Origin of the sequence: Levilactobacillus enshiensis (assembly GCF_007115095.1) — a bacterium.
GTDB lineage: Bacteria > Bacillota > Bacilli > Lactobacillales > Lactobacillaceae > Levilactobacillus > Levilactobacillus enshiensis.
The window spans coordinates 1-56835 of sequence record NZ_SULH01000006.1 but is presented as its reverse complement, the minus strand read 5'-3'; the positions used below and the strand labels follow the sequence as shown (position 1 = coordinate 56835).

General features: G+C 46.3%; 64 protein-coding genes (1 of these 64 only partly in view). 47 read left to right on the top strand and 17 right to left on the bottom strand.

All coding sequences use genetic code 11. The annotated features are described in order from the left end of the window. Nucleotides 1–449, bottom strand: partial view of an EAL domain-containing protein gene (locus FAY32_RS07515; RefSeq protein ID WP_143462835.1) — the 5' portion only. 226 nt of this gene lie to the left of the window's left edge; the window shows 449 of its 675 coding nt (coding positions 1–449); the start codon lies at nt 447–449; its stop codon lies off the left edge, out of view. 303 nt (nt 450–752) lie between these two features. On the opposite strand from FAY32_RS07515, the gene FAY32_RS07510 reads away from it, so the two are divergent. Together FAY32_RS07510 and FAY32_RS07505 are read left to right on the top strand one after the other, a co-directional pair. Further along, nucleotides 753–1877, top strand: coding sequence for a GGDEF domain-containing protein (locus FAY32_RS07510; RefSeq protein ID WP_143462834.1), 1125 nt, complete (start codon nt 753–755; stop codon nt 1875–1877). Between the two features lie 100 nt (nt 1878–1977). Next, on the top strand, nt 1978–2181 hold the full coding sequence (locus FAY32_RS07505) for a hypothetical protein (RefSeq protein ID WP_143462833.1): 204 nt from the start codon (nt 1978–1980) through the stop codon (nt 2179–2181). Nucleotides 2182–2252: 71 nt separating this feature from the next. On the opposite strand, the gene FAY32_RS07500 is transcribed toward FAY32_RS07505, so the two are convergent. Beyond that, nucleotides 2253–2582, bottom strand: coding sequence for a hypothetical protein (locus FAY32_RS07500; RefSeq protein ID WP_143462832.1), 330 nt, complete (start codon nt 2580–2582; stop codon nt 2253–2255). Between the two features lie 534 nt (nt 2583–3116). On the opposite strand from FAY32_RS07500, the gene FAY32_RS07495 reads away from it, so the two are divergent. Both FAY32_RS07495 and FAY32_RS07490 read left to right on the top strand, forming a co-directional pair. Continuing rightward, nucleotides 3117–4850 (top strand): ABC transporter ATP-binding protein, encoded by a 1734-nt coding sequence (locus FAY32_RS07495; protein ID WP_143462961.1) that lies wholly within the window; start codon nt 3117–3119, stop codon nt 4848–4850. Further along, the gene (locus tag FAY32_RS07490) at nt 4843–6684 is read left to right on the top strand and encodes an ABC transporter ATP-binding protein (protein WP_143462831.1); all 1842 of its coding nucleotides are present in this window, start codon (nt 4843–4845) and stop codon (nt 6682–6684) included. The genes FAY32_RS07495 and FAY32_RS07490 overlap by 8 nt, the downstream gene beginning before the upstream one ends. 76 nt (nt 6685–6760) lie before the next feature. On the opposite strand, the gene FAY32_RS07485 is transcribed toward FAY32_RS07490, so the two are convergent. Next, nucleotides 6761–8173, bottom strand: coding sequence for a hypothetical protein (locus FAY32_RS07485; protein ID WP_143462830.1), 1413 nt, complete (start codon nt 8171–8173; stop codon nt 6761–6763). 240 nt (nt 8174–8413) lie between these two features. On the opposite strand from FAY32_RS07485, the gene FAY32_RS07480 reads away from it, so the two are divergent. Continuing rightward, complete coding sequence (locus tag FAY32_RS07480; RefSeq protein ID WP_143462829.1) at nt 8414–9424, top strand: serine hydrolase domain-containing protein; 1011 nt, start codon at nt 8414–8416, stop codon at nt 9422–9424. A gap of 198 nt (nt 9425–9622) precedes the next feature. On the opposite strand, the gene FAY32_RS07475 is transcribed toward FAY32_RS07480, so the two are convergent. Both FAY32_RS07475 and FAY32_RS07470 read right to left on the bottom strand, forming a co-directional pair. Then, nucleotides 9623–10327: a type 1 glutamine amidotransferase gene (locus FAY32_RS07475; RefSeq protein WP_143462828.1), complete on the bottom strand. Its 705-nt coding sequence runs from the start codon at nt 10325–10327 to the stop codon at nt 9623–9625. Beyond that, entirely contained in the window at nt 10324–11673 is a 1350-nt protein-coding gene (locus FAY32_RS07470; protein ID WP_143462827.1) for a Mur ligase family protein, read from the bottom strand. The genes FAY32_RS07475 and FAY32_RS07470 overlap by 4 nt, the downstream gene beginning before the upstream one ends. 204 nt (nt 11674–11877) lie before the next feature. Between FAY32_RS07470 and FAY32_RS07465 the strand changes: the two genes are divergently transcribed. The 26 genes from FAY32_RS07465 to FAY32_RS07340 all read left to right on the top strand — a co-directional run bounded on the left by FAY32_RS07465 (nt 11878) and on the right by FAY32_RS07340 (nt 36949). Beyond that, the gene (locus tag FAY32_RS07465) at nt 11878–12468 is read left to right on the top strand and encodes a thymidine kinase (RefSeq protein WP_143462826.1); all 591 of its coding nucleotides are present in this window, start codon (nt 11878–11880) and stop codon (nt 12466–12468) included. Nucleotides 12469–12778: 310 nt separating this feature from the next. Beyond that, a complete protein-coding gene (prfA, locus tag FAY32_RS07460; protein ID WP_143462825.1) occupies nt 12779–13864 on the top strand; it encodes a peptide chain release factor 1 in 1086 nt (361 codons plus the stop codon). Beyond that, nucleotides 13857–14699: a peptide chain release factor N(5)-glutamine methyltransferase gene (gene prmC / locus FAY32_RS07455; protein ID WP_143462824.1), complete on the top strand. Its 843-nt coding sequence runs from the start codon at nt 13857–13859 to the stop codon at nt 14697–14699. The genes prfA and prmC overlap by 8 nt, the downstream gene beginning before the upstream one ends. Before the next feature lie 21 nt (nt 14700–14720). Further along, complete coding sequence (locus tag FAY32_RS07450; protein WP_143462823.1) at nt 14721–15737, top strand: L-threonylcarbamoyladenylate synthase; 1017 nt, start codon at nt 14721–14723, stop codon at nt 15735–15737. A 332-nt stretch (nt 15738–16069) separates the two neighbouring features. Continuing rightward, nucleotides 16070–17311, top strand: coding sequence for a serine hydroxymethyltransferase (gene glyA / locus FAY32_RS07445; protein ID WP_143462822.1), 1242 nt, complete (start codon nt 16070–16072; stop codon nt 17309–17311). 98 nt (nt 17312–17409) lie between these two features. Then, on the top strand, nt 17410–18039 hold the full coding sequence (gene upp, locus FAY32_RS07440) for a uracil phosphoribosyltransferase (protein ID WP_143462821.1): 630 nt from the start codon (nt 17410–17412) through the stop codon (nt 18037–18039). A gap of 345 nt (nt 18040–18384) precedes the next feature. Next, nucleotides 18385–19104 carry a F0F1 ATP synthase subunit A gene (gene atpB / locus FAY32_RS07435; protein ID WP_143462820.1) on the top strand — a complete coding sequence of 240 codons (720 nt, stop codon included), beginning with the start codon at nt 18385–18387 and terminating at the stop codon, nt 19102–19104. A gap of 32 nt (nt 19105–19136) precedes the next feature. Next, nucleotides 19137–19349: a F0F1 ATP synthase subunit C gene (gene atpE / locus FAY32_RS07430; protein WP_048732192.1), complete on the top strand. Its 213-nt coding sequence runs from the start codon at nt 19137–19139 to the stop codon at nt 19347–19349. Between the two features lie 59 nt (nt 19350–19408). Next, nucleotides 19409–19924 carry a F0F1 ATP synthase subunit B gene (gene atpF / locus FAY32_RS07425; RefSeq protein ID WP_143462819.1) on the top strand — a complete coding sequence of 172 codons (516 nt, stop codon included), beginning with the start codon at nt 19409–19411 and terminating at the stop codon, nt 19922–19924. Next, nucleotides 19914–20456 (top strand): ATP synthase F1 subunit delta, encoded by a 543-nt coding sequence (gene atpH, locus FAY32_RS07420; RefSeq protein ID WP_143462818.1) that lies wholly within the window; start codon nt 19914–19916, stop codon nt 20454–20456. Before atpF ends, atpH begins: the two co-directional genes overlap by 11 nt. Nucleotides 20457–20486: 30 nt before the next feature. Further along, the gene (gene atpA / locus FAY32_RS07415) at nt 20487–22028 is read left to right on the top strand and encodes a F0F1 ATP synthase subunit alpha (RefSeq protein WP_143462817.1); all 1542 of its coding nucleotides are present in this window, start codon (nt 20487–20489) and stop codon (nt 22026–22028) included. A gap of 30 nt (nt 22029–22058) precedes the next feature. Further along, the gene (locus tag FAY32_RS07410; protein WP_048732185.1) at nt 22059–22958 is read left to right on the top strand and encodes a F0F1 ATP synthase subunit gamma; all 900 of its coding nucleotides are present in this window, start codon (nt 22059–22061) and stop codon (nt 22956–22958) included. 22 nt (nt 22959–22980) lie between these two features. Then, entirely contained in the window at nt 22981–24396 is a 1416-nt protein-coding gene (gene atpD / locus FAY32_RS07405) for a F0F1 ATP synthase subunit beta (protein WP_143462816.1), read from the top strand. Between the two features lie 13 nt (nt 24397–24409). Beyond that, a complete protein-coding gene (locus FAY32_RS07400; protein ID WP_048732181.1) occupies nt 24410–24829 on the top strand; it encodes a F0F1 ATP synthase subunit epsilon in 420 nt (139 codons plus the stop codon). 210 nt (nt 24830–25039) lie between these two features. Then, nucleotides 25040–25267 carry a DUF1146 family protein gene (locus tag FAY32_RS07395; protein WP_048732179.1) on the top strand — a complete coding sequence of 76 codons (228 nt, stop codon included), beginning with the start codon at nt 25040–25042 and terminating at the stop codon, nt 25265–25267. Nucleotides 25268–25297: 30 nt separating this feature from the next. Next, nucleotides 25298–26605: a UDP-N-acetylglucosamine 1-carboxyvinyltransferase gene (gene murA, locus FAY32_RS07390; RefSeq protein ID WP_143462815.1), complete on the top strand. Its 1308-nt coding sequence runs from the start codon at nt 25298–25300 to the stop codon at nt 26603–26605. Between the two features lie 447 nt (nt 26606–27052). Further along, nucleotides 27053–28060 (top strand): rod shape-determining protein, encoded by a 1008-nt coding sequence (gene mreB / locus FAY32_RS07385; protein ID WP_143462814.1) that lies wholly within the window; start codon nt 27053–27055, stop codon nt 28058–28060. 24 nt (nt 28061–28084) lie between these two features. Next, nucleotides 28085–28378 carry a membrane protein insertion efficiency factor YidD gene (yidD, locus tag FAY32_RS07380; RefSeq protein WP_143462813.1) on the top strand — a complete coding sequence of 98 codons (294 nt, stop codon included), beginning with the start codon at nt 28085–28087 and terminating at the stop codon, nt 28376–28378. A gap of 12 nt (nt 28379–28390) precedes the next feature. Continuing rightward, nucleotides 28391–28615: a DUF2969 domain-containing protein gene (locus FAY32_RS07375; protein WP_048732168.1), complete on the top strand. Its 225-nt coding sequence runs from the start codon at nt 28391–28393 to the stop codon at nt 28613–28615. Between the two features lie 206 nt (nt 28616–28821). Next, nucleotides 28822–30027 carry an FtsW/RodA/SpoVE family cell cycle protein gene (locus FAY32_RS07370; protein ID WP_143462812.1) on the top strand — a complete coding sequence of 402 codons (1206 nt, stop codon included), beginning with the start codon at nt 28822–28824 and terminating at the stop codon, nt 30025–30027. A 17-nt stretch (nt 30028–30044) separates the two neighbouring features. Continuing rightward, complete coding sequence (locus tag FAY32_RS07365) at nt 30045–30347, top strand: glycine cleavage system protein H (protein WP_143462811.1); 303 nt, start codon at nt 30045–30047, stop codon at nt 30345–30347. A gap of 462 nt (nt 30348–30809) precedes the next feature. Further along, nucleotides 30810–31661: an SPFH domain-containing protein gene (locus FAY32_RS07360; RefSeq protein ID WP_143462810.1), complete on the top strand. Its 852-nt coding sequence runs from the start codon at nt 30810–30812 to the stop codon at nt 31659–31661. Between the two features lie 21 nt (nt 31662–31682). After that, nucleotides 31683–32651, top strand: coding sequence for a DUF2785 domain-containing protein (locus tag FAY32_RS07355; protein WP_143462809.1), 969 nt, complete (start codon nt 31683–31685; stop codon nt 32649–32651). 74 nt (nt 32652–32725) lie between these two features. Continuing rightward, nucleotides 32726–33868, top strand: coding sequence for a D-alanine--D-alanine ligase family protein (locus FAY32_RS07350; RefSeq protein WP_143462808.1), 1143 nt, complete (start codon nt 32726–32728; stop codon nt 33866–33868). Nucleotides 33869–33933: 65 nt separating this feature from the next. Next, entirely contained in the window at nt 33934–35535 is a 1602-nt protein-coding gene (locus tag FAY32_RS07345; RefSeq protein ID WP_143462807.1) for a glycerophosphodiester phosphodiesterase, read from the top strand. 556 nt (nt 35536–36091) lie between these two features. Further along, complete coding sequence (locus tag FAY32_RS07340) at nt 36092–36949, top strand: helix-turn-helix transcriptional regulator (protein WP_143462806.1); 858 nt, start codon at nt 36092–36094, stop codon at nt 36947–36949. A gap of 114 nt (nt 36950–37063) precedes the next feature. On the opposite strand, the gene FAY32_RS07335 is transcribed toward FAY32_RS07340, so the two are convergent. The 4 genes from FAY32_RS07335 to FAY32_RS07320 all read right to left on the bottom strand — a co-directional run bounded on the left by FAY32_RS07335 (nt 37064) and on the right by FAY32_RS07320 (nt 40343). Then, the gene (locus tag FAY32_RS07335) at nt 37064–37543 is read right to left on the bottom strand and encodes a universal stress protein (RefSeq protein WP_048732154.1); all 480 of its coding nucleotides are present in this window, start codon (nt 37541–37543) and stop codon (nt 37064–37066) included. A gap of 96 nt (nt 37544–37639) precedes the next feature. Continuing rightward, nucleotides 37640–37927, bottom strand: coding sequence for a hypothetical protein (locus FAY32_RS07330; protein WP_143462805.1), 288 nt, complete (start codon nt 37925–37927; stop codon nt 37640–37642). Nucleotides 37928–38595: 668 nt separating this feature from the next. Further along, the gene (locus tag FAY32_RS07325; RefSeq protein WP_143462960.1) at nt 38596–39843 is read right to left on the bottom strand and encodes a replication-associated recombination protein A; all 1248 of its coding nucleotides are present in this window, start codon (nt 39841–39843) and stop codon (nt 38596–38598) included. A 44-nt stretch (nt 39844–39887) separates the two neighbouring features. After that, on the bottom strand, nt 39888–40343 hold the full coding sequence (locus tag FAY32_RS07320; RefSeq protein ID WP_143462804.1) for a YueI family protein: 456 nt from the start codon (nt 40341–40343) through the stop codon (nt 39888–39890). Between the two features lie 74 nt (nt 40344–40417). On the opposite strand from FAY32_RS07320, the gene FAY32_RS07315 reads away from it, so the two are divergent. Both FAY32_RS07315 and FAY32_RS07310 read left to right on the top strand, forming a co-directional pair. Next, entirely contained in the window at nt 40418–41017 is a 600-nt protein-coding gene (locus FAY32_RS07315) for a DUF1054 family protein (RefSeq protein ID WP_143462803.1), read from the top strand. Nucleotides 41018–41136: 119 nt separating this feature from the next. Next, a complete protein-coding gene (locus FAY32_RS07310) occupies nt 41137–42183 on the top strand; it encodes an AI-2E family transporter (protein WP_143462802.1) in 1047 nt (348 codons plus the stop codon). A gap of 107 nt (nt 42184–42290) precedes the next feature. On the opposite strand, the gene FAY32_RS07305 is transcribed toward FAY32_RS07310, so the two are convergent. Then, nucleotides 42291–42491: a hypothetical protein gene (locus tag FAY32_RS07305; protein WP_143462801.1), complete on the bottom strand. Its 201-nt coding sequence runs from the start codon at nt 42489–42491 to the stop codon at nt 42291–42293. Between the two features lie 335 nt (nt 42492–42826). Then, nucleotides 42827–43954 carry a site-specific integrase gene (locus tag FAY32_RS07300; protein WP_143462800.1) on the bottom strand — a complete coding sequence of 376 codons (1128 nt, stop codon included), beginning with the start codon at nt 43952–43954 and terminating at the stop codon, nt 42827–42829. A gap of 271 nt (nt 43955–44225) precedes the next feature. Between FAY32_RS07300 and FAY32_RS07295 the strand changes: the two genes are divergently transcribed. Next, nucleotides 44226–44990, top strand: a complete 765-nt coding sequence (locus FAY32_RS07295; RefSeq protein ID WP_143462799.1) for a hypothetical protein — start codon at nt 44226–44228, stop codon at nt 44988–44990. 10 nt (nt 44991–45000) lie between these two features. Here the strand turns inward: FAY32_RS07295 and FAY32_RS07290 are convergent, their stop codons facing one another. The 5 genes from FAY32_RS07290 to FAY32_RS07270 form a co-directional block, all read right to left on the bottom strand. Continuing rightward, nucleotides 45001–45690, bottom strand: coding sequence for a hypothetical protein (locus FAY32_RS07290; protein WP_143462798.1), 690 nt, complete (start codon nt 45688–45690; stop codon nt 45001–45003). Nucleotides 45691–45777: 87 nt separating this feature from the next. Beyond that, nucleotides 45778–46110 carry a ribonuclease G gene (locus FAY32_RS07285; RefSeq protein WP_069359824.1) on the bottom strand — a complete coding sequence of 111 codons (333 nt, stop codon included), beginning with the start codon at nt 46108–46110 and terminating at the stop codon, nt 45778–45780. A gap of 102 nt (nt 46111–46212) precedes the next feature. After that, nucleotides 46213–47097 carry a hypothetical protein gene (locus tag FAY32_RS07280; protein ID WP_143462797.1) on the bottom strand — a complete coding sequence of 295 codons (885 nt, stop codon included), beginning with the start codon at nt 47095–47097 and terminating at the stop codon, nt 46213–46215. 63 nt (nt 47098–47160) lie between these two features. After that, nucleotides 47161–47640 (bottom strand): hypothetical protein, encoded by a 480-nt coding sequence (locus tag FAY32_RS07275; RefSeq protein WP_143462796.1) that lies wholly within the window; start codon nt 47638–47640, stop codon nt 47161–47163. A 3-nt stretch (nt 47641–47643) separates the two neighbouring features. Continuing rightward, nucleotides 47644–48060 (bottom strand): helix-turn-helix domain-containing protein, encoded by a 417-nt coding sequence (locus FAY32_RS07270; protein WP_011667900.1) that lies wholly within the window; start codon nt 48058–48060, stop codon nt 47644–47646. Between the two features lie 258 nt (nt 48061–48318). On the opposite strand from FAY32_RS07270, the gene FAY32_RS07265 reads away from it, so the two are divergent. The 3 genes from FAY32_RS07265 to FAY32_RS07255 are packed head-to-tail and all read left to right on the top strand — an operon-like array spanning nt 48319 to nt 49674. Next, a complete protein-coding gene (locus FAY32_RS07265; protein WP_011667899.1) occupies nt 48319–48537 on the top strand; it encodes a hypothetical protein in 219 nt (72 codons plus the stop codon). Between the two features lie 12 nt (nt 48538–48549). Next, a complete protein-coding gene (locus tag FAY32_RS07260) occupies nt 48550–49332 on the top strand; it encodes an ORF6N domain-containing protein (protein WP_011667898.1) in 783 nt (260 codons plus the stop codon). A 54-nt stretch (nt 49333–49386) separates the two neighbouring features. Next, nucleotides 49387–49674, top strand: a complete 288-nt coding sequence (locus FAY32_RS07255; RefSeq protein ID WP_143462795.1) for a hypothetical protein — start codon at nt 49387–49389, stop codon at nt 49672–49674. On the opposite strand, the gene FAY32_RS07250 is transcribed toward FAY32_RS07255, so the two are convergent. Beyond that, a complete protein-coding gene (locus FAY32_RS07250) occupies nt 49664–49939 on the bottom strand; it encodes a hypothetical protein (RefSeq protein WP_143462794.1) in 276 nt (91 codons plus the stop codon). The genes FAY32_RS07255 and FAY32_RS07250 overlap by 11 nt on opposite strands. A gap of 77 nt (nt 49940–50016) precedes the next feature. Between FAY32_RS07250 and FAY32_RS07245 the strand changes: the two genes are divergently transcribed. The 10 genes from FAY32_RS07245 to FAY32_RS07200 all read left to right on the top strand — a co-directional run. Continuing rightward, on the top strand, nt 50017–50865 hold the full coding sequence (locus FAY32_RS07245) for a DUF3102 domain-containing protein (RefSeq protein ID WP_143462793.1): 849 nt from the start codon (nt 50017–50019) through the stop codon (nt 50863–50865). Next, nucleotides 50858–51688 (top strand): ParB N-terminal domain-containing protein, encoded by an 831-nt coding sequence (locus FAY32_RS07240; protein ID WP_143462792.1) that lies wholly within the window; start codon nt 50858–50860, stop codon nt 51686–51688. Before FAY32_RS07245 ends, FAY32_RS07240 begins: the two co-directional genes overlap by 8 nt. A gap of 328 nt (nt 51689–52016) precedes the next feature. Continuing rightward, a complete protein-coding gene (locus FAY32_RS07235; protein ID WP_143462791.1) occupies nt 52017–52298 on the top strand; it encodes a hypothetical protein in 282 nt (93 codons plus the stop codon). A 169-nt stretch (nt 52299–52467) separates the two neighbouring features. After that, nucleotides 52468–52647 (top strand): hypothetical protein, encoded by a 180-nt coding sequence (locus FAY32_RS07230; protein WP_158727560.1) that lies wholly within the window; start codon nt 52468–52470, stop codon nt 52645–52647. 192 nt (nt 52648–52839) lie between these two features. Further along, complete coding sequence (locus FAY32_RS07225) at nt 52840–53022, top strand: hypothetical protein (protein ID WP_143462789.1); 183 nt, start codon at nt 52840–52842, stop codon at nt 53020–53022. Beyond that, on the top strand, nt 53012–53926 hold the full coding sequence (locus FAY32_RS07220; protein ID WP_143462788.1) for a DUF1351 domain-containing protein: 915 nt from the start codon (nt 53012–53014) through the stop codon (nt 53924–53926). The genes FAY32_RS07225 and FAY32_RS07220 overlap by 11 nt, the downstream gene beginning before the upstream one ends. After that, on the top strand, nt 53927–54610 hold the full coding sequence (locus FAY32_RS07215; protein WP_143462787.1) for an AAA family ATPase: 684 nt from the start codon (nt 53927–53929) through the stop codon (nt 54608–54610). Beyond that, the gene (locus tag FAY32_RS07210; RefSeq protein WP_143462786.1) at nt 54610–55170 is read left to right on the top strand and encodes a DUF669 domain-containing protein; all 561 of its coding nucleotides are present in this window, start codon (nt 54610–54612) and stop codon (nt 55168–55170) included. Before FAY32_RS07215 ends, FAY32_RS07210 begins: the two co-directional genes overlap by 1 nt. Before the next feature lie 17 nt (nt 55171–55187). After that, nucleotides 55188–55952, top strand: a complete 765-nt coding sequence (locus FAY32_RS07205; RefSeq protein WP_143462785.1) for a conserved phage C-terminal domain-containing protein — start codon at nt 55188–55190, stop codon at nt 55950–55952. Next, on the top strand, nt 55945–56835 hold an 891-nt coding region (locus tag FAY32_RS07200), incomplete at its 3' end, for a DnaB-like helicase C-terminal domain-containing protein (protein WP_143462784.1). The genes FAY32_RS07205 and FAY32_RS07200, both read left to right, overlap by 8 nt.

The window sequence follows — 56835 nt, the reverse complement described above, 5'->3', positions numbered from 1 at the left end:
TCACTAGCATAGGGTAAGATGGGTTCTAGATGATCATAAGTGTTGACGCCTGTACCGATGTCATCCAAACTCAATTGAATTAAATGTTCATCGAAAAAGTGAACTTGATCGATGATTTGTTGATTAGAAACCTTCTCGTCCGTCCGTTCTTCAGTGACCTCCAAAACCAAATTGATCGGATAAATGTGCCGCTGAGCAGCAATAATGGCGTTGGCAATGGTTGGATCAATGAATTGGCTTTGGTTGACGTTAAAGGAAACAGACCCAATCTTTAAGGCTAGTTTCTGGGCCGTTCGATTGATGAGGTCAGCTTGAACGCTGATTGGAATGGACGCAAAGTTGTGGGGTAGGACCCACTTGCCATCAACCTGTTGGCGAATCAGCAACTCGTAGCCAATCAACGAGTTGTTGGATACATCTAGTTGTGGCTGAAGAAAATAACGATACATAGGTATGAGTTCCTCCTTAACAGGTGTCTGCTACCATCATACTTTATTTTGACGATTAAAAATAGAGTGAATTATTAGAAAAGTTGGACAAAGAGCGAATTTTGGTCGTATTAATTTCTTATGTAACATATTATATTATATAAAGGTTTATGGTTTTATTATATGGTTTGCTCTATAGTAAGAGTAGTGAGTTATTTAGCCCGGGTTCGCAGATTGTTGTGAAATGCGGAATAGCTGGGAATAATTGGTACCTTGGTCGGTAATCAATTACTAAACTTAACTAACGAGGAGAATGATTAGACAATGGCATGGTCAATTTGGCTAGTTCCCCCAATCGTCACGAGTGTTTTCTTTGTCTTAGGGGTTATCACGCTGTACTGGTCGATTTTTAATTGGGTTACTGCGAAAGTCGAATCGCAAAACAAACCAATCAACGTGAAGAAGGTTCAGATTGCCATCGGGACGACCTGTGCTGTCGTGTCGGTGTTTGCATTACAACTAATTGTTCGCGATAGTCATTTGTCGTGGACGTTTACCAATTTTCAACTCTTACTGTTGATTTTTGTGGCTTACTTCTTACAGCTTAAGATTCCCCACTGGCTGATTTTCTTAGCTGGGGTCGGCTTTATGTTAATGAATGGTAATTACACGGCAATTCTGTCGTGGATCTATACGATTTTATTTGTGTTGTTCTATGTCGTTTCTTATCAACAAAGTACGCATTTATGGCGTTGGCCGTTCACGCGTTACATTACAATTGCCATGTTATTTGCTTTGGCGTTGTGGTTTTTGGTCAAGGTACGCTTCAACTTGGATTGGAGCACCTATTTCATTGAGCTTGGCGACTATGCAGCGTTAGCATCTTTGATGTATGGCTACTTCAAGATTCAGGATAAGGATCGTCGCATCAAAGATCGTCTTTTCCAGTCTGCTAATTGGGATGCACTGACGCGCGTACAAAACTATGCGGCATATGACAGAGCCATTGCTTATCAATTTCAACAGAGTACGGCTCACAACACGGACCTGTCGATGGTCATGTTTGATATTGATCACTTTAAACACGTGAATGATACCTATGGTCACTTGGCAGGGGATGAGGTGCTGAAGCAGGTGGCCAGTACCGTGACGGCCACCCTGAAAAAAGTCGATAACAGGATCGTTCTGTACCGGACCGGTGGGGAAGAATTCAACATTATTTTCCCTGACTATGATTTAGAACGGACACGAAAAGTCGCCGAACAGGTCTTCGATGCGGTCAAGACGCTGGAGATTCCCTATAATGATGTGGTTTTAAACGTCACGATTTCTGTGGGGGTTTCCGTCTTGAGTGCAAGCGATCACAACCCCTTGGACTTTTACAAACGGGTCGACGCGAACCTTTATCATTCCAAGAAGAACGGTCGTATGCAGATTACGGCTGGTTAAGTAAAGAATAATTCGAACGAAGATTCGTGCCAAACATTCAAATTTAGTGTAAAATTGCTGCTAGTCGTGGGCGTGCCGACGACGGATTGGAGCGATTATCGTGGTCTTACTTTTATTGTTACTCTTATTGTTGTTCCCGATTCTCCGGTTGGTTTTTGGATTAGCCGGTTGGTTATTGGGAATCGTCGGGACGGTGATTATCGGGGCCATCGTCCTCGTTGCCTTTGCCGCTTTGTTCCGGTTCTTCTTGATCGCCGTGGTGGTCGTTGGGGGACTATGGGCATCGCGCGCACTATTTAATTAATGTATTGGAAAAGGGGCCACAGAAGTGATTGAAAACTTCCATGGTCCTTTTAGTTTGCGCCAGATAGGCGTTTATTCAAATGAGAGTTCAACCAAATAGGTATGTTCCTCAGGCACGTAGCCGGTGGTGATCCAGACGTCACGGTAATCTAGCTTAGACGTTTGTGTCTGGTCAAAGAATGTATTGAGGAGATCGCCATTTTTAGCTAAAAAGTTTTCATCCATCCGGTTGACCAGTAGATGGCCCGCTGGGAAGTAAATATCAGCGTTAGCGACCGGAACCGTATCGGGAACGCCAATGGTCATGACGTTACTGTTGCGTTGCCGAATGAACCGGACTTGTTGCGGATGTCGATGGATGTAGGTTAAGACATTATAGATTGAATCAGAGTTGCTCGCCACAGTTTTCTGTCTCCCTTCGGTGTCTACTATTGTAACAAATATTTTTAGCTTTACCAGTGGGATGTTTAGGCAATTAACTGGTTGCAGGAGTTGGTCGAGTAGCGGTGATAACTGAAAATATAGTGAAGATACCCGCCAAATTAGTGAATTTATTGGCGATGGTGCTCGGTATGCTGTCAGTGGCCTACCTTGGAATTATTCTGAATGACAGAAAATCGTGGCGGCGAACCGACAGCTTTTTCAGAGCAGATTGCGTTAACGCAAGATGACGGTGGGGATGTGACCTTGGTGCTGGTAACGATGATCATGAAGTAGACGGCTCGAGTCGGGCGGATTCCTGATGTGGACAGGCCATAATGCTGATGATATAGCGTAACGAATCGATTTAACTGGGACATTAATTAGGAGGTGGGCACAAGCAAAATTTGCGAGTAATCCTTTATTGCAAACCGGATTGAGCAGAGTATAATTATCGCATATGCAGTTTTGAAACTTTTACAGAGTGTACAGTATAGAAAGAAGGCCAAAATTCTAATGATGCGACTTGCCCGTAAACACTTGGACTGGTGGGCAGTAGTCCTTGCGGTGGGTTTTATGATTATTCAGGTTGCCTGTGATTTATCACTGCCAACACTAACCTCAAATATCATTGATAAAGGGATTGCCAACAATGATATTGGCTACATCTGGCGCACCGGTGGTCAAATGTTGCTTTTAAGCTTTATCGGTGTGCTGGGCGCGGCAGGTAACGTTTACTATGCGTCAACACAGTCGCAGAAGATGGGGCAACGGATTCGGACCGAACTTTTTAAGAAGGTCACGTTTGCCTCGACCGAAGAGTTTGAAACGGTGGGGAATGCCTCACTGATTACCCGGACGACAAACGATGTGGTCCAGATTCAAAATGTCATGGTTCAAATGCTTCGAATGATGTTGATGGCACCGATTATGTTAATTGGTGCTGGTGTCTTGGCTTACGTCAAGAGTCCGCGGTTAACGCTGGTCTTCTTGGTTGCCTTACCAGTGCTAGCGATTTTTACGGGGGCCATCATGGTCTTTGCCGTGCCATTGTTTAAGAGTCTCCAAAAGAAGATTGACCGGATCAACCTGGTTTTCCGTGAAGGGTTGACCGGTGTCCGGGTTATTCGGGCGTTCAACCAAGATAAGTTTGAACAGGATCGGTTTGAAGGTGCCAACCGAGACTATACCCAAACGGGGATCAAAGTTTTCATGATCGTTTCGTTGATGTTTCCAATTATCACGTTGATCGTGAGCGGGACCAACATCGGTATCGTCTGGTATGGTGGCCAATTGATTGGTAATCAAGCCCTCGAAGTTGGGAATTTGGTTGCGTTCATGACTTATGCAACGCAATTGTTGATTAGCTTCATGATGGTTTCCATGGTCTTTGTCTTTGTTCCCCGGGCACAAGCTTCTGCTGCACGGATCAACGAGGTCATGGACTTGAAGTCAAAGATCAACGATGCCGATGCACCAGTTGACCTGACGCAGGACCAAGCGAGCTTGACCTTTGATCACGTTAATTTCCGCTACACGGGTGCTGAAAAGTTAGCACTGGCCGATGTGAACTTTAGCGCGACGGCTGGTCAGACCGTGGCAATTATTGGGGGGACCGGGTCTGGAAAATCCACGTTGGTCAATCTGATTCCACGACTATTTGATCCCGAGAGTGGGCAAATCAAGTTGAATGGCACGCCACTGACGGCAGTTAGTCAAAAGGCACTGCATGATGCAATTTCTATTACGCAACAGCAGGCAGTGCTGTTCTCCGGAACGGTTCGCAGCAACATGGTCTTCGGGATGCCTGATGCAACCGACGACCAGATTTGGCATGCCTTAGACGTGGCTCAGGCCAGCGACTTCATTAAAGAAGAGGGCGGTCTGGACGCAACCGTTGAACAAAATGGGGATAACTTCTCCGGTGGACAACGGCAACGACTGGTCATTGCCCGGACGATTTTGAAGCGTGCTAGCGTTTATATTTTTGATGACTCCTTCTCTGCCTTGGACTTCAAGACAGATTCCCTATTACGTCAAGAATTGCGTAAGGATGATCAAGTTCAAGCAGGGGTCACAGTTATCGTGGCTCAACGGGTATCGACGGTGGCCGATGCTGACCTGATTCTGGTCATTGATGGCGGTAAGATCGTTGGTCAAGGGACGCACGATGAACTGAAAGCCAATAACGAAACGTATCAAGAAATTCTGGATTCACAACTCCGAAAGGGGGACGTCATCGATGCGTAATGGACGCGGTGCCGCTACGAAACAGCGGCCACAAAAATTCTGGGGAACGACTTTCCGGTTGTTCCGCTACATGAAACGCTGGCTCCCCGGCATCTTTGTCGTCTTAGTCTTTGCTGTCGTTTCAGTAATTCTGCAGATCAAGACGCCAAAGATTTTAGGTGAAGCCACAACGGAACTCTTTAAGGGTGTGATGAAGGGCCAGGCCGAATTGAAAGCCGGCATTGGCATTCATAGTTTCCCAATTGATTTTGGGAAAATCGGTCACATTTTGTTGGTCGTCGGCATCATGTATGCCGGAGCTGCCCTGTTTGGGGTCGTTCAACAGTTGATTATGAGTTGGATTTCGCAGAAGGTCGTTTATCGTTTACGACGCGACTTGAAGCAAAAAATGCAACGCTTGCCCATCGGTTACTATGATACGCATAGTAACGGGGACTTGATGTCCCGGATGGCAAACGATATGGATAACATCGGTGGGACGTTGCAGCAAACGCTGTCCCAAATGGTTACCAGTGTGCTGACCTTCTTTGGGGTGCTGTACATGATGCTAACCATTAGTGGTTGGTTAACCTTGGTGGCGTTGATCTCTGTGCCACTGAGTTTACTGGTGGTCATGATTGTGGCACCAAAGTCACAACGGTTCTTCGCGAGTCAACAGAAGAACTTGGGACTGCTAAACAATACGGTTGAAGAAACCTATGCCGGTCATACGGTCGTTAAGACCTTTAACCGCGAAGGCGCGACGCAAGAAGAATTTGAGGAACATAACCAAAAGTATTACCAATCAGCGTGGAAAGCACAATTTGTATCTAGTCTGATTTTTCCCCTGATGAACTTCGTCAAGAACCTGGACTACTTAGCCGTTGCGGTTATTGGTGGGATTCAGGTTGCTAATGGGACAGTTAGCTTGGGGAACGTGCAAGCCTTTCTGCAATACACCAACCAATTCTCACAACCTATTACGCAAATGGCGAACCTGACCAATACGATTCAAGCGACGATTGCATCTGCTGAGCGGATTTTCTCCGTCTTAGATGAGGACGATATGCCCGACACGGCAACGGCCGAGGTTCCGGCAGCAACGACACCGGCGGACAACGTCATTGAATTTAATGACGTGGCCTTCCAGTACGTTGCAGATAATCCACTGATCGCTGACTTCAACCTGAAGGTCAAGCCAGGCGAAATGGTGGCTATCGTCGGGCCAACTGGTGCGGGGAAGACTACTATTATCAACTTACTTGAGCGGTTCTACGATGTGAAGTCCGGGGAAATCAAGTACCGGGGCCAAAACACCAATGCGGTTGACCGGGCTGGTCTGCGGCGGAACTTTGCCATGGTGTTGCAGGATACTTGGTTATTTACCGGGAGTATTTTCGACAATATCAAGTATGGCCGTGAAGACGCAACGGATGATGAGGTCTATGAAGCAGCTAAGGCCGCCCATGCCGACACCTTCATTCGTCAGCTGCCTGATGGCTACGATACGATTCTGAATGAATCGGCGACGAACATTTCGCAAGGCCAACGGCAATTACTGACAATTGCACGTGCCTTCGTGGCTGATCCAGACGTCTTAATTCTGGATGAGGCGACAAGTTCAGTCGATACGCGGACAGAAATGTTGATTCAGCACGCCATGGAACGGTTATTGGCTGGTCGAACGAGCTTCGTGGTCGCTCACCGGTTGTCCACGATTCAAAATGCTGAAAATATTGTGGTCATGAACCATGGTCACATTGTCGAAACGGGGAACCATGAGAGCTTGCTGGCTGCTAATGGGTTCTACGCCGATCTGTACAATAGTCAATTTTCAGGGAATAACTTGGCTTAGATTTTGAGAAAGGGCATCACATGAGGGAGGTAGCTCCTGAGTGTGGTGCTTTTTTGATGCCGCTAATGTCAGCGCCCTAGGTTACTTCTGGTCGTTCTTGTGTCTTGAAATGTTGGTAAGCTTGATTGACAATGTCGGCTGGAGATTGCCGGTAAACCAAGTGGATATTGGGACGTGAATGAAGCTGACTCTTCGTCAACGTTTCCAGGACGGCGTGCGAAAGGCCTTCACTCATCAAGAAGGTGAGGTCGGTGCGTTGACCAGTTGCTTGCTGTATGATCCAGGGGATACTCTTTTCACGGTTGTTGACGATGACCGGTGTGACGCCAAAGAATCGAAGTGCTTGATTCAGAGTTTGGGTTTGTTGCCAAGTCACAATCAGGATACGTTTGCCAGTTAGAATGGCTTTGCCATCTGCGGGAAGCCAATTAGTGAAGTGCCTAGGTTGTGCGCGCTGATGCAGCCGTCGTAGCTTGTCACGATGCAGGTCATGAGGGGTCACTTCAGCATACGTTTGTGTGAGCAGAATACTTTGATTGCCGGTTAAAACGCCGGCGTAAATGACATCTAAGCGTGGCTCGGCAAGCTGATTCAAGTGGTAATTGGCTAGAATCTGGTCGTCAATCGTCTTGAATGCCAAGTGGTCATTAACTTTGACGAAGTAGCCATAAGTTTGTTTCTCATGTCGAATGATTAAATTGTCAAGCCGCAGTTGGCGATAACGTTTAGCAAAATCAGGCAACCAAGGGACTTGCTGGAAGTTTTCGGGCGTTAGAAACGCTTTTAGACCGGCTTCTAAGTATTGTGGAGCGTCACTGCGCAAAAGGCTGAGCTTTTGCGTGAGTTTGTCTACGGTAGCGTGGCTGGCCGTGAGTTCCTGTTTGAGGCGTGTCACCTTAACCTTCAGCGCGCGTTCCCGTTTTTGGGCCACCAGAAGCTGTTTCTTAGTGAGAGTAAGTTTGCGAAGTTGCTTACGCTGATTATGGATCTTCTGCAACGGTGGTGCTGAGTGCTGGAGCCGACGGGCAGTCTCAAGGCGATTTTCAGCGGCCTGAAGCAAGAAACCGGCCTGCGCAAAGTAGGCCTGTACGTAATTGATCTGTCGCTGGGTCATAGCGGCATCAAGTTGTTTGGCTTGGTAGCGCTGGGTGATGTCAATGTTCTTGCGATGGAGGGTTTGATTTTCTTCGCGTAGTGCCTGATTTTCCTTTTTCAGATGACGCTGCGATTGTTGTGCAATACGCAATTTTTCGCGTAACTCAGCGACCTGATTACGGATCCGGTCGTGCTTAACTTGACGACGTAGACGGCGCAATTCGGATTTTAGTGGGTCGTTAGTGGTGGGGTGCTCAGCTGAGTTGGTCAGGACGAGTGCGGGCCGTTGTTGTTCAAGTTGCCGATAACGCTCTAGAAGTTCCGACTTAACATCGTTTGCGCGTTGCTTATCTTGCTTTGACTGCTCGTTCAAATCAAACTGTTGGTTAACCATGGTAACCACCTTTCGTGTGAATAGTTAGATTAAGTTTACCCTAAACGGATGGCGATACAGCGGGATTTGCTCACCTATCTTTTTATAAAAAATTATTACATTTTTAGTGTAGCGGCGTACATAATTGAGCCCGGAAGCTGGTAAGCAATCCTTAGAGTTTGGTGTCGTTTTCACTGAAAAATTGCGTCTACAGTCCAGCTATGGGTACAATGAAAGCTAGAGAAAGTAGAGGCGATGGCGATGACTTATCCACAAACAAAGGCGGCGTTACAGCGGCTGGTGACTGAAAAGGTCGTACCGGGCGTGAGCTATGCGTTGATCGACGGTGATAGCGTGGAAACTGGAGAAATCGGGCAGGCGGCGCTAGTACCCCAGCCGGAAGTCTTGCGGCCAGGAATGATTTACGACGTGGCCTCACTCACTAAGGTTGTCGGGACCCTGAGTGTGGTGCTTCAACTTTTGAATCAAGGACGATTACAACTGACGGATTCGGTCTCACAGTGGCTACCAGAATGGCAGGACGGACGCGTCACGTTACAGCACTTGCTGACGCACACGTCGGGGATTACGGGCTACATTCCGAATCGCAATCAACTAGATGCAACGGATCTCGCACACGCCTTACTCCACCTGCATGTGGGGCCGACGTTTAATCGGAAAATGGTCTATGCGGACGTCAACTACATCTTCTTGGGGTGGATCGTCGAGCGGGTCTTGGGCGTGCCCATTCAGGTGGCGGCTAAACAACGGGTCTTGGACCCACTGGGGATGAGGCACAGTACATTTACGCCAAATGATCCGCAACAATGTGTGCCCACGGCAATTACACCGGGGCGCGGGTTAGTTCGTGGCGACGTTCATGATCCAAAGGGCTACGTCTTACAACGGCGGTGTGGCTCAGCTGGCCTGTTTAGCACAGCCGAGGATTTGGCAACGTTCTGCCACGCCTACCTGCATCCAGAGACTTGTCCAGCGGTGTTACCGCCAACCTGGATTCACCGGTTGACGGAAGATTGGACGCCAACTGGTCAGGCCGGCCGTTCACTGGGCTGGGCGCTGACTGCGACTCAGTGGCCACGACCACACCGGGTCATCTGGCACTCCGGCTTCACGGGCACCTACTTGGTTATCGATCAACAAGCCCAGCAAGCGATGGTGTTCCTGACAAACCGAGTTCATCCGGTAGCGCCAAATCTACCGTACTTGGACCAACGCAACGCAGTGATTGGCACTTACTTGGCTGAAAAATAGGGCTAGGGTTTTGAACAGTCAACGTCGTTAATGAGAATCGTCTGCAGAAAAAGGTGGGTTCATCACCGGATTTTGAAGCCACGCGAAACGAGTGCTTTCCCAATTGCGCTGCGCTGGCGGTCAGAAATATGATCTTGTGCATATAAAAAGGACGTTGTCCCGTCAGAAATGGCAGGGATAACGTCCTTTGTGCTTGGATTAGAAAGTTGCTGGAATCGGTAAAGCTTTTTGTTGACTGAAGTCAGCGTCCGGGTACTTCCGTTGTAAAGCGGCCACCAACAGATGTTTGGCGATGTCACCGTTCCGGGTGAGAATTGGGCCGTGGAAGTAGGAACAATAGACGTTCTTGTAAATAGCGCCTTCCGTCCCATCTTCACCGTTATTCCCTTTACCGGAGATGACGTTGCCCAGAGGACGTTCGCCATCGCCGAGGAATGTTCGACCTTGGTGATTTTCAAAGCCGTGGTACGTCTCACCGGTCTCCTGGTTTTTAATGACGATATTACCAATAAACCGGTTATGGTCTTGCGCCAGGGTGTAGTGGTCTAATGCACCGATGCCGGGGAGTTTTTCACCATCAGCCCCGATGTAGTAATGACCGAGAAGCTGGAAACCACCACAGATGGCCAGCAGGGGACCATCTGATTCAATGAATTTGGTCAATTCAGCCTTCTTGGTCTGGATATCTTGAGACACGATGGTCTGCTCAAAGTCTTGGCCACCGCCGAAAAAGGCCAAGTCGTAGTCAGCTGCTTTGAAGTCTTCCTCCAGACTGACCACCTTAACGTTTAAGTGAACGTCCATTTGCTTGGCATAGTAGTTCAGTGCCAAGATATTACCGACGTCGCCGTAAGTGTTCATGAGGTCGCCATACAGATGGGCGACGTTTAAGTCGTAAGTCATACGCCGAGACCCTCCTTGATGTAGCCCTTAGTTGCTAAAATCTTCCGCAGTTGTAGCATGGCTGTGTAAGTTGCCAGCACGTAAACCCGTTCAGTCGGGACTGCTTGGATGCGGTCAACGACTTTTTCCAAATCGGGTTCAACGATGTGCTTATCATCGGGAATTCCAGCGACTTTCAAACGGAACGTGATGTCTTTATACCGTTCACCACCAGTGATTACGGCAGGAATATCGCGGTCGGTCAACTGTTCAAAGTCGCCATCCCAGATCCAACTGGTATCGATACCGTCCGCATAATTGGCATTTAGCAGGCCAACTAGGGAGAATGGATGGGTGTCCGTGTCAATCATGTGGAGAACTTGGTCGAGGCCCACTGGATTCTTCACCAAGATAATCGTGACCCGTTTGCCATCAACGTTGATGACCTCTTGCCGGCCGAAGACTTGTTGGTTCGCGTTAAAGGCGTCACTGATCTGTTCGGGTTCGACGCCCATGAACCGACCAACGGCGTAAGCGGCTAAGGCATTGTAGATGTTGTAGGTTCCGCCGACCTGAATCTTGAAGGGATGACCGTCAATTTCAAATTTCGAAGACGTTGGTGTTTGTTCCCCCAGCTTGGTCAAACGGTAGGTCAATTCGGGCCGTGAGAACCCACAGTTGGGACAGAAGTACTTGCCCTGGTTGCTATAGGTCAAGGAATGGTAATGCAAAATGTGCTCACAGTTGGGGCACAAAACCCCGTCCGTGTTAGGCTTGGCCTTGAAGTCACTGTCGGGTTCGTTGTCGAAACCGTAATATTGAATCGGGTTCGGAAGTTCCTTAGAGTGAAAAATCGGTGAATCACCGTTGGCAATGATCGTGGCGTTTGGTGCCAGTGCCACACCATCCAAGATCTTTTGGTAGGTGGTATAGATTTCACCGTAACGGTCCATTTGATCACGGAAAATGTTGGTGAACACAAAGGCCTTGGGTTCAATGTACTGGGTGACCTTGATGACGTTAGCTTCATCGACTTCCAGAACGGCTAATGGCCGCCCCGTCTTGGGGTTCTTAGCATTGAGAAAGGTCGTCACGATACCTTGTTCCATGTTGGAACCGGTCGGGTTAGTTAAGATGGTCGGGTACTTTTCGTGAAGCACAGAGACCGTCAGTGCGGTCGTCAGGGTTTTCCCGTTCGTCCCGGTGATGACGATGACGTCATACTTGGCCCCAAGGGTTCGCAAAATGTTCGGGTCGAGTTTTAATGTAATTTTACCTGGGAGAGAACTTCCCCCGTGAAGAAACGTGTGGAGAAACCAGTAAGAGGATTTCCCCGCGAAGGTGGCTACGCCGCTTCTGAATGACATGGATATTCGCTCCTTAATCGCGACAAGATTTTTTAGTGTCGGTACCTTAATATTCAAGCCTTAATTTTAGCATTTTTTAAGCGTTTAGGGGAGGACCTTGCTTGAACTTTGGGAAATCGCAAGGAAAGTTTGCTTGCGTGACGGTCGAATTTTGCTAGCTAATCAGCTATAATAGATAGAAACTGTCAAAAAGGTGGGAGTAACGTGGCGCAGCTATTTTTCCGTTATGGCGCAATGAACAGTGGGAAGACGATTGAGATCCTGAAGGTCGCTCACAATTACGAGGAACAAGATAAGCGAGTCATTATTATGACGAGTGGGTTGGATACCCGTGATGAGGTCGGTTATATTGCGAGTCGGATTGGGCTCAAGCGTAAGGCACACCCAATCTTTAAAGAGACCAATTTGTACGACAAAATTGAACGCATTGACGCGCAGGCAAATTGTGTTCTGATCGATGAGGCCCAATTTTTGACTAAGGCCCACGTGTTGCAGTTAGCGAAGGTCGTTGACGACTTACACATTCCTGTGATGACTTTTGGTCTGAAGAATGATTTTCGTAACGAATTATTCGAAGGTTCCAAATACCTGATGTTATACGCGGATAAAATAGAAGAAATGAAGACCATCTGCTGGTTCTGTACCAAGAAGGCCATCATGAATTTACGCTTTCACGACAATCAGCCAGTCTACGAAGGTGAGCAGGTACAAATCGGCGGTAATGAAGCTTACTACCCAGTTTGCCGGCGTCACTACTTCAACCCACCATTAGATCAATTCGGTAAGAAAGACTAGCGGTGAAAAATAAACTCGGCTTGGCTGGCGAAATGTGATAAACTTGCAGTTCTGAGTTTAGGCTTAAAGGGCCGCCCAGGTTGGCGATATGGTTGCCACTAAGCATGTCGCTTGTTGAGGGAACGGTGCCGATTTAGTTGCCACAGTGGCCGGTTGAAATTTCCCTTAGTGATTATTAGGCTAGCAATGCGGGTCATTAGCTAGGGATAGTGGCCCTCTGGTTGCAGCCGGTAGAGTGAAGATAGCCCTGTGCCGAGTAAACTAACACAATCAAAATGTAGTTCCACAAATTGAAACGAGGTTAAATCGAATGGACGAAATGTTTGACAAGCTCCAAGCCGTGGCGGACCGCTACGACGAATTAAATGAATTGATCAGTGACCCTGAAGTGATTGCGGACACGCAAAAATTTATGGCGCTCTCTAAAGAAGAAGGGGAGTTGCGCGAGACCGTCGATAAGTACCACCAATACCAAGACGTGACCAAGCAGATTGCCGATGACGATGAGATGCTACGTGAAAAGCTCGATGATGACATGGATGCCATGGTCAAAGAAGAGCTGAAAGATCTCAACGAACAGAAGGCAAAGCTAGAAGAAGATATCAAGGTCTTGCTTTTGCCGAAGGACCCAAATGATGACAAGAACATCATTATGGAAATCCATGGGGCAGCTGGTGGGGATGAAGCCAGTCTCTTTGCTGCCGACTTGTTCAGCATGTACTCCAAGTACGCTGAACGCCAGGGTTGGACGATCGAAGTTGTTGACGAAAACGCCACCGAAGTTGGTGGCTTCAAGGAAATCGTCATGATGATCTCTGGAGACAAGGTCTATTCTAAACTGAAGTATGAAAATGGGGCCCACCGTGTCCAACGGGTCCCTGTTACCGAATCTGCCGGCCGGGTTCACACCAGTACCGCGACGGTTGGGGTAATGCCCGAAGAAGAGGACGTGGATATCGATATCGATCCTAAGGATATTCGGACCGACGTTTACCGGTCATCTGGTGCTGGTGGGCAACACATCAACAAGACGTCTTCTGCCGTGCGAATGACCCACTTGCCAACTGGAATTGTCGTTGCCATGCAAGATGAACGGTCACAACAACAGAACCGGGCGAAGGCCATGACTATTTTGCGGGCTCGGGTCTACGACTACTACAAGCAACAAGAGGAAAGTGCCTACAATGCGGAACGGAAGTCTGCTGTGGGGACGGGGGACCGTTCTGAACGGATTCGGACTTACAACTATCCTCAAAACCGGGTGACGGATCACCGTATCGGATTAACGCTGAACAAGCTTGACCGGATCATGAACGGTGAATTGGATGACATCATCGATGCCTTGATCCTGTCAGACCAAGCCGCTAAGCTTGAAGACTTGAAGAACAATGGCTAAGCTGACATTTTTTCAGCTGTTAAAGGCTGCTGAGCAGCAACTGGCTGCCGCTGGTCAAGACACTAGTGCGGCCCAGTATCTGTTACTAGAGGGGCAGGAGTGGACATTTACCACACTAGTCCAACATTATCGCGATGTCGTTCCTGGTGAGTTGACAACGACCTATCAGATGCAGATCAAACGCGTCTGTGCGGGCGAACCGGCCCAATACATTTTGGGACATGCGCCGTTTTATGGACGGGAGTTCCAAGTGACTCCGGCAACGCTGATTCCTCGTCAAGAGACGGAAGAATTGGTTGAGTGGGTGCTGGCTGATGCGCCATCGAAGATCAGTCTCTTGGATGTCGGAACCGGGAGTGGCGCGATTGCAATCTCGCTCAAGGCGGAGCGGCCGGCGTGGACGGTCACGGCGACGGATATTTCCGCTGCGGCGGTGACCGTGGCGCGTGCAAACGCCAAACGACTGGGGGCACCAGTCACATTTGCCACGGGAGATTTGTTGGCATCCGTACAGGGAAAGCGATTCGACATTATCGTGTCGAATCCGCCCTACATTGATCGCGCGGAGTTGCCCGTCATGGACGACTCCGTTAAACGTTATGAGCCGGACACAGCTTTGTTTGCGGCTGACCACGGGCTGGCATTTTATCGTCGTTTTGCGGCCGAGTTGACCACGGTTTTACAACCAGCAGGCCAGTTTTTCGCTGAAATTGGCTATCATCAGGGAGCAGCGGTGCGTGAGATCTTTACGACGGCGTTGCCAACCGCGGTGGTGACGGTTAAAACGGATATCAACGGCCATGACCGGATGGTTCGCGTTCAATTGAAACGTTAGGATGGGAGATTAGAGAATTATATGGAAACAAAAATTTTTCAACCAAATGAAATTGATGAGGCGGCTGCCGCTATTCGTGCGGGCGAATTGGTGGCTTTTCCCACTGAGACCGTCTATGGTTTAGGCGCCGACGCGACTAATGAGCAGGCCGTTAAGCAAGTGTACATTGCCAAGGGCCGTCCGAGTGACAACCCGCTGATTGTTCACGTTACGGGTGAAGATACGGTGAAACAATACGCACAGCCCCTATCTGACAAGGCAGAAGCGCTGATCAAGGCATTTTGGCCGGGTCCCTTAACGTTGATCTTTGAATTACAGCCCGGTAAACTGTCGAAGGCCGTTACGGGGGGGTTGAATACGGCCGCCTTTCGTAACCCGGATAATCAGGTGACCTTAGACTTGATTAAAGCCGCTGGGGTGCCACTAGTTGGCCCTTCTGCGAATACGTCGGGGAAGCCAAGCCCAACGTTAGCCAAGCACGTTTACCATGATTTAAACGGTAAAATTGCCGGCATCTTGGATGATGGGCCAACGCAGGTCGGTGTTGAATCGACCGTGCTTGACATGTCGACCGAGATTCCAACGATCTTGCGTCCCGGTGGGGTGACCGAAGAGCAGCTTGAAGCCGTGATCGGTACGGTTCAATCGAACCACCACAAGGTCGGCAAGGGCGAGATTCCTAAGGCCCCCGGAATGAAATATAAGCATTATGCGCCTAATGCACAGGTCACCATTGTCGATAACGAAGCTGACTGGCCAGCAGCATTGGCCTGGGCAGCCCAACAGGATGGAACGATTGGCGTGATGGCTTTAGACCATATCTTGGCGGCTGATCAGTTACCGGCCAATACTGAAGTCTTCTCACTAGGGGCAGATATGGCCAGTGCTAGCCACCGGTTGTTCGCTGGTTTACGGCATTTTGATCTGGAGTCACCAGTAACGGGAATCCTGGCACAGGGATTTGCGGCAGAAGGCCTGGGTGCGGCGTACATGAATCGCCTGAACAAGTCTGCAGGACAACAACATTTTGAAAAATAGCTGAGCGTGTGGCAAAGGGAAGTTACCCTTTGCCGCACCTTTTTTATAATGGACGTTCAACGTATAGCAGGGTCTGAGGCAATCAAAAGTCTCAGGTCCTGCTTTAATGCTAGGAAATACTATTTGGGGAGGTCGGTGCGATAACAGTTTCGTTACCAGCAGTATCCTTAGTTGCTGGTAGGGCCTTTGCAACTAATTTTGTCACCGGTGAGGGCAGTTTGTAGGGCGCGTAACACAACGTTCGGTATAAAAAGATAAATAAGCCATCGTGGCCCCACGTCACCAAAAAATTTGGTAGAATGAAATCAATTACAGTTCAGGAGGGATCGCCAGTGAATTTTAAAGAAAAAGATCCAGCTTTATGGGGCGCCATTGCAAAGGAAGAGCAGCGACAAGAAGACACGATTGAGTTAATTGCTTCCGAAAACATTGTGAGCGAAGCTGTGCGGACAGCGCAAGGGTCCGTGTTGACGAACAAGTATGCTGAAGGCTATCCGGGAAAACGGTACTACGGGGGCACTCAGTATATTGACGTGGTTGAACAGCTCGCCATTGACCGGGCTAAGGAACTGTTTCACGCCGAATATGCGAATGTCCAACCTCACTCCGGGTCACAGGCCAATCAAGCCGTCTATGCGGCATTCTTGAAGCCTGGTGACACGATTCTTGGGATGGGGCTCGATGCCGGCGGTCATTTGACCCATGGTGCCAAGGTCAACTTCTCTGGTAAGCTCTACAACGCCTATAGCTATGCGTTGAATCCGGATACGGAACTCCTGGACTACGAGATGATTCGCGAAGTGGCCCAAAAGGTAAAGCCACAGATGATCGTTGCGGGGGCTTCCGCGTACTCCCGGTTCATTGACTGGAACGCTTTCCGCAAAATTGCGGATGAAGTGGGGGCTTACTTGATGGTCGATATGGCCCACATTGCCGGGCTGGTTGCCACGGGCTTACACCCTAGTCCAGTTGGAATTGCCGACGTCGTGACCACGACAACGCACAAGACGTTGCGCGGACCACGGGGGGGCCTGATCCTTTCTCAAGCAGAGAATGCGAAACGGATCAACTCGGCCGTGTTCCCAGGGACCCAGGGTGGACCGTTGGAACACGTCATTGCCGGTAAGGCCGCAGCTTTCTTTGAAGACCTGCAACCGGAATTTAAGGACTATGCGAAGCAGATTATTGTCAACGCGCATGCGATGGCAGATGAATTCACCAAGTTACCAGCCGTGCGCGTGATCTCTGGGGGAACAGATAATCATTTGATGACGCTGGACCTGTCGGCGACGACCCTCAATGGGAAGCAAGCACAAGACTTATTGGATAGTGTGATGATCACCACCAACAAAGAGGCCATTCCGAATGAGAAGTTGAGTCCGTTTAAGACCTCTGGTATTCGAATTGGGACGCCAGCCATTACCACGCGGGGCTTTAACGCCGATGAGTCGCGTGAGGTCGCGCGGTTGATCGTCCAAACGATTACCCACCCCGATGATGAACAAATTTTGGCCGATGTTCGCCAACGCGTTCACAAATTAACCAGTGCCCACCCGTTAAATGCCTTACCCTAGAAAAAAGTTTTAGAAAAAACGTTTTCATTTAAAATTTGTCCGTTTTGGTAGCGAAGATAATGGTACAATTGTAAGAAATCATAAAGGAGCGTTTATTCATGGGGAAGTTTCAAGTACTTGACCACCCGTTGATTCAACACAAACTGACGATTATCCGGAACAAAGACTGTGGGACCCGCAGTTTTCGGGAGGTTGTCAACGAAATCTCGACTTTAATGGCATATGAGGTTTCACGCGATATGCCGCTCCAAGATAAGAAGATTGAGACGCCAGTGGCTAAGATGACGGCCAAAGAACTTGCCGGTAAGAAAGTAGCGATTGTGCCAATTCTGCGTGCTGGGATTGGGATGGTCGACGGTATCCTAGAGCTGATTCCTGCTGCTAAAGTAGGTCATATCGGGATGTACCGGGATGAAGAAACACTCCAGCCTCATGAATATTTTGTTAAGTTGCCGTCTGACATTGATCAACGACAAGTCTTTGTTGTGGACCCAATGTTGGCAACGGGTGGCTCTGCAATTATGGCGATTGACGCACTGAAGAAGCGGGGCGCAAGCAACATTAAGTTTGTCTGCTTAGTTTCTGCTCCTGAAGGGGTCAAAGCCTTGCAAGAAAAGCACCCCGATGTTGATATTTACACGGCGGCACTTGATGACCACCTGAACGAAGATGGCTACATTGTACCTGGTCTCGGCGATGCCGGTGACCGTTTGTTTGGGACGAAGTAAACTTTAAGGAGATTCGGCTGAATTCAGCCGAGTCTCTTCTTTATTTCAGTAAGGTCACTTTTTTAATGATTTCGGTTAGGAATTTAGCGGGGCCGGTGCGCACGCAAATAGACTGTGAAAACGCTAACTATCCTTTTACGGCCTGAATTTTACCCAAGTGGTCGGGAATGTTTAGCCTGTGAAAAATTGTTTTGTTTTTTGTTAGGATTGGTGGTATCATTTCCAGTGTATTTGAATGGAGCACTCGCTTCGTTCGCTATTCCGCTTTTCTTGAGACGACCGCTTGCATGAAGGGGCTCAGCTTAGGGATTGCGTCCATATAGTGTTGAAAAGAGGTGATATTCGGTGAGTGATGATCCAGTTTCAACCTTCCAGTTCTTGGGACTGACATTTAGTACTGCTAACGTTGTATCCGGTTTGGTTGTTTTCCTACTGGTAGTAGCAGTCGTTTTTTTCACTTCCAGGAAATTGGCCATGAAGCCAACCAAGGGGCAAAACTTCTTGGAATGGTTGATTGATTTTACCAACGGAATTTTGAAGGGATCCATTCCTGCCGGCGATGTCGGTAAGTTCGGTTTGTGGGGGTTCACTCTGTTCCTGTTTCTCTTTCTTTCTAACGAAATTGGGTTGTTTATCCAGGTGGCAACTCGAAGTGGGGCGACGATTATGCGTAGTCCAACTTCCGATCCTATCGCGACATTAACCTTCTCGTTGATGACGATGATGATCGCCCAATTCGCAGGAGTTTGGAAATTAGGTTACAAGGCGCACTTTGCAAACTACATGAAGCCCTTTGTGTTCTGGCTTCCAATCAGTATTTTTGAGGAATTCACGAACTTTTTGACGTTGGGTCTTCGTATTTTCGGGGTTATCTTCTCTGGTGAAATGCTATTAGGGGTAATCTGGGATCTGGCAGTTTCACACGGTATTGTAACGATGATTATTGCATTGCCAATCGAAATGGCTTGGCAAGGATTCTCCGCGTTCTTAGGGGCTATCCAAGCGTTCGTTTTCGTTACGTTGTCATCAGTTTATATTTCTCAAAAGCTAGAACTCGAGGAATAAGTTTTATCTAATTTAAGGAGGAAACACAGATTATGGGAGCTATTGCAGCTGGTATTGCTATGTTTGGTGCCGCCATTGGTGGGGGTATCGGTGATGGTATCGTTATTTCCAAGATGCTAGAAGGTATGGTTCGTCAACCTGAATTATCAGGTCAATTACGGACGAACATGTTTATTGGTGTTGGGCTGGTTGAAGCCATGCCTATCATTTCCTTCGTTGTTGCTTTGATGGTTATGAACAAGTAGTTACAACGAACAACCGGTAAAAATTGTAAATATCTGATAGCAAAAGGAGGTGTCAATAGATGCTCTCACATTTAGTAGTTGGTCAGACGCTTTACTTTGGTGATTCGCTTTTCTACATTATTAGTTTCGTACTTTTAATGTGGATCATTAAGATCTTTGCGTGGGGTCCAGTGACGAAGATGATGCAGGATCGGGCTGACAAGATCAGTAATGATATTGACTCAGCTGAAAAGTCTCGTACCGATGCCGCTAGTCTGGTTGAAAAACGCCAGGCAGCTTTGGCAAATTCTCGTTCTGAAGCCCAAACGATTGTGAGTGATGCCAAGACTAATGGTCAACAGCAACGCGAACAAATCGTGACGCAAGCCCAAGCGGATGTTCAAACGATGAAGCAAAATGCCCAAAAGGATATTGAACAAGAACGTCAAGACGCTCTGTCCGATGCCCGTAACGATGTGGCGGATTTATCTATTGAGATTGCTTCCAAGATCATTCAACGAGAATTGAAGGCTGACGATCAAAAGGCGTTAATTGATTCTTATATCGAAGGGTTGGGGAAGCAACATGAGTCTTAATAGGGCAACGGTAGCTAAGCGCTACTCTAAAGCATTATTTGATTTGTTGTCCGAAAAAGACCAACTGGAGTCAGGTTACACAGAATTACAAGAACTTCGGCGTATCTTCCAGGACAACCCAAAATTGAGCACGATGCTCTCAGACGCTAGCCTGCAGGTTGCTGATCGCGAAGCGTTACTTCAACCACTGTTGAAGCAAGCATCACCGTATATCAAGAACCTGATTCAAATGGTCTACGACTACGGTCGCGTGGAAAACTTGGTCGATATTATCGATCAATTCCAGGTCTTATATGATGATTTGCATCACACAGTTTATGCACAGGTGACGACGGCAGTGGAATTGTCTGATGACCAGAAGTCACAGATCGAAGCTGCCTACGCCAAACGCGTGGGTGCTGAAAAAGTTATCTTGAGCAGCCGGGTTGACCCAGCTGTGATTGGTGGCGTCATCGTTAAGGCTGCTGATACGGTTCTTGACGGTAGCTTACGAACTAAAATTAATCGTTTACGGCAGCAACTGCTAGCATAACGAATTCGGTGATAAAGAGGTGAAACTTTCATGAGCATTAAAGCTGAGGAAATCAGTGCTCTAATTAAACAACAATTAGAAAGCTATCAAGATGAAATCTCAGTTGAAGAAACTGGTACGGTTACTTACGTTGGTGACGGTGTCGCTCGGGCCCACGGTCTGAACAATGCGTTGCAAGGTGAGTTGCTGTTGTTTGATAACGGGGTTTATGGGATGGTCCAAAACCTCGAAGCCAGTGACGTTGGTATTGTTATCTTGGGTGATTTCACTGGAATCACTGAAGGCGATACCGTTAAGCGGACTGGCCGAATCATGGAAGTTCCCGTTGGCGAGCAATTAATTGGCCGGGTTTTGAACCCATTAGGTCAACCAATTGACGGTAAAGGGGACATTTCCACAGACAAGACGCGTCCTATCGAACATAAGGCACCTGGTGTTATGGACCGGCAAGGGGTTAGCGAACCTCTACAAACCGGGATCAAAGCCATCGATGCTTTGGTTCCAATCGGTCGTGGCCAACGTGAATTGATCATTGGTGACCGGAAGACTGGGAAGTCCTCCATTGCCATCGATACGATCATTAACCAAAAGGGCCAAGACATGATTTGTATCTATGTCGCTATTGGACAAAAGGCTTCGACGGTGCGTGCACAAGTGCAAACACTGGAAAAGTTTGGTGCGATGGACTACACAATCGTCGTTACCGCAAGTCCTTCCGAACCAGCACCATTGCTGTACATCGCGCCATATGCCGGTGCAGCGATGGGTGAAGAGTTCATGCACAACGGCAAGCATGTGTTGATCGTCTATGATGATTTAACCAAGCAAGCCGATGCTTATCGTGAACTTTCTCTGATTCTGCGGCGTGCGCCAGGTCGTGAAGCTTACCCTGGTGACATTTTCTACACCCACTCTCGTTTATTGGAACGGGCAGCTAAGTTAAACGATAAACTTGGTGGCGGTTCAATGACGGCTTTGCCTGTCATTGAAACCAAGGCCGGTGACGTTTCTGCTTATATTCCAACCAACGTTATTTCCATTACCGATGGTCAAATCTTCCTGAACAGTGATTCCTTCTATTCAGGTATTCGACCAGCCATGGATGCCGGGACTTCTGTTTCTCGGGTTGGTGGGGATGCACAAATCAAGGCCATGAAGAAGGTTGCTGGGACGTTGCGGTTGGACTTATCTGCCTACCGTGAACTGGAATCCTTCGCCCAATTCGGTTCTGATTTGGATGCCGCTACGCAAGCACGGTTAGCGCGTGGGGCCCGGACCGTTGAAGTCTTAAAGCAAGGCTTACACGAATCCGTTCCCGTTGCTAAGGAAGTTATTATCTTGTTTGCTTTGACGCATGGTCATTTGGACAAGCTTGAAGTCGCTGACGTCTTACGTTACCAAAACGAACTGTTTGATTACATGGACGCTAGCCACCAAGACCTTGAAGACACGATCACGACGACTGGAAACTTACCTGAAGGTAACTCTCTGGAAGACGCCATCGCTGAATTCGATACGACTTTCCAGCCGACTGCCAAAGCAGATGATACGGCGGCCAACTCGGCTGATTAAGAGTACTTGAAGGAAGGATGGTGAGAAATAATGGCTGAATCAATTCATGACGTTCAACGTCGAATTACGTCCACGAAAGCAACCCGTCAAATTACGGCGGCGATGCACATGGTCTCGACGGCGAAGTTAAATAAGATTCAGAAACAAGCAGTCGGCTACCAAGACTATGTTTCTAAGGTTAAGGCTGTCGTCATGCATCTTTCGCAGTCTCATCTGTTGGATAATTCCTCAAGTAGCCTGCAGTCGAACCGTCCAGTAAAGAAAACCGCATATTTAGTGATCACCTCCGATCGTGGAATGGTGGGAAGCTACAATAGCAGCGTTTTACGGGATGCCAATGCGTTCATTAAAGAACGGACGCCTAATCCTGACGACTACATGGTGTTAGCCGTTGGGGGCACTGGTGCTGATTTTTACAAGCACCGGGGCGTTAATGTAGCTTATGAATACCGTGGTGTCAGCGACGTTCCTGAATTCAATGAAGTTCGGGAAATCGTCAAGACGGTGACCACGATGTTCAACAACGAAGTCTTCGATGAACTCTTCGTGTGCTACAATCACTTTGTTAACCGGATTTCATCCCGTTTTCGGGCTGAAAAAATGTTGCCAGTTGACGGGGAAGCCCTGTCTTCTGATGCGGCAAACGATACGAAAACGACACCGTTAACGGCTGAATACGACACAGAACCTTCTGAAGAGGGTGTCTTACAGGTCGTTCTGCCTCAATACGCAGAAAGCTTAGTTTACGGTGCGATTTTGGACGCAAAGACGGCCGAACATGCATCAAGTACCAACGCGATGCAGTCTGCTACTGATAATGCCGATGATTTAATTGCGACCCTGCAACTGCACTATAACCGTGCACGGCAAGCAGCGATCACGACTGAAATCACCGAAATTACCGGTGGGCAGGAAGCCTTAAATAACTAATGACGGGAGGAATTAACGAATAATGAGTGCTGGTAAAATTGTTCAAGTTATCGGACCTGTTGTTGACGTTGAATTCCCGCTGAATGATGAATTACCTGATATCAACACTGCCCTTAACATCAAAAAAGATGATGGTAGTGTCCTTGTAACCGAAGTTGCCTTGGAATTAGGTGACGGGGTTATGCGGACCATTGCCATGGACGGTACCGATGGTCTTCGCCGGGGATTGGAAGTAGAAAACACTGGTGCTTCTATTTCTGTTCCTGTTGGTGACGACACACTTGGTCGGGTATTTAACGTTCTCGGGGATCCCATTGACGGCGGTGCCGAATTTGGACCAGACGCAGAACGGATGCCAATTCACCGTGACGCACCTAAGTATGACGAATTAAACCCTACGACTGAAATCCTGGAAACTGGGATCAAGGTTATTGACTTGCTCGAACCTTACGTTCGTGGTGGGAAGATTGGGTTGTTCGGTGGTGCCGGTGTTGGTAAGACCGTTTTAATTCAAGAATTAATTCATAACATTGCTCAAGGCCATAACGGGATTTCCGTCTTCACCGGTGTTGGTGAACGGACTCGTGAAGGTAACGATATGTACTGGGAAATGAAGGGGTCCGGTGTTCTGAAGCAAACGGCCATGGTTTATGGTCAAATGAACGAACCTCCTGGTGCCCGGATGCGGGTTGCCTTGACTGGGTTAACGATTGCGGAATACTTCCGTGATGTTAAGGGTCAAGACGTGCTGTTATTCATTGACAACATTTTCCGGTTCACGCAAGCCGGTTCTGAAGTTTCTGCTCTGTTAGGGCGGATTCCTTCAGCCGTTGGTTACCAACCAACGTTGGCTACTGAAATGGGTCAGTTACAGGAACGGATTACGTCAACGAAGAAGGGGTCAATCACCTCTATCCAAGCCGTTTACGTGCCTGCCGATGACTATACCGACCCTGCTCCTGCCACGACTTTCGCCCATTTGGATGCCACGACTAACTTGGAACGTGCTTTGACGCAACAAGGGATTTACCCAGCCGTGGACCCACTGGCTTCAACGTCAACTGCCTTGGCCCCTGAAATCATCGGTCAAGAACACTACGATGTTGCCACGGAAGTTCAACATGTTTTGCAACGTTACCATGAATTGCAAGATATCATCTCTATCTTAGGGATGGATGAACTGTCCGATGAAGAACAGACGATTGTTAACCGTGCTCGGCGGATTCAATTCTTCCTGTCACAACCATTCTCCGTTGCTTCACAGTTTACGGGTATGGACGGGAAGTACGTTAAGTTGGAAGATACGATCCGGAGTTTCAAGGAAATCCTCGATGGGAAGTATGACGACCTACCAGAAGATGCCTTCCGGAACTGTGGCGCTATCGAAGACGCCGTTGAGAAAGCGAAGAAAATGAACGCTGCCGTTGCCGACAAGTAGGGAGGGATTCTAATTGGCTGATAATCAATCAGTGTTATCTGTTAGTATCGTTACCCCTGATGGTCGCGTCTATGAAGGAGACAGTGATTTGCTGGTTGTCAAGACGACAATTGGTGAATTAGGGATCATGCCGAATCACGTGCCGCTCATCGCTTCACTAGAAGTTGATGAGACGCGGGTAAAATTAGGCGATCACGAAGATGAAATTGCCGTAAACGGCGGTTTCATTGAGTTTTCCGACAACGTGGCAACCATTGTTGCAGACAGTGCGGAACGTCAAGACGATATTGATGTTGACCGGGCGCAGAGTGCTCGTCAACGGGCTGAAGAGACGATCAAGAAGGCACAAGAGTCTCATGATCCAGACACTTTAGCACGGGCTGAAGTTGCTTTGCGACGTGCCATCAACCGGATTAACGTCGCTAATCATTAAATATTGTGTAAACCATTTTTGGTTCGCTTTAAGCGAGCACTTCCATTGCGAAGTGCTCGCTTTTTTGATACCCTGTTGACAGGTTCGTTCAGTCAATGGGGTTAATAAAAATAATTGTAATATTACAAATGCCGTTTTTAAAGGAATCCCAAGGACACACACGAAAAATTATGCTATAGTTAGTGAGAATGTTTAGGAAGGATTGAGGTAATGAAACTCATTGGGTTACAGGCCATATTAACGATCATCAGTCACTTGTCTTTTATCGCGTTAGCATTTTGGGCGATTTCAGCGTTGCACATTGAGCGACTAATGACGTTTTACCCCCGCCAATCGCGCGTCTTGATTGTGATGTTAGCGGTTGCGGTCGGTTTTGCCTGTAGCTCATTCTTTTTGGACTTCATCAATAATGTTCGTAATCTGGGCTATCTATTGTGATTGGCCTATAAAAATCTTTGGAGGTATCCCATGGAAAAAATTGTTGTTCATGGTGGGAACCGCTTATCTGGTGTGGTCCACATTGAAGGGGCCAAGAATGCCGTGTTGCCAATCTTAGCAGCTTCCATTCTGGCTCAAGACGGACTCACTCATTTAGCAAATGTTCCGGTTTTGTCTGATGTTTATACAATGAATAAGGTTCTTCGCTTTCTGAACTTGCGCGTCGATTTTGACGAAGCAAAGCGGGAAGTGACGATTGACGCCACGAAACAAGTTTCCAGTGAAGCGCCGTTTGAATATGTCTCCAAGATGCGGGCTTCAATTGTCGTTATGGGGCCGTTATTGGCTCGCCTTGGCCATGCTCGGGTAGCGTTACCTGGCGGTTGTGCCATTGGTACGCGACCAATTGATTTGCATTTAAAGGGTCTCGAAGCATTGGGTGCGCGGATCGAACAACACGATGGCTACATTGAAGCCTTTGCCGACCGATTACAGGGCAGTCACATCTACTTAGATTTCCCAAGTGTAGGTGCTACACAAAATATTATGATGGCAGCTTGCTTGGCTGAAGGGACAACGGTAATCGATAACGTTGCCCGTGAACCAGAAATCGTTGACTTAGCAAACGTCTTGAACAAGATGGGTGCGCGGGTCCGCGGTGCTGGAACTGAAACGTTGCGGATCGATGGGGTTGAGAAGATGCACGGTGCCGAACACAGTGTCGTTCAAGACCGCATCGAAGCAGGAACGTTTATGGTGGGTGCCGCTTTGACACACGGAAACGTGTTGATTAAGGATGGTATCGTTGAACATAACAAACCTTTAATTTCTAAGCTACAAGAAATGGGTGTTCAAGTGACTGAGGAACCTGCTGGTATCCGGGTAATCGGTCCAGACAAGCTCAAGCCAACGGATGTTAAGACGTTGCCTTATCCGGGCTTCCCAACCGACATGCAGCCACAGATGACGATTTTACAATTGGCTGCTGAGGGGACTAGCACCATGACCGAAACGGTATTTGAAAACCGCTTCATGCATTTGGAAGAGTTACGTCGGATGAACGCCCAATTCCAAATCAATGGTCGGACGGTCGTGATGCATGGCCCAACTGATTTTAATGGTGCTGAAGTCGCTGCAACGGACTTACGAGCCGCAGCTGCCTTAGTCCTCGCAGGATTGGTTGCCGATGGCTATACACAAGTCACGAATCTGAAGTACCTCGACCGCGGTTACTATGATTTCCACAAGAAGTTGACTGCACTGGGTGCCGAAGTTAAACGAATCAATGTTCCTGACGATGACACGGTTGTTCTGAAGAACACGCACGTTAATAATTAAGTAATCATGAGGTGGCAGTGTTTGCCACCTTTTTGTTTCCGTTCAGTGTGATGGGCTGATTTTGAAGCTGAGTGTCGCGTGCTATCGGCAGGGCAGGAGCCATGGGTGGGAGTCAGTTTCCGTGTAGAAAATCAGATCGTTTCAATCGTAAACTGCCGTACTTGAAGCAGGCTGGATGGGTCATATCATATCGTTAATTAAGTCGAATGATATATTATAGTTAACAGCGACTGATATTTTGACCTAACTGGTAGGTTTATATAAGATAAGCCAATACTGGTAGTGGTCAAACTGAGCTGGCGAGCACCTCAAGGCTGGTTTAGTTAAAGAAAGCGATAACAAGGGGCCTTAACCGAACATTCCCCGAGAAATCATTTAGTGTTCGCAAGGATTATGGTATAATGAAATGTTGAAAATTGGCATTAAAAATCAGGAGGACGCATAAGTATGGCGAAAGACATTGGAATTGACCTAGGAACCGCGAATGTTTTAATTTACGTGGTCGGTAAGGGTATTGTATTAAACGAACCGTCCGTTGTGGCAATCGATACCAAGACGGATAAGGTATTAGCGGTGGGCTCAGAAGCTTACCGAATGGTTGGACGGACACCAGGCAACATTCGGGCAATTCGTCCCCTTAAGGACGGGGTCATTTCTGATTTCGATATTACCGAAGCTATGCTCTCCTATTTCATTAACAAACTTAGTGTCAAAGGCTTTTTATCCAAGCCTAACATTATGATCTGTGCACCAACGAACATCACGGAAATTGAACGCAAGGCCATCATTCAGGCCGCCGAAAAGTCTGGTGGCGCCAAGGTTTACTTGGAAGCTGAACCTAAGGTCGCTGCGCTGGGTGCCGGAATGGATATCTTTAAGCCTAGTGGTAACATGGTGATCGACATGGGTGGGGGAACCAGTGACATTGCGATTCTCTCCTTGGGTGATATCGTTGCTAGTCGTTCAATTCGCGTTGCTGGTGACCGGATGAACTCTGAAATCGTCAACTACGTTAAGCGGAACCACAACCTCGTAATTGGGGAACGGACCGCTGAAACCATCAAGATCAAGATTGGGACGGCTTACCCAGAACCTGGGAACAACGACAAGACCATGGATGTTCGTGGCCGGGATTCCGTGAGTGGGATGCCAACTGAAGTGACGATTACCGCCGCTGAAGTCGAAGAAGCCATTCACGATTCCGTTGAGCAGATTGTTTCCGCTGCCATGGCGGTGTTGGAAACGACACCACCGGAATTGGCTGCGGACATCATCGACCGGGGCATTATGTTGACCGGTGGGGGTGCTTTGTTGGATGGTATCGACAAGTTGTTCTCAGAACGCTTGACGGTGCCCGTCATCATTTCCGAAGACCCACTGGATAACGTGGCTAAGGGTGCCGGTGTTCTGTTGGAACACATGGATACGAAGACGGCAAAGGAAAACAACGACTAGTAAGTCATTAAAGGGGGACTGGCGATGCGCCACCTACTAAGCTTCTTGGTCCGCGGGTATCAGCGGTTTATTTCACCACTGTTCCCACCAACCTGTCGGTATTATCCGACCTGTTCAACCTATATGTTGCAGGCCTTAGAGAAGCACGGTGCATTTAAGGGAAGCCTCATGGGCATCGCACGAATCTTACGGTGTCAGCCGTTCGTTCGGGGTGGCGTGGATCCTGTACCGGACCATTTCACCCTGAAACGTAACGTGGCAGCGGAGAAAGAATACCGTGACGCCATGAAATTGGATCAAGAACCCCCCATCAAGTAAAGGAGAGTTGGCATGAGCAAACGAGAAAAATCTGTAGAAGTCACCGTTGACGACCAAAAGTTGCCGGACGGTGGCACGATGTCCGTGTTAAAGATTGGCGACGAGACGATTGGGACGGTTACCCCAATGGACGACCGTTTTGAAGCCCAATTGAATGACGGCGACGTTTACCGAGTTAAGACGGTTGACGAAGGTGTCGAACTCCTGTTGCGGGATTACCACCTGCATCGCGGTTAATAAATTTTAGTAAAGTTGGCCGGAGTGTGACGTTATCGTACACTTCGGCCTTTATACTTACAATGAGCGTGTACAACGCGGCCGGTCTTTTACGCGACAGACTGGACGTCTTGGCGTTTAAATGGGCGTGACCAATGACAAGAAACTGGCCACGGGTCACGCCAGAGCCAAGGGAATAATCTATTTTGAATTAAGGAGCAATCATTGTGGCAAAGAATGCGACGGAACAACGAAGCGAGCCTGATTCCCGAATCGATTGGGGAATTATCTTCTGTGTCCTGATGTTAGCGCTGATTGGGCTAGCATCGATCTACGTGGCGGCGACCCACGATAGTAGTGCCACCAGCATTACATCGGCCGTAGTTTCTCAATTGATGTGGTATGTCATTGGGACGGTCGCCATCGTGATTATTATGCAATTCGATTCAGAGCAACTGTGGAAGGTGGCACCGGTGCTCTACTGGTTAGGAATCTTCCTGTTGGTAGCCGTCTTGGTCCTTTACAGTCGGGCTTACTACCAAAATACCGGAGCCAAAAGTTGGTTTGCCATTGGCTCACTGACCTTTCAACCTTCAGAAGTCATGAAACCCGCCTTCATCTTGATGCTGGCCCGGGTAGTGACGGAACACAACAACGCCAATCCCCTGCACACGGTGCGGACGGATTGGGTATTGATCGGTAAATTGATTTTGTGGACGTTACCGGTGGCGGTCTTATTAAAGCTGCAAAATGACTTCGGGACCATGCTGGTGTTCTTTGCCATCGTGGGTGGGGTCTTACTGGTTTCTGGAATCACCTGGAAGATTATCGCGCCGGCCTTTGGGACGGTGGCGATTGTCGGGGGTGGTGCGCTGACGTTGGTGACCACGGACTTTGGTCGGAAGATTCTGGAGAAGGTCGGTTTTCAAGCCTACCAATTCTCACGTGTCGATAACTGGCTACATCCCTCATCAGATACCTCTAACTCGGGGTACCAACTCTGGCAAAGTATGAAGGCCATTGGCTCCGGTGGTATCTTTGGGACCGGCTTCAACGTGTCTCACGTGTATGTGCCCGTTCGTGAATCTGACATGGTCTTCTCCGTAGTTGGGGAAAACTTTGGGTTCATTGGTGGTTGTATCTTGATTTTCTTGTACTTTCTGTTGATCTACCAAATGATTCGGGTCACGTTCGACACTAAGAACGTGTTCTACGCCTACATCTCGACCGGGGTCATCATGATGATTCTCTTCCACGTGTTCGAAAACATTGGGATGAGTATTGGTCTCTTACCACTAACGGGGATTCCCTTGCCGTTTGTTAGTCAAGGGGGGTCCGCATTGATTGGGAACCTGATAGGGATTGGCTTAATCATGTCAATGAGGTATCATTATAAGAGTTACATGTTTAGTCGTAACGAATCGTTTAAGTAGAAGGAGACTGTTTACACATGAGTGAAATGGTAAAGTATTTCTGGACGAAAGCTGTTAACGACGGTACGCGGATTGGTTTAACGACTGAGGGGCAAGATGAACTTGGGACAATCAAGTTTGCAAAATTGCCAGCAGTTGGCGACGATGTGAAGAAGGGTGAAAACCTGTTGAGCGTTGAAGCTGACAAGGCGGTTTCTGATATTCCTAGCCCTGTTTCCGGTAAGGTTACCGCTGTTAACCCAGCCTTGGCCAACGATTTCGATGCTTTAAACGGTAGCGATGTAGATGCTGCATGGTTCGTTGACGTTCAAGAGGACTAAACGCGAACTGAAGCATGGCGTTATTCCTTACGGGAATGACGCTTTTTTTGTACGACAAAATGGGCCGGGAAGGCGACTTAACCACTGTGTTGCCTATTTTTAGAGCAACTGTTGTTGGAAATGATAATTCTAGGAGATACTTAGGGTTTTCATCAGTGGTCGGGTATAATAAAGGTGGCGGCAGTTGGCGAGAAGTTTTAAGTAGGGTCAATTCATGAGTTGTCAGATGACGGGTTACATATAGTCAAAGGCAGTTGATGGCACGTAATCTGGCCTGAGAAGTGGCGGTGTCCTGTGCTTAGCTTAGAACAACATGACCAGTGCTTCGACGTTTTCGCCCTTAGTTAAATGGCCACAAGTGTCATCAGTTAGGGGCCACCGTTAGACTTACATACAGTTGGCTGGCCATTAAAGCGGTCAGTCAACGACCAGTTTTAAATTTAGGAGAATGGAGTGAGTGACATGGAAGAAAAGAATGTGTTCCATATCAACGGGTACCTGGGCTTAGTCATTGTCTTGGCATTGATCATCGGCGGTGGATTTTTACTTGCGACCGGCACGATGATTGTTTTGGGTGGATTGATTATCGTTGTGGCCGTTTTGGCCGCCAGCAGTCTGACCATTATCAGTCCCAATCAGTCTAAGGTGCTGACGTTCTTTGGCCGTTACATCGGGACCATTCGGGAGGCGGGACTGTATCTAACGGTTCCCCTGACGAATAAGTCGACGGTGTCGTTGCGGGTTCGAAATTTTAATAGCGCTATCCTAAAGGTCAACGACCTCCAAGGAAACCCCGTTGAAATTGCTGCAGTTATCGTCTTCAAGGTAGTTGATACCAGTAAGGCGTTGTTCTCCGTGGAAGACTACGAACAGTTCGTGGAGATTCAAAGCGAATCTGCTATTCGACACGTGGCTTCGGAATATGCCTATGACAACTTTAATGAGGGTAAGGAACTCACGCTGCGGAGTAATCCGACCGATGTCTCCAATCGATTGACTGAGGAATTGCAGGAGCGCTTGAACGTTGCCGGGGTTGAAATTATCGAGACACGGCTGACACACTTGGCTTACGCCACTGAAATTGCCTCAGCGATGTTACAGCGACAACAGTCACAAGCTATCCTGTCGGCACGAAAGATCATCGTTGAAGGGGCCGTTTCTATTACGGAAGGTGCCATCGACCGGTTGGGTGCCGAGACGGATCTGAAATTAACGGATAATCAAAAGTTACAGTTGATCAATAATATGATGGTTTCAATAATCAATGAACGTGGCTCGCAACCGGTGATCAACACGGGGAAAGTCGATTCGTAATCAAATAATGGAGGTTTTTTGATGGATGAGCAGATAGGCGCGGTCATGCAGCAACTCGCGACGTTAAATGAACAGGTCAGAAGTGGTGAGGTCTACCAATCGTTGGGGACGCGGCTAGGGAAAGTGATGGACGGCATTCACCGGCAGCGGCGGACGCCCGTGACGCTCCCCGACGATAATGATGGGGTAAAAGACATTCTAACGGATCTGACCCGGCAACTGGGCGAAAATGTGCCAGTGACTTTGTCGCGGGAAAAAATGGGCGTTTTGATCGACCACTTATCCTCAACCGACCCCCAGATTCGTTACAACGGCATTAACTTTGCGGTGTACGATGCCTTACAGCAAGACGCATTTGATTCCGCACAGATGAAGTATCTGTTCGAACGCCTGACGCAACAACAGGACCTATTTTATCATATCCTCGAACCCGCTAATGCGGCCGTCTTTGGCCGCTCTGCTCGGTTGGCATTACTTGCGGTATTGCTGCACTTCATGGATCCCAGCGAAGCGCGGGGGATGGATCTGCGGCAGATCGTCCTCCTGACGGCAACCTATATTTGCTTGGAGACGGACACCCGCGGGTTCGTGAATCATCAGGGTTGGGCGCATGCCTACACGGCCATTACGGACTTGCTCGCGGTCTTAGCGGGCAACAGCACGTTGCCCCGTGCCGACAAGCTGTTCTTACTCGTCACCTTGATGGAACGCCTGAAGCGCTTGACGACACCGCTGATCTATGGGGAAAATGACCGAATGGCAACGTATCTCGTCGAATTGGCTAATCGGCATCCACTATACGAAACGACCTTCTTACTGACCCTCAAACAGTGGCGGCAACAGGTCGCTTATAAGCGGCGGCCAGATACCATCGCTGGCTGGAACCAGTTCTTCAACCGCAAACGGTTAGTGGATGCACTGCGCTTGCATCAAGATCTGCCGGTCAAGCTCCGCGAATATTTGAACTCAACTATCGATTTTTTAGGCTGATTTTATTCTCAATTTTTAGGAGAAATGGTATACTGAAGGCTAACCGAAATATATACGATAGGATGAGTGACAACATGGAAACGAAAAGCAAGTTACACGTAGGTCTATTATTCGGTGGTAATTCCTCGGAGCATGATGTGTCTAAGCGTTCTGCCCACAACATCTACGATGCAATGGATAAAGCCAACTACGATGTTAGTCTATTTTTACTGACGCGGGATGGTTTTGTACTGAGTGATGCCGCTTCACGGCGTGTCTTCGATGGTGAAGACGAGGCCGCTGTGGCGACTGAGGAAAAGACCCAGGTAGACCCTTCCAACCCATTGGCACCCATTTGGAATTTATCCCAGGCAAAGGACATCGATGTTTTCTTCCCAATTATCCATGGTAATTTGGGTGAAGACGGTACGATCCAAGGGCTTTTTCGCTTACTGAAAAAGCCTTATGTGGGGAGTGGCGTCTTGGCATCGGCTGTGTCCTTTGATAAGGATATGACGAAGCAGGTTTTGACGGCTCATGGTATTCGCAACACGAAATACGTGGTGTTAACGCCGGATAACCGCGACGCATTTGATTACGCCACGGTCCAAGCTAAATTAGGCGACAACGTCTTCATCAAGCCCGCGAACCAAGGGTCTTCGGTTGGGATTCACAAAGCAGGCAATGCCCAAGAGTACAACGATGGCATTGCTGACGCTTTCCGGTACGATTACAAAGTACTGGTTGAACAAACGATCGACGGTCCCGAGGAAGTCGAAATTTCCATTTTGGGTAATGAACATCCCGAAGCCTCTAAATTGGGTGCGATTCGGGTACCGAAGTCAGATGTCTTCTACGATTACAACAACAAGTTCGTCGATGCTAGCGGCGTGACCTTTGAAGTTCCCGTCGAATTACCAGAAGACTTAACGCAAGAGATTACACAAATGGGTCTTCAAACCTATGCGGCGTTAGGCCTCAAAGGGATGGCCCGTATCGATTATCTGGTCTCCAAGGATGGCGTACCGTACGTGGGTGAGGTCAACACCTTGCCTGGGTTCACCAACATCAGCTTGTATCCACAACTGTGGCAAGCAACGGGGATTAGCTACGCCGACCTGATCGACCGCTTGATCCAACTCGCTTTGGATGAATTCAAGGTGCAAGATCAACTGGCTTACGATTTTATCCCACTGAGTGATAACTCGGCGGCCTCAACGTACAAGCCAAAGAACTAAAAGTAACGATAAGTCGGCTGGGAGCGGAAACGTTCCGGTCGGCTTTTTTTGATGGGAGGGAGTTTATGCGTGAGCAATGGCATCAACTACGACAGAGTTGGCGACGGGGTCTCACCTCGCCGGGCTTGTTGCGGGGATGGGGACTGCTGATTCTGGAATTTAGTGGCTTACGATTGCTGGCAACCCGGCCAGGCTGGTCGGTAGCACTCGTCTTGGTGCTGGGTGCAACGCTGGTAACCAGTGCTGGGCAATTGACCCAGTTGGCATTGACGCTGGCTAATGTGCCCGTTAGCGACCGCCGTGCTAGTTACCGACTAGTTGTCCAGCACTGGTTCACGTGGTGCGGCGTACTGATTGCCGTGGCTATTTTAACGGTGCCATGGGGGTTGTGGGGATTAGGCAGTCGTTTCTTAGTGCGCCTTCCTGTCCCAGCCAGTTGGGTCAATTTTGTTGGCCTCAATCGACGGCCAGTCTTAATGGTGGCGGCGGTCGTTTATTTTGTGATTGCTGGTGTGGTCCTTTTACGGGGGCCCCATTACTTTCGGCGACTCACGCCGCAATTAACGCATCCTGGGTCCATTGGGCAAATGGTCACGGGTCTATTACTGGGTGGTGGACTGACCTTGCTGTGGTTGGCCGTTAGTGAGCTGCTAGTGGGGGTCAACGTCTGGGCAGGGCATGCGCTTCAGTTTGGTCGTGGTGTCCTTGCTGGCGCGTCTTTGTGGCTGATTTTAATGGGCTTTACGTTGGTAGCCATCTTAACGGTGATTACGACTATTTGGAGCTGGACGGGACAACAGCGCCAACGGTCCAGCTACTACCACCGACCGCTTTGGCGATTGGTGGCCGTGGCCGGAATTATCGGGGTGGCGGTTGTCGGACAGACGATGACGCAAACGCCACGGTTTACGACCACCACGCTGATCAGCCATCGGGGCGTTGATCACCATCAGGCGGTCCAAAATTCGGTCACTGCGCTGCGGTTGATTCACCGCCAGCAGCCAACCTATGTCGAGATGGATTTGCATGAGACCAAAGACCATCAGTGGGTGGTCTTGCACGATGAGAATCTAGAGGTACTCGCTCAAAAGCGAGTCACACCGCACCAATTGACGTTGCGCCAACTCCAAGGGTTAACGTTACGGGAAGATGGTCATCGAGCAAAATTGGCGGGGTGGCCAGCTTATTTACGGACGGCCGAACGGTTGCGTCAGCGCTTGCTGGTCGAGATAAAAACAACGCCGCAAGATTCGCGGGGGATGACCCGTCGATTTGCCCAGCAGTATGGGGCCCGGTTAGCTCGTGACCAGTCAGCCGTTCATTCGCTGGATTACCGGGTTGTCCGGCAACTGCGGATAGCGGCCCCCCAGTTACGAGTGGGGTACATCACCCCGTTTAACTGGGTAGCCCCCAATGTGGTTCCGGCCGATTTTTATTCCTTTCAACGGATTTCGATGAGTCAGCAATTCTTAGCGGCAGCCCACCGTACAGGAGCACCAGCCTATGTGTGGACACCAGATTCGCAAGCAGCAATGACGCGGACGTGGGCGTTAGGGGCGGATGGCCAAATTACCAATGAGTTAACGCGATTGCGAGCGGTGACGCACCAAGATCCGGCAGCCAATTGGTGGGCGGTCATTCAAAACTTTATTCTGAGTTACATTTAGGAAGCGAGAGTGGGACATCAGACGGTTAGTTTGCGAGCATTAACGTGAGAACAGGGGTTATGCCTGGTCCTGGCATAAGTTCTGTTCGCGGGTTAAGCGCAACAAACTGCCTGATGGCGCACGTTTCGACACGATAATGGCAAAAAGACTGATCTTTGAGTTATGATGTCCCAGCCGCGTTTGGGTTAGAAGCGAATCGTTTGAGAATTGACATCATGATTAAATGAATTAATAACGAATATTATTTTGTATTAATAAATTTATATACGGTAAGAAAACGTTGATATAAATTTATTTATTTTAAAATGATAAAATGGTATAGACAGATTAGAGTTCCTTCATAAACTGGTTTATTGCTTGTAATTCCCTATAAATCGCTTATTATAATAATTAATGATGAATCAGCCGAACGGTTATCATCATCATCAGGGAAAAATCATCGGTGAATCGCATGACGGGTCGGGGAACGGTCACTGGTGGTCGCTTAGACAAATGTTCGGTTTTTATCATAAATTGGTAAGTTGCCCAGCATCACGATTCGTGAGGGAGAGATGAGATGCGTTTACTAGGGAATAAGATCAAACAATACCGTAAGCAAAAGAATTTATCGCAACAGGAGCTCGCCGAAGGAATCTGTACGCAAGCGACTGTGAGTCTGATGGAGAAGAAAAATAAGGTGCCCAGCATCAAAATTATTTTACAGATCTGTCGGCGATTGAACGTGTCACTGGGGGATATTCTATCTGGTCTCGGGAGTAGCATGGATGATCAGTTTGAAGCCATTTCTCAGTCAATTCGGCGCGACGATTACACGACTGCGGGCGAGCTGCTGACTAAGGTCAATATGACCAACGTCCAGAATTCATTTGACCGGGAACGGTATCATTATTATCGCGGCTTTATTGAGTTGAACACGCACAAGCGGCCGGATGAAGCTATTTTCCATTTTAATTTATTATTGCACCGGTCTTACCGGATGCCCTGGGATCTGTACGCCATCGTTGGTAATGTGGGGATGGCGTCGGCCTACCTGTCACGTAAGGAGTTCGATAAGGCCCACTACTATTTGAATGAGGCAGCGGGGTACTTGGATGACTTCGAGTGGCATGATGAAGCTAACTTTAAACGGTTAGTCTGGGCACGGTACCAGATTGCCTTGATGTACTTGGAATTAGACCAACCACAACTCGTGATTGAAAATGTCGAAGCGGCGCTGACTGCCGTGAAGAAGCAAGCTTCGCTTTACCTGATCGATGTGTTATATGAGGTTCGGGGCCAAGCTGAACAAGCATTGTTAGCGACGGTTGCGGCCAAACGGAGTCTGACGATTGCTAAAACGTTAGCGTTAGTCACGCACAATGTGGCCCTCCAGGAACGTTTGACGACGTCTCCGCTAGGCGCAGTGGCTGATTAAAGTTGAATAAATAAGGAAACCAGCCGAATTAACTTGTTTTGGCTGGTTTTAATTTACAAAATAAAAAACACCGCCACCTAAAATTCGGTAGCGGTGTTACTGTTTCAAAATAACTTAGCCTTCTGGTTTGGTAACCTTGGCTGGTTGGTTGTTCAGATCAGTCCGAACAACGATAACGTCGCAGACAGCAGTCCGGGTGACGTATTCCGTTACGGAACCGATTAAGAGCCGTTCAACGGCATTCAGTCCAGTAGCGCCGATCATAATCAAATCGGTGTCATTATCCCGGGGAACGTCGCGAGCAATAATGGTCTTCGGCGCCCCGTATTCAATCGCGTAGTCAATGCTTTGCAGGCCATCAGCCTTTGCATCGGCAACGTACTTGTCGAGTGTCTTCTTTGCCGTTTCCGTAACTTGTTCAACCATGCTGGTATCGAAGCTGGAAATGTTTTGGAAAGCCCGCGTATCAACAACGTGAACGAGATGTAAATCAGCATCGTTACGTTTAGCCACAGCGACCGCCTTCTTAAAAGCTAATTCGGCTTCGTAGGACCCGTCAACTGGAACTAAAATGTGCTTGTATTGTTGTAACATATTGTTCACCTCTCATTACTTTATACTCTTATCATACGTTATTTACCGCCAAATAAAAAGCAAAATGGTAAAAAAGGTCGCAAAAGTTGTAACCGGTTACCCCTTAGGGAACCAGTGCAACAAGATGAGTTGCAGGGCCATGACGGCGATGACACCGACCACTAAAACGGCAGCCAGAAAGATTGTATTATTCATAATGGTAGCGGCGGCGGAGAAGATACCGATGACCATCATGACAATACCGCCAACGGCTAAGACCCGTTGCAACTCACGACTCTCTTCGGGATGGAAAACGAGAAAGGGGCGTTGCCGGTGACTAAAAAAGTACCAGCCAAGCCCAAAGGAAATCAGGGTGTAGCAAATCATTAAAATCGTTATAGCCAAGAGAAGATTCCTCCTTAAATTATCTATTGCTAAGTATACCTGAGTCCAAGGGTAAAAACAGTAAGCGGATGAAATTAGTGTGGGGGAAGTGCTCTGTTTTGCTGCTGAAAGTCGTGGTCAAAGCGAGCGAGAAGACTGGTATTTTTCCAGTCTGAAGCATTCTCACAGCAGGTGGTCGCCCTGACAACCATCCTGCGCCCAACTTAGCCTAATTTAATGGTGTGAATGCTTATCAATTACTGGGCTGAGACGGGTATTTTAACTTTCAACGTTTAGTTTAGATAGGTTGAGATGACGACATCAACGATGACCATTCAGGATATCGGCATTTTAGAAGCCCTTTTACCCATTAATCTTTTTAAGCGATGCCCAAAAAAGATTAATGGGCAAAAGAAAAAGGCCATTCAATGGAATGGCCTTCAAAGCACGAGGCTTTGACTGATCTAAGTGGTGCCGTTAATTGTCCAGTCATGTTGACCCGCGATGACAATGCAGGGGGGAGCGTCTGATAAAGTTTTTGACTTCCAAGTGAAAAGGCATGTCAGCTGCGATATCGTTAGGCGTTCCCGTTTAAGAATTACTTGTTCGGCAACTTGTAGTGAGACAACGCGTACACCTTAGAACCACTTGTATATTATCATATAAATAATAAAAATACAATTTTTCCATTACCGGTTAGCCTGTCGTAGTCGGCGGTACTGTTCAGCCAGTTGCGTTTCGAAGCGGCCATTAGTTTTCGGCTGATAATATTCGACCCGTTTAAGGTCATCGGGCAAGTATTGTTGCTTGACCCAGTCGCCAGGGAAGTCATGGGGGTATTGGTAATCGTTGCCATGACCGAGCTTTTTGGCGCCACTATAGTGCGCATCCTTTAAACGGTCGGGCACGGCGCCGTTGTGACCGTTCATGACATCGGCTAGAGCAGCGTCCATTGCTAGAATACCGGAGTTGGATTTTGGTGACAAGCACAGTTCGATGACGGCATCAGCCAATGGAATTCGGCCCTCAGGAAAGCCAAGTTGCTGCGCGGCCTGAACGGCTTGGACCGTCCGACCAGCAGCTGGTAAATTAGCCATACCCACATCCTCATAGGCAATCACCATTAGGCGCCGGCAGATGGAAGGGAGGTCACCGGCTGCAACCAACTGGGCTAGGTAGTGGAGAGCGGCATCGGTATCACTGCCCCGAATGGACTTTTGAAAAGCAGAAATGACATCGTAATGGGCATCACCGTCCTTATCGCCCATCAAGGCCTTGCGTTGGAAACAGGCTTCGGCGACCGCAAGTGTGACGTGAATCACACCATCTTCGGCGGGGGGCGTCGATTGGGCAGCCAATTCCAAACCGTTCAGGGCACTCCGCAGATCACCGTTGGTGGCGCCGGCCATAAACCCAAGCGCATCATCGTCGACGGTCAACTTCAGCTTACCAAGGCCCCGTTCTTCATCCGTCATAGCACGCTGCAGGGCTGTCTTAATGTCAGCTAATGAAAGCGGGTGGACCTCAAAAATTTGGGTACGACTCCGAATGGCGGGGTTAATGTTGATATAGGGATTTTCAGTGGTTGCACCGATCAAGACGATGCGGCCGCTCTCCAAATGAGGCAATAGAAAGTCTTGTTTGGTCTTGTCCAAACGGTGGATTTCATCAAGCAAGAGAATAACGGTGCCGCTCATCTTAGCCTCTTCGGCGACCACCTGAAGGTCCTTTTTGGTATCGGTGGCGGCGTTTAATTTGCGAAAGGCATACTTGGTAGAGCCGGCGATGGCACTGGCGATGCTGGTTTTACCCGTGCCCGGTGGCCCGTAAAGAATCATCGACGACAGTAATTTAGCAGCCACCATACGGGCAATGATTTTTCCGGGACCAACGAGATCTTGTTGCCCAACGACCTCTTCTAAGCGCCGGGGTCGCATGCGGTAGGCTAATGGATGTTGTGCCAAAAAACGGGACTCCTTTCTTAGTGTCCCAGCAACTTGTCGAGCCACCCCTTTTTCGCGGGTTGTTCGGCTGGTGCCGGTGACTTAGGTGGATACTTTTTACTTAGTGCAATGGGACTCTGGTCGATAGCGTGATCACTAGCCACGACTAAGCCAAGATCACTATCATTGACACCATAGATGATGTCTTGACGAATCGTAAATTTTAGATTGTGCTGACTTGCCAACTTGAGGTACGGTGCGAGGTCAGCCTGGTCAACGTGGCCGTTTAGAATGACTTGATAGTCTGGATGCGCGCTGATCTCCGTGATAAACGGATCCAGGTTGTCACGATTCGTGACCTCAGCGATGGTCATTGCTAGTGAGACCCGTTCACGAAACGTGCCCAAGTAATGGCGTTGCTCGTCGGGATTGATCTTCGGTGTACCGTAGACGGAATTTTGCAAGTGTTGTTCCATTTGACTCTTCTCTGCCATAGGATTCCCTCTTTTCAAGTTAGTTTCACTAGTATAACATGGAATTGAACAGACGTTTAGGAAGGGGGCTTTGGATGTATCAGGACCAAGATTTTCACGTGTGGGATGACCAAACATTACCGGGAAGACTGGGAAAGATTCGGGCACACATCGACCCTAAGTTTGAACAAACGGTTACAGAACTGGCACCGGTTTTTGCGGAACTTGCGGTGCCAATCTACGATCATATCTCGCTTCATCGGCGCCGGTCGAAAAATCCACCGCCGGATACCTGGGTTGCGTTTAGCACGTCCAAGCGGGGGTATAAGATGTTACCACACATCGAAGTGGGGTTCTGGGATGACCGGTTCTTTATCTGGCTGGCCGTCTTACAGGAAGCCAAGAATCGGCAAGCTTTGTTGCGTAGTTTGAAGGAAGATACGGTCATGCGGTTACCAGCCGGGTTTGCGTGTGGTGGCGACCACACGGATAAGAACTGTGGTGTGCCATTGACCCGTGATAGCTATCAGGCGTTAATGGCAACGCAGACGAACCGCCACGCCGAATGGCAAGTGGGACGTAACTTCATGCGGGGCAGCAACTTTTTTGAGCTGTCGGCGGTCGCACAGACGCAAGTGATTCAAGAGACGGTGCGCGCCCTCTTGCCACTGTATGATCAATTGATTCGCATTTAGATTTGATTCGGAAATCTGGAAGTTAGTTTCCAGATTTTTCTGTGTCCCCGTGATTGATTGCAATCGGCAGGGGGACATCTGTAGGCTGAAACGTAACTGGGGTCGAAGGGGGATTTTTAGTGATTGAGATATTGAAACGGTGGTGGCAAAATCCGCTGACTACGTATTACTTGGCGTTGGTACTGCTGATCATCATTGCGTGGGAAGTGCGCGATTTCCTGTCGTTGGCACTCTTTACGATTATTTTTATCTACTTAGGGAATGCGGCGATTATGGGGATTGAACGCCACGTCCACTTGCATCATTTATGGTCAACATTGCTGGTCTACATTCTATTTCTAGGAATTTTGGTGGCGGCATTTGGCCAGATCATTCCGCCGTTGGTGTCGGAGGCGTCCAGCTTGCCGCACACATTAGATGCACTGATCAAGGCCTATCCGCAGTTGGAGACGTCCGTCACTAAGCTGGTGAAAAATTTGTCGCAAAATGCGTCGGTCATCAACAATGGGAAGATGTTATTTTCTAGTGGTATCGGTAAACTTTCCCGTCTCAGTTCAGGAGTGGAGACGGTGGTCTTAGCCTTCTTCTTTAGCTTTATTTTTAATCTGACCAAAAATCAGTTAAAAACATTTGCCCATGCCTTTACACGGAGCCGGTTTGCGGGCCTGTTTGTGCCGATGGGGGAGCTGATATTGAAGTTTGTGCACATCTTCGGAACGGTTATCGAGACGCAATTGGTGATTTGTACGATCAATACGGTGCTGATGGTCTTAGGTCTGTGGGTAATCGGAATGCCAAGCTTACTGATTTTAGGAATTCTGGTCTTCTTCCTCGGCCTGATTCCGGTGGCGGGGGTGTTGATTTCACTGATTCCCCTCACTGCCGTGGCCTTTATCACGGGTGGCTTGATTCGGGTCCTGGCGGTATTGGTGCTGGTGATCTTGATCCACATGTTCGAATCGTACTTTCTGCACCCACGGTTAATGGCGAATGCCACGAACCTGCCGATTTTCGTAACCTTTATAACATTGATCGTTAGTGAGCGCATCTTTGGTGCCTGGGGGTTGCTGGTAGGTGTACCACTAGTGGCGTTCTTCTTGGATGTCTTTGACGTGCAGCTGAAGCCGAAGCGAATTACATCGGAAGAGTTGGCAGATAAGAAATAAAAAAGCTTAGTATCCCTGAAGTGCCTCACAATCGTTAGACTTCTTTGTCTAACAATTATGAGGCACTTCACCAAATAAATCGGGGATGCTAAGCTTTTTTGGTGCAACTAATGGATGAGTAGTTTGGCGATGATAAAAATAATCAGCAGTCCAGCGTAGTAGGCCAACGTCTTGTTGGTAACTTTAGGCGTCTTGCTGTGCCGATCGCGTAGCCACAGAACAAAAACAATGAGTAGGGCAATCACGGCTAGACCGAGTAGTATGTTTAAAATGGCTGACACACTCATGACAATGTTTAGAACGGGCATAGTGAGACCTCCAATATGTAGTTCTGCCGACAATTACGTTGGCGACAGATTTTAAGCTTGATAATGATTGATGCTATAAGCCTATCACAGATTGATGATTTTAGAAAAGGGTACCAATGATTTGAATGCCGAATGCTAAATCGAACTGTGGCAATTTGCTGTATAAAAAAAGCCTTACCAATAGGCAAGACTTTTTTAAACCAATTAAGACGTTAATCTTAACGGTTGTAATAACAAAATGCATCTTTGAACAGCACCTAAAGCACTGGTATCAAGGCATTTCGAATTTTCCCAAACCCAACTTACCACAGGACTTACCACAACCCCACATTCACCTATTCGTTAACTATTTTAGCAAATATTTTTGCATTGTTCGCGTCATTGTCTTTTACGGCATGAGCGTAAATTGACAGAGTAATTGCAGGGTCGGAATGACCTAGACGATTTGCAACGTCTACTGGAGAAACACCGGCTGAAATTAGCAGAGTTGCGTGAGTATGGCGTAAACTATGGATGACGTATCGTCCTTCCTGAATACCTGCGCTTTTGATAATTTCCTTGAAGTAGTTATGCGCAGATACCGGAGTAAAATTGAATACCAATTTGTCGTCATCATACGATTGTCCGCTGCGAAGGTAATCGTATTTTTCTTGCACAGAGAATCTATGCAGGAGACCGACCAGAGACTCATCGATTGAGATGGTTCGAACCGACGATGGAGTCTTTGTCGGTCCAATTCCAAATCGACCACGAGCACGCTTGATAGATATGGTCTTCTTTTTAAAGTCAATGTCTGACCACTCTAAGCCAAGTCCTTCGCCGAGACGCATACCAGTCATTTCTAGCGTAGTGAAGTAGGCTTCCTTCTGAAGGGTTTCCTTCTTCAGCTGACCATTAAATCTCTTGAGATCATCAATGCTAAAAGGCAGTCGACGAGGGGACTTCTTGAAGTGCTGTCCCTTGAGTTTGTTTCTAGGGATAATCTCGTTCTCGACAGCCGCGTTCATGATGATCATAAAATATCGATGATTCATTCGGACCGATGACGGCTTAAGATGTTCAAGCTGAGGCTGAAGGTACAAGTAGCTATACTCCATTTTCGTCAACTTATTCAATTGGTATTTGCCAAGTAGTGGAAGAATATAGTTTTCGACACAAGTGTCTATATTCTTCTTATAGTTTGGCCGCCATTTGCTCTCATTCATCTTGACGAACTTTTTTGTCCACTGTTCGACGGTGACGGTTGAGCCTACGAGACGTGACGCTTGACCGTTGGCAGCTAATACCTCGGCATTAAGTGCGGCTTTGTAGGCTTCCTGCTCGCTCTTAAACTTACGTTCAGCTTTTTCACGACGTTTGCCTAACTCATCATAGTAAGGCATACGGAACATGTAGCGAATGCCTTGCTGTGTTTCATATGAGTAGACGTTTTTGTAGTTTTTTGATTTTGTTATTTTAGTCATATTTCTTCCTCCTCAAATTGCACGGGCAGTGCTGAATTAGAAGAAGTATTGAAGCCTCACCTCCTTTAGGTTAGAATTAATGAAAAGGGTGCATTTATGTATTCTTAAAACAGCTCACAGTTTAGCTGTAAGCTTATATGTATTTATGTGTGTGCATCCCATTATCTTGGCGGGTAGGGGGATGCGCTTTTGATTTAGCAGTTTGCTTTCATGAAATCGAACTGCTAGGTATGTTAAAATACGGCTAGTGATAAGGAGGTGTCGATTAAACATGAAGAAAAAAATCTTTGTATCCACACTAATAGTTCTTACTTTAGTTATGACAACAATAAATATTTATAATGCTGTGACAAATAAGATTGCAGTTAATTGGATGAGTTTAACCGCATTGGCACCTGTGACGATTGCGATGTATAGTGAATTCGATTGGCTATACGTGAACTGGAATAAATTGCGCTCTTGGCTTAAAAACAACACGGTTGCCTTTAGCAGCAGCTTCTTTGTATATACTGATGAACAAATAAGTTATGAAGAGTTGCAGCAACGGGTTTCTGATGCCATGAAGATGTGTAACCTCTCGTTTCAAAAGGGAGAGCCGAGAGAAATTACGTCAGATCATTATAAAACAGGATTAAAAACAAGTAATGGTCTGAATTTTAGCTTAAGTATCAGCATAGATCCAAATGAGGAAATAAATATTATTGATGTACAGCTCGATTATCAAATTTCAAGTCGAACCGTAAAAAACAGCTGGTCTGATTTTAAGAAATTTAGAGATGGGTTTACTAATGGTTTGGCTACCCAGAAACGGCAATACAATGTGGTCATTGATATGAAAGAGACCGGATTAAATCCTTTTTACCGATTAACTCTAAAACCAGTTAATGCTAAAAATCTTGACAATGTTTCTCTGAAATTTAAAGAGGATGATTTGAAGGTTGAAATAACAAAGAATAGAATAGCTGCTTCGTCTCCAGACCCTAGTTTAATAGACAAAATAATAAAACAATATATTCCGTTAACTTCGGTATATTAAGATCGGCTGCCTAATTTAGGTAGTTGATTTTTTTTAGTACATCAATTGCAAAGGATAGCATGGGAATATCAAGAGTGTCATATTCGAGCAATTTACTAAAAGACATAATCGTTCCTGACTGAGTTAACATAATTGTGTAACTTTGCTTGCCAATGTCCATTATACCGATGATTTGTGTTGCATCATCATTTTGTAGGGCTGCTAAAGCCTCTGGGTTAATATCCACTTGATATCCACTCAATGATTTAGTATTTACTCCTTGATCGGTACTGCTAAAGCGGACTCCCTTTGTTTGGCCGAATAGGTTTGAAATATCATCCAAATCAAAGTGGATAGAGTTGAATTCGATATTGACTCCATCGGTATTTGATAAAGCTTTTAAAAACGATTTTGTGATTGGAGTCGTAGAATTTGAAAATAATAGTTTCTTTTCTCTGCTATAGTACATTTCAAATGAGAATTGCTTTTTATAGGTATCTAGTTCTTTATAGTCTTCCAACTCACTAATGAAAACCGTAATGTCGTCTGATATATCTTTTGAGTAGGTGCAGTCCAAAACTTCGAAAACGATTCCAGAAATAGTCAGTTTTCTTGGGCTTTTGATAATAGATCCTAATGGAACTTTTGCTTTTTTTACTTCCGTTTTACCTTCCGGAAGAGTGAAGTCTTTAATTTCTCTAATAGATATTGAAGTTGCCATGAAATTTATCCCCTTTATTTTTATATTTGGAATTCCCCCAACCGGAGTCGAACCGATTCTAGCTGCCGAGGAGGGGACATTGTTGATTTATTGATCAAAAAAGTTCATTAAAACTGACCAAAAGAAAATAAGATAAATAGCAAAAATCGCAATAGAAATAATAAAGTTCCATAGTCCCGCTCGGTTCCAAGTAGCCTGAACGGCACGGAAAGTTTCTACGTCTTTGTAATCACCTTTTTGCCAAGCCCATTCATTACCTTTGAAGCCAACAACAAATATCCAAAAAATGTTGAATACTGGAATGAGAGTCAAAAGTGGGAGATATGTTTTGTTACCGACTCCCCAAAAAACGTTGTAAATAAAAGCTCCCCAATTCCAACCTTTAATCTCTTGCGGTGTTTCCTTACCATTCTCCTGCATAGTATTCCCCCTAAAATGATTCAGCTTTTAATGACATCAGTATTTGGTCAGCGCGCATCCTACTTCCTAACGGGAGGGGATGCACTTTTTTTATTTTCTCAATTAATTCACAATAACACTGTCCACGATAATATCAGATTTAAGAGTTTTACCATGAAGTTTCACGGTTTGAGTAAGGCCACCACCCTCAACAGTAATGTTATCGCCCTCAGTAATATGATTATCGCGCATATCTTCAACTTCGATTTCTGTTACTGTAGCAGCAGAGTCATCACTATTATTCAATACAACATAATCCATAGTGTTGTTGTCGGACTCTCGTTGAATGTATGAAACGGTACCAGAAGTCTTTATATTCTTACCTTCATAACGCTCGGGGTTACCAATAAAGTCATCAAGAGACACTGACTTATATCGAGATTTATAACTAGATTTAGTTGAATTGCTCTTTTTTGAGTCGTTATCAATCTGTTTTTCAATACGTTCTTCCTCAGACGATTGCTTGGCCGCATTCCTTTTTTTATCATAAGAAGCTTTGACACGACTTGAGGCTAAGTATGCCTTATCACTACTGGTCAGCTTGTAACGCTTGGATCTTTTTGAAACGAACTCAGATGAGTGATTTTCAATTGAAGCAACGTCATAATTTTGCTTTAATCCCTTCGCTTTTACATCAACTTCGACATTCGTTGTATCCTGGTCAGCTGAGGTATTTACAACTCTTATCTGAAATTTACCAGATTTATTTGCTAGAAGGCTATTTTTAAAAGTTTTTGAACCAACCTTATAATGGTACCAAACTTTGGCCCCGGGATTAGTTTTTCCTTTTAGGTTATAAACACCATTGGATTCAGACTTAAAATTTCCCAGTAAATCTATTTTAGTTGTAGCAACTTTTTTAGATACTTGTTTACTATTGTTAGTTCCACAGCCAGTCAATGCACCAATAGAAACTGTACATATGAAATACATTGCTATTTTATTCATAATTTCTCCTTAGAAGTATGTCTTCAGCTTTTAGTGTCTTCAGCGATTGGACGTAAAATTACTTTAATTTGCAATAAAGTCATTATCAGTAAGCGAAATATCAAGAACTTGATTAGCCACAAGTCCAGCTGTATAAACATATTTTTCAGGCACGTGGTATTGCTCGCAAAATTTCAAAATATTAAATTGGGATGGTTCTATACCAGTTAGGTTAAGATAATCCATTATCATTAGATAAAATCCGCCACGATCTGCGCGGCCTTCAATCTTCGTGTTGCTAACGTAGGTGCTTTCAATAAGCGGGTTAGCCGAATCGTCAACTAAACAGTGAATTAATTCATGAGCCTTAATTCGTTCTGGATACTCAGTATTTGCGTTGATGAACATAGTGTTGGTGTAGGGAAGAGAGAAACCATATACGCGATTTGGCAAACTGGAAGAATATTGGAAACTGATTCCATAATGCTTAATCAGATGATCCAAATTGTAATCTTGCAAGGAGTCAATATCAGCAATTGCTCCATCTAAAGTGTCAAATAGCATATATTAATCGTCCCCGTTTCCACCATTATCGTCGAGTTCCATATTACTGTACTTCTTAAGCCGTTCACGGCCTTCAGTAGATTGTAGGTATGTGGAGATAAGTGCACGAAGGGCAGCACGGTCTGCATCAGTTAGTTCACCATCACGGTCAGTCAACATAGCGGTTCCGTCAAGAAGCTTTTCTATGTTGACTTTTTGAATATCATTTGTAGTAGACTTTGATTCATCTTGATTGCCTAATAAAGTCTCAGCGGAAACACCTAGTACGTTCGCAATCTTTTTTAGTGTATCGATGGAAGGACTCTTTCCCTTGTTATATTGGTAAATAACATTTTTGCTTAGTCCAGCCGAGACAGCGACTTGTTGTAAGTTCATACCACGATTTTTGGAATATTTTTTTATGTTGTCAAACACTGACATAGCAACGGTCTCCTTGATTTGATGAACACAAAAATAACAGCTAAGGTGTAAAAATAGTTGATATTTTTTACACCTGTGGTATTATAAGTTCATCAAGTAATTAAGCAACAAAAAACCAGCAACTTCATAACGTAACTTTGGCGAGGAACGGTTGAAGTATAGGTGTTTTATGGCTTATTTCGTATGCAATCATTTTACAGCACTGCTGTAAAAAATGCAATAACTTGATGAATAAATTACACAAAAGGAGCGAGAAAATTGGTAGAACAAGCAATTGACGACGCCGCGTTGGAAATTGAATTGAAGTATACAGCCGCCCTAAAACGTCATGGATTATCTCAAAAAGCCATGGCAGCGTTGCTTACTACTCAGGACGAAAAAGTGGCACCATCGCAAGTTAATCGAGCAGTTAAAGGAGGGAACGAACCAAAGTCACAACGGATTCGTTTTCAAATGGCTAAAATTCTTGGAATCTAAGGAGGATTATTCATGAACGAACTGAAACAAGTTAAGTTTAATAACGAATTGATTTTAACTACTGAACAATTAGCAGATTTTTATGGGACAACGTCACGACGCATTACTGACAATTTTAATGCTAACCGTACCAAGTTTGTCGAGGGTACACATTACTTTCATTTAGAAGGCGACCAACTAAAGGCCTTCAAGAACCAAACCCGAAAAACGGGATTGGTTAACGAACATGCTGGAGCAATTAATTTGTGGACAAAACGAGGAGCAAGTCGACATTCTAAAATGTTGGGAACCAACCAAGCTTGGGATATGTTTGACCAACTTGAAGAGAACTATTTCAATCCTAAATCACATTTAAACACTTCTGGTCTCTCACCTGAGCTCCAATTCATGCAGGGTGTTGTAGATAAGTTAGCAGCTAGCGAACGTACCCAACACCGCCTCGAAAACAAAATTGATGGCGTTAGTGAGATTGTAGCAACGTCTACCATGGACTGGCGAAATGAGACCTCACACCTCATTAGTAAGATTGCACGTCAGCAAGGTAACACCGGCGAATCATACAAAATGACTCGCAACGACATCTACGACGAAGTAGATCGGCGAGGCGGGGTATCACTTAAGACACGACTAACCAACTTGAGACGTCGAATGGCTGAGGAAGGGACTTCAAAAACTCAGCGTAAGAATACAACAAAGGTTGATGTGATTGCCCATGACAAGAAGCTGATTGAGATTTACACAGCAATTGTTAAAGAATATGCCATTCGGTACCAAGTTTGGAACGAAGAATATTAGGAGAATTGAATATGAATACCTGGTCGAAAAATACGGGATCTAAGGAGATTACTCATGAAAAAGAATGAATTTCAACTTGAGTTACTCGAAGAATTACGAAACATTTCTAATCACTTGGTGGAATCGCAAAATAAGGCAGTTGTTTACCGAACTGTATTAAGCCGCGACATAGAAGGAAATTATGGAATCGAACGTATTCCGATTTTAACAGTGGATGCGGATATGGTCTTGTTTCCCGGTAAGTACAAGAGTGGATATGACCACCTGTTTAATGGATATAAAAATGAAAGGCTCTACGCCTTGTATCAGGGTAAAGCCTTTCGGGTATGGCCTAGAGGTTAGCTATGCGTTGACCTTTAGATGTTAAATAATTTTCGGAATTGGAATAATTTCCTAATCCAAGTTGATTCTGAGCATCTGCGATAAATTCCAAATTTATCAATGCATCATGCTTAATGTCCATAGAGATAAGAATGTCGTTGGCCCACTTTTCACCATGATTTTCTCCCACTAAGAATTTCATGACTTCTTTTAAAGGCTTGGCCTCACTATTCTTGTGTCCATCAAGTAAACGTAAAACGTGTAAATGTATATCTCGATTATCCATCATATTCACCACCTTTCAAATTAATGATACAGCAACTTAATTTGAAAGTATGAAGCAAATTTAAGGAGGAATGTCACTTGCAAGAAATATCATTATCAAGTGATTTAACAACACTGACCACCGAAATCAAGTCTTACCAATCAATTGGTGGACAAGCAATCTTTGAGATTGGTCGTCGATTGAAATGGGTGAAAGAGAATGATTTGGCTCATGGAGAATATCTTAAATGGTTGTCTTCTATTCATATGGATAGGACACAAGCAAGTCGATTTATCAAGATAGTAAGTGAGCTTCCTAATGATGGCACGTACCAACATTTAGGAATGCGAGTTCTAAGCGAAATTGCCACCATGCCTGAATCCGAACGCGATAAACCACAACAACTTCCATCTGGTGAGATTAAAAAGCCCGATGAAATGACTGTGCGTGAACTGCGTGAGACCAAGAAACAACTTAAACAGAGCAACGAAGAGTTAGACAAGCTCCGTAATCAGCCGCCTAAAGTCGTTGAAAAGGAAATTCATATCAAGGATGTTCCCGACGACTATGACTATCTTAAGGGCATTGTCGAAAATACCAAATCAATTAACGAGCGGTATGAGCGAGAAAATAAGCAGCTTCGTAAAGAGCTTGAAAACTCAAATAACGACGTTCAAGACAATAGCGAACTGATAGTCGAAAAGAAAAAACTTGAGAGAGAAATTTCATCATTGAATCGTGTTCGAAATCTTCACCAAGAAATCAATGATTTTCTCACGTCAGTGGCATCGTCTAACTACGTATCAGATTTTAAAACGCTGTCTAATCAATCGGATGCATTGAATACCATGGTGGCATCAATCACCGGACTTGAAAAGTGGTGCCGTGATACCAAGGAAAAGCTGAAAAAGCAGAATTTTATAGAAGGAGATATTTCACATGAATAATGATCGCAATTTTCAAGCAAATAAAAATTTAAGAGGACAACACGTTGGTCAAACATCAAATGTTGTTTACAAGACAGACAAGTTGAGCATTTTTCAGCTTAGCGAATTCAACCGTACCGTTTTCTTAAAAAAAGAAATGGTTAATCAGGCTAAAGTGGGACTAATTTCACCAATTATCGTCAATGAAGATTATGTCGTAATCGATGGTCAACATCGATTAGCTGCAGCTAAAAAGGCCGGTGTACCAATTGAATACATTATCAAACCGGGACTTAATCGTCATGACATTGTACGAATGAATACAATCCAGCGTCCATGGGGACTAAAGGATTATATCGAAGCCTATGCCAATCAGGGTAAAGAACAATACATTCTGCTATCTGGGTTGATTGAGCAAGGATATTCTGACGTGACATCCACGATTTCAATTTCCATCGGTTTATTTGGTAATGCCAGCGGATATAAAAATGAATCCGTCAAAAAAGGAAATTTTGAATTCAAGAATTACGGAAAAACTGTCACTTTTCTAAAATTCTACGAACGCTTCCGTAAAGAAACAAATACGCCAAAGCGGAATCACGTATGTGTAGCTCTTAACAACCTTTGTCAATATCCCAAGGTAGATAAGGAACGACTAATTAAGAAGGTGGTTTCTACAGGTCTTAGTGAGGAAATAAAGGTTAAGGCATTTACTAAACCAGGTGCACTTAAAGCGTTAATTGATGCTTATAATCAAAATCTCCCATTTGGCAGTGAAAAATACCTTAACTATCACGTTACAAGCAACGGTACGGTTGTCGTCGATGAAAGTCTTGATGATTAAAGGAGAATAAAAATGATTACTTTACGATTAATCCTTTTCTTAATTCTGGGAATCGTCATTGGCCATTATGGCGACAAGCTATTCGAGTAAGAAGGTGGTACTTGATGACACGAATCATTGCTTGGCAGCTTATTAGTATTATTGCGTTTCCAAGTACCCTGATATTTATAATAATACGTGATTCTAACCTTCGATTCTCTTTAAAAGTGGTTCTGCAATGTTTGGAAGTTGTATCTCTTTTGATATTTGCGATGCTTCTTTTAAAGCCTGCTCAGTGAAGCTTTGACTATCAACACGACAAGTTATTTAAGTAAGAAGGTGAGAACATATGGATCCTACTGAATTGGTAAAACACTATGACGGCATCATCCGTGATGAAGCTAAAGCAATGCTTGGTCCGCTCATCGAGCGAGTGTGTCGGGAATACCTGTTGGTCGATGCGGACAACGCGTATAAGGTACTTTCAATGTCACGGTCTTACTTCTACGAACGTTTTAAGAACAAGCCACAATTGAAGCTGATTGAGCATCGGCCGAAGGGAAGTAGCAAAGTCTTCTATGATCCAAACGAGTTAAAGCGAGCCGTTTTATCAGTCATCGACAATGGTTAGTCACGGGCAGTGCTGAAACAGGTGGTGATGAAATGGTAGCAGTAATTATCTTCGTTTTAATTTTTGGAATCGGCGGACTACTGAGATTCTGGTATGACAGGCACTTTTGAAAGGTGGTGACGGAATAGTGAATAAGAGAGTGACAAAGAAAATTGACGAGCCGTTTTATATGGCAAAACCTGCTGAACGGCGATTCGTTAAGAATAACCTCATGGATTATGTCGATTGGGCCAACTTGAAGTGTGTACGAGTCACTAACCGAATGATTAATGAAATGTTTATTCTCTCGGCCAATGATTTCGAATATCAAATGGTCGTTCGTGGCTTATCTTATCGGGACTTTTATTGAGGAGGTGACAGAAATCATAAGTAAAAAGACGGTTCACAAGTTAAGAATTGCTAGCTTTGAGCAATTGAATGCACGAAAAAAGCCCGTCAGCATGGCAGTGCCGACGAGCGGTAGAAAATCCCTAACGAGAATTATCTACTCCAAGAGTAGACGGAAACATCGAATTTTGCAATATCTACTGGGAGGGAAATTATGAAACGAGTTCATAACGATGTACGTATTTATGCCTATAAGGTAATGATCAAAACGTTCAAGGAACGAATTGGTAAAACACCGATTGAACGGGTTGAATCTTTAAAGCGTGATTTCACACAGCTTTATCGAACCGAAATGAAGTTGGCCAAGTTGGAAGGGGTGACCGTCAATGGCAAATAACGAGCTGGTAGACTTTCAGCCAAGTATTGAGGTCAATCCATCACCAATTGTCATCAACAATCGTGAGCAGGTTGAGAAGGCTATTGATGAAGTTGTTGCCAAATACGGTCAAGACTTCGTAGTTACTGCTGACAACATCACGGAAACCAAACGAATGCGCACTCACATCAACAAGATTATGAAGGCTATTAACGATACGCGGTTGGCAACTAATCGCCAATACAAAGTACCCATCGTTGAGTTTGACGCCATCATGAACGGGTACAAGGACCGAATTAAATCTATCATCGATCCACTTGATGAAAAGATTGCCGAGGTCACCGAGCAGGAACGTCAAGCACGCTACAAACTGGTGACCGACACAATTGCTGAAATGGCACCGAACTATGGTGTGTCAGCTAGTGACATTGAGGTACGGCCGTCATGGCTTAATAAGGCCGCTACCAATTCGGCCGATACCGCGTTAACCAAGTCAACGGTCGAAGAGATTGCTGCCGACATGACCCAACTCAAAAAGGACCGTGACCAACGAGCTATCGACATCGAGACTATCAAGACGTATGCCGACCAAATGGACATTGAGCCTGCTGGCTGGGCAGCTCTGCTGAACCAAGGAGTGTCCTTGACGGATATCTTCAAGCAAATCAATCAAGCCGCTGCTAAACGTGATCAGGAGGTCAAAGAGAAGGCTGACCGTGAGGCCAAGCATAAGGAAGCACAAGCGGCCATTGACGCTACACATCAGGTCAAACAAGGCGGTGAGACTATCGATACTGACACCGGCGAGGTTGTCCCACAGTCCATTACCGTCAAGCTGACTGGGACGCACAAGGCTCTCGGTCAAGTATGGGCTGGGGCTAAGCAATTAGGAGTCAAAGTCGAGTTAGTCAAAGAGGAGGGTTAGATGAAATTCTATAAGGATGGCGCGATTCAGCCCGTTCCCAACATGTACTTCATTTACGGAGATGGGGGTACCGGTAAAACAACGCTGATTAAGCAATTTAAGGGGCATAAGCTCGTGTTTAGCTTCGACCTGTCTAGTAATGTGCTGATTGGTGAAAAGGACGTTGACGTGGCTCTCATTGAGGAAAAAGACGCACCGAAAATTCAGAATATTGTGTCGACGATGATTGTTAGAGCCTTCGCCAATGAAAAATATGACGTGATCGTTTTGGATAACATGACGTCGCTTCAGAACTTAGTGTTGGAAAACATCGATGGTGCTTCGAAAGACGGTCGGCAAAATTACCAAAAGCTTCAGCTCTGGTTCCGCAAACTGGGGATGGCGCTTAAGGAAAGCGGCAAGACCGTCTATGCCACGGCACATCAAATCGACACCGGTAACGGGGATGGATTGAGCAGTAAGGGACGTTTTGCCGCCGACATGAATGAAAAGACGTTCAATGCCTTCACTTCGATGTTTGACCTTGTTGGCCGTATCTATCTGAAGGATGGTCAGCGAATGATTGACTTAGATCCCGAAAATGGAAACCATGCCAAAAATCGGCTGGACAATCGAAAGCTGATTAGTGCCGATGAACTATTAAAGCCAAAGGAAGCAACAACTAAAAAGGAGACTAAAAAATAATGAGTTTATTTACGACAGATAGTAATAATGTGATGGGAATGGGTGTTCAAGAAGCGGGCCAGTACAACGCACAAATTGTTAAAGCCGTTGCTGATAAAGCCAGCACTGGACGTGAAACGTTGACTCTGGACTATCAGGTACTGGACGGAAAATACCAAGGTGGCGAAATTCGCTACCAAACGATGACCTGGGTCAAAGATGACGCTGAAAAGCTTAAGCAAACGATTCGCCGCTTTAACACTTTAGTTGTTGCACTGGGTGTTGGTGACGGTGTAACTATTGAATCTATTCCGCAGCTTGCAAAAGCGGTTTTGAATAAAAAGCTGACAATTGATGTTGATTGGGGAGAACCCAATAACAAAGGAAACATTTACCTAGAAGTAAATGGGTACCACTTACTAGGCTCTGAGGCAAGTAAGCCAAATGGTGTTCGCCGACCAAATGAAACCCAATCAAACAGAAAAGGTAAAGGAACAGCGGCACCTTCACCAGCATCAAGTGATCCATTTGCTAACACAGGTGACTCGATTGATATCAGTGAAGACGATTTGCCGTTCTAGAAGGGTGGTGAAAACTGGTGGTAGAAGCACCTAATTACTACGCCATCATTCCGGCCAATGTTCGATACGATAGGGACCTCCCTGGGAAGGCTATCTTACTCTATGGTGAAATTACGGCGCTTTGTAATCAAAAAGGATTTTGCTGGGCGAGTGACAGTTATTTCATGAAGCTTTATGGAGTTGCTAAATCAACGATTCAGGCGTGGTTAAAGTCTCTGGAAATCAAAGGATACATTTCGCGGGAAAGCGTTTATAAAGATGGAACAAAAGAAATTGACCACCGATATATTCGTGTGATTCCGGGGGGTATACCGAAAAATCGGAATACCCCTATACCGAAAAATCGGACAGATAATATTACAAGTATTAATAAGAACCATAGTGGGGCAGAAGAAAAGAAAAACCCCATCCACTATAAAGAAATTATTGATTTCTTGAATGAAAAGGCTGGAAGAGGCTTCAAGAATGCTGAAGGTAATCAAAAGTTAATTCGAGCAAGAATCCATGAAGGGTATTCGGAACATGACTTTGCATTAGTCATTGTCTTCAAGTGTAAGCAATGGCTAGGTGATTCAAAGATGGAACAATACCTGAGACCAGGGACACTATTTGGATCATCTAAGAAGTTTGACCAGTATCTGGATGAAGCTAAGCAGAGTAGAAAGCAAAAAGGGAAAACCCCTGAACAACCGGGTTTAAGTGTTGGAGAGGGTTCCGCCCGCGTCGCCGACTATATGGCGGAATTGGAGAAAAAATATGAGGCAGGTGAGTTAAGTGAATGACGAAATTGAACAGGGACTTATTGCCGTCTTGCTTAAGACGCCTAAGGATGTTGAATTAGTAAACATCAATCCTGAGTGGTTCTCTGACAGAAACTATCGAGCTTTGTACGTGGCATTGAAGGAAGCCAACGATCCCTCGCTTATGACGATTTTCGGTAAGGCCAAGACCCTATTTGAACAAATGACGTTGAGTTACAGTGACGTGATTGCTATACGGGGTAGTGCCGTCACTGACGCACATATTGGCGAAATGGTTAAGGACTTACACCGTGTTTACGCTGAAGACCAGTTAGACCAAGTGATTCAAATGTATCAAGACGCACCTTACGATGACAATTTGGAAAAATTATCGGTTGCCATTAATAACGTCAACTCAATTGACGAGCATGTTGACGACGGGAGCATTGACGCTGAAGCGGAAGAACTGCGGTATAACCTTGAACACCCAGTTCAGTCTGGTATCAAGTCATATCCACAACTGGATACGTGTCTAGCAGGCGGATTTTACGGCGGTATGCTCTTTACCCTAGGTGCAAGACCTGGCATTGGTAAAACGGCGTACAGCGTCAATCTGGCCGCACAAATGATGGCTAAGGACCCCAAGCTTCATGTCGATTATTTTACATTGGAAATGACAAAGCGTGAGATGTTGAACCGGTTCATTAGTCGAGATACGGGTGTGCCAAGTACGGCTCTGCGTGCCAATGCTAACGAACTGACGCCAACTATTAAGCAAGTGGTCAAGCAGTCGTCAGAGAAGATGGAGCGGCTAAATTTGTCCGTCTATGACCAGACGAAGACGCTTGCTCAAATTGCTAGTGTGATTCGACGACATGCGAGTGAGGCTAAGCAAAATGAGTATGTTGCGTTTGTCGACTATATT

Coding starts and splice junctions, on each gene's coding strand:
- FAY32_RS07510 (WP_143462834.1), top strand. CDS start 753: ATGGCATGGTCAATTTGGCTAGTTCCCCCAATCGTCACGAGTGTTTTC.
- FAY32_RS07495 (WP_143462961.1), top strand. CDS start 3,117: ATGATGCGACTTGCCCGTAAACACTTGGACTGGTGGGCAGTAGTCCTT.
- FAY32_RS07490 (WP_143462831.1), top strand. CDS start 4,843: ATGCGTAATGGACGCGGTGCCGCTACGAAACAGCGGCCACAAAAATTC.
- FAY32_RS07485 (WP_143462830.1), bottom strand. CDS start 8,173: ATGGTTAACCAACAGTTTGATTTGAACGAGCAGTCAAAGCAAGATAAG.
- FAY32_RS07480 (WP_143462829.1), top strand. CDS start 8,414: ATGACTTATCCACAAACAAAGGCGGCGTTACAGCGGCTGGTGACTGAA.
- FAY32_RS07475 (WP_143462828.1), bottom strand. CDS start 10,327: ATGACTTACGACTTAAACGTCGCCCATCTGTATGGCGACCTCATGAAC.
- FAY32_RS07470 (WP_143462827.1), bottom strand. CDS start 11,673: ATGTCATTCAGAAGCGGCGTAGCCACCTTCGCGGGGAAATCCTCTTAC.
- prfA (WP_143462825.1), top strand. CDS start 12,779: ATGGACGAAATGTTTGACAAGCTCCAAGCCGTGGCGGACCGCTACGAC.
- prmC (WP_143462824.1), top strand. CDS start 13,857: ATGGCTAAGCTGACATTTTTTCAGCTGTTAAAGGCTGCTGAGCAGCAA.
- FAY32_RS07450 (WP_143462823.1), top strand. CDS start 14,721: ATGGAAACAAAAATTTTTCAACCAAATGAAATTGATGAGGCGGCTGCC.
- upp (WP_143462821.1), top strand. CDS start 17,410: ATGGGGAAGTTTCAAGTACTTGACCACCCGTTGATTCAACACAAACTG.
- atpE (WP_048732192.1), top strand. CDS start 19,137: ATGGGAGCTATTGCAGCTGGTATTGCTATGTTTGGTGCCGCCATTGGT.
- atpF (WP_143462819.1), top strand. CDS start 19,409: ATGCTCTCACATTTAGTAGTTGGTCAGACGCTTTACTTTGGTGATTCG.
- atpH (WP_143462818.1), top strand. CDS start 19,914: ATGAGTCTTAATAGGGCAACGGTAGCTAAGCGCTACTCTAAAGCATTA.
- atpA (WP_143462817.1), top strand. CDS start 20,487: ATGAGCATTAAAGCTGAGGAAATCAGTGCTCTAATTAAACAACAATTA.
- FAY32_RS07410 (WP_048732185.1), top strand. CDS start 22,059: ATGGCTGAATCAATTCATGACGTTCAACGTCGAATTACGTCCACGAAA.
- atpD (WP_143462816.1), top strand. CDS start 22,981: ATGAGTGCTGGTAAAATTGTTCAAGTTATCGGACCTGTTGTTGACGTT.
- FAY32_RS07395 (WP_048732179.1), top strand. CDS start 25,040: ATGAAACTCATTGGGTTACAGGCCATATTAACGATCATCAGTCACTTG.
- murA (WP_143462815.1), top strand. CDS start 25,298: ATGGAAAAAATTGTTGTTCATGGTGGGAACCGCTTATCTGGTGTGGTC.
- mreB (WP_143462814.1), top strand. CDS start 27,053: ATGGCGAAAGACATTGGAATTGACCTAGGAACCGCGAATGTTTTAATT.
- yidD (WP_143462813.1), top strand. CDS start 28,085: ATGCGCCACCTACTAAGCTTCTTGGTCCGCGGGTATCAGCGGTTTATT.
- FAY32_RS07375 (WP_048732168.1), top strand. CDS start 28,391: ATGAGCAAACGAGAAAAATCTGTAGAAGTCACCGTTGACGACCAAAAG.
- FAY32_RS07365 (WP_143462811.1), top strand. CDS start 30,045: ATGAGTGAAATGGTAAAGTATTTCTGGACGAAAGCTGTTAACGACGGT.
- FAY32_RS07360 (WP_143462810.1), top strand. CDS start 30,810: ATGGAAGAAAAGAATGTGTTCCATATCAACGGGTACCTGGGCTTAGTC.
- FAY32_RS07355 (WP_143462809.1), top strand. CDS start 31,683: ATGGATGAGCAGATAGGCGCGGTCATGCAGCAACTCGCGACGTTAAAT.
- FAY32_RS07350 (WP_143462808.1), top strand. CDS start 32,726: ATGGAAACGAAAAGCAAGTTACACGTAGGTCTATTATTCGGTGGTAAT.
- FAY32_RS07345 (WP_143462807.1), top strand. CDS start 33,934: ATGCGTGAGCAATGGCATCAACTACGACAGAGTTGGCGACGGGGTCTC.
- FAY32_RS07340 (WP_143462806.1), top strand. CDS start 36,092: ATGCGTTTACTAGGGAATAAGATCAAACAATACCGTAAGCAAAAGAAT.
- FAY32_RS07335 (WP_048732154.1), bottom strand. CDS start 37,543: ATGTTACAACAATACAAGCACATTTTAGTTCCAGTTGACGGGTCCTAC.
- FAY32_RS07325 (WP_143462960.1), bottom strand. CDS start 39,843: ATGCGACCCCGGCGCTTAGAAGAGGTCGTTGGGCAACAAGATCTCGTT.
- FAY32_RS07320 (WP_143462804.1), bottom strand. CDS start 40,343: ATGGCAGAGAAGAGTCAAATGGAACAACACTTGCAAAATTCCGTCTAC.
- FAY32_RS07315 (WP_143462803.1), top strand. CDS start 40,418: ATGTATCAGGACCAAGATTTTCACGTGTGGGATGACCAAACATTACCG.
- FAY32_RS07305 (WP_143462801.1), bottom strand. CDS start 42,491: ATGCCCGTTCTAAACATTGTCATGAGTGTGTCAGCCATTTTAAACATA.
- FAY32_RS07300 (WP_143462800.1), bottom strand. CDS start 43,954: ATGACTAAAATAACAAAATCAAAAAACTACAAAAACGTCTACTCATAT.
- FAY32_RS07295 (WP_143462799.1), top strand. CDS start 44,226: ATGAAGAAAAAAATCTTTGTATCCACACTAATAGTTCTTACTTTAGTT.
- FAY32_RS07290 (WP_143462798.1), bottom strand. CDS start 45,690: ATGGCAACTTCAATATCTATTAGAGAAATTAAAGACTTCACTCTTCCG.
- FAY32_RS07285 (WP_069359824.1), bottom strand. CDS start 46,110: ATGCAGGAGAATGGTAAGGAAACACCGCAAGAGATTAAAGGTTGGAAT.
- FAY32_RS07280 (WP_143462797.1), bottom strand. CDS start 47,097: ATGAATAAAATAGCAATGTATTTCATATGTACAGTTTCTATTGGTGCA.
- FAY32_RS07275 (WP_143462796.1), bottom strand. CDS start 47,640: ATGCTATTTGACACTTTAGATGGAGCAATTGCTGATATTGACTCCTTG.
- FAY32_RS07270 (WP_011667900.1), bottom strand. CDS start 48,060: ATGTCAGTGTTTGACAACATAAAAAAATATTCCAAAAATCGTGGTATG.
- FAY32_RS07260 (WP_011667898.1), top strand. CDS start 48,550: ATGAACGAACTGAAACAAGTTAAGTTTAATAACGAATTGATTTTAACT.
- FAY32_RS07255 (WP_143462795.1), top strand. CDS start 49,387: ATGAAAAAGAATGAATTTCAACTTGAGTTACTCGAAGAATTACGAAAC.
- FAY32_RS07250 (WP_143462794.1), bottom strand. CDS start 49,939: ATGGATAATCGAGATATACATTTACACGTTTTACGTTTACTTGATGGA.
- FAY32_RS07240 (WP_143462792.1), top strand. CDS start 50,858: ATGAATAATGATCGCAATTTTCAAGCAAATAAAAATTTAAGAGGACAA.
- FAY32_RS07235 (WP_143462791.1), top strand. CDS start 52,017: ATGGATCCTACTGAATTGGTAAAACACTATGACGGCATCATCCGTGAT.
- FAY32_RS07230 (WP_158727560.1), top strand. CDS start 52,468: ATGGCAAAACCTGCTGAACGGCGATTCGTTAAGAATAACCTCATGGAT.
- FAY32_RS07225 (WP_143462789.1), top strand. CDS start 52,840: ATGAAACGAGTTCATAACGATGTACGTATTTATGCCTATAAGGTAATG.
- FAY32_RS07220 (WP_143462788.1), top strand. CDS start 53,012: ATGGCAAATAACGAGCTGGTAGACTTTCAGCCAAGTATTGAGGTCAAT.
- FAY32_RS07215 (WP_143462787.1), top strand. CDS start 53,927: ATGAAATTCTATAAGGATGGCGCGATTCAGCCCGTTCCCAACATGTAC.
- FAY32_RS07210 (WP_143462786.1), top strand. CDS start 54,610: ATGAGTTTATTTACGACAGATAGTAATAATGTGATGGGAATGGGTGTT.